This window comes from Pirellulales bacterium (assembly GCA_036499395.1).
Classification (GTDB): domain Bacteria; phylum Planctomycetota; class Planctomycetia; order Pirellulales; family JACPPG01; genus JACPPG01.
Genome location: DASYDW010000129.1, coordinates 115,344 through 173,014, shown reverse-complemented (window position 1 = coordinate 173,014; position 57,671 = coordinate 115,344). Strand labels below are relative to the sequence as shown.

The 57,671-nt window shown below is 59.8% G+C and carries 48 protein-coding genes (2 of these 48 cut by a window edge); 24 read left to right on the top strand and 24 right to left on the bottom strand.

All coding sequences use genetic code 11. From position 1 onward, the window contains the following. Positions 1-54 carry the 3' portion of a hypothetical protein gene (locus VGN12_26165; protein ID HEY4312964.1) on the top strand. The gene continues 243 nt to the left of window position 1, outside the view, so only the last 54 of its 297 coding nucleotides appear in the window; the start codon falls outside the window, past its left edge; the stop codon is at positions 52-54. Positions 55-100: 46 nt separating this feature from the next. Here VGN12_26165 and VGN12_26160 read toward each other — a convergent pair whose 3' ends face one another. Next, entirely contained in the window at positions 101-1,819 is a 1,719-nt protein-coding gene (locus tag VGN12_26160; protein ID HEY4312963.1) for a hypothetical protein, read from the bottom strand. 325 nt (positions 1,820-2,144) lie between these two features. After that, positions 2,145-3,335 carry a tRNA-uridine aminocarboxypropyltransferase gene (locus VGN12_26155; GenBank protein ID HEY4312962.1) on the bottom strand — a complete coding sequence of 397 codons (1,191 nt, stop codon included), beginning with the start codon at positions 3,333-3,335 and terminating at the stop codon, positions 2,145-2,147. Between the two features lie 108 nt (positions 3,336-3,443). On the opposite strand from VGN12_26155, the gene VGN12_26150 reads away from it, so the two are divergent. Continuing rightward, complete coding sequence (locus tag VGN12_26150; protein ID HEY4312961.1) at positions 3,444-4,910, top strand: hypothetical protein; 1,467 nt, start codon at positions 3,444-3,446, stop codon at positions 4,908-4,910. A gap of 50 nt (positions 4,911-4,960) precedes the next feature. Here VGN12_26150 and VGN12_26145 read toward each other — a convergent pair whose 3' ends face one another. Beyond that, entirely contained in the window at positions 4,961-6,070 is a 1,110-nt protein-coding gene (locus tag VGN12_26145; GenBank protein ID HEY4312960.1) for a dockerin type I domain-containing protein, read from the bottom strand. 377 nt (positions 6,071-6,447) lie between these two features. Further along, complete coding sequence (locus VGN12_26140; GenBank protein ID HEY4312959.1) at positions 6,448-6,933, bottom strand: VOC family protein; 486 nt, start codon at positions 6,931-6,933, stop codon at positions 6,448-6,450. An 897-nt stretch (positions 6,934-7,830) separates the two neighbouring features. Here VGN12_26140 and VGN12_26135 point away from each other — a divergent pair. Then, a complete protein-coding gene (locus VGN12_26135; GenBank protein ID HEY4312958.1) occupies positions 7,831-11,049 on the top strand; it encodes an Ig-like domain repeat protein in 3,219 nt (1,072 codons plus the stop codon). Between the two features lie 107 nt (positions 11,050-11,156). Here VGN12_26135 and VGN12_26130 read toward each other — a convergent pair whose 3' ends face one another. The 6 genes from VGN12_26130 to VGN12_26105 all read right to left on the bottom strand — a co-directional run bounded on the left by VGN12_26130 (position 11,157) and on the right by VGN12_26105 (position 16,381). Beyond that, positions 11,157-11,564 (bottom strand): DUF1801 domain-containing protein, encoded by a 408-nt coding sequence (locus tag VGN12_26130; GenBank protein HEY4312957.1) that lies wholly within the window; start codon positions 11,562-11,564, stop codon positions 11,157-11,159. 30 nt (positions 11,565-11,594) lie between these two features. Then, on the bottom strand, positions 11,595-12,449 hold the full coding sequence (locus VGN12_26125) for a formyl transferase (protein ID HEY4312956.1): 855 nt from the start codon (positions 12,447-12,449) through the stop codon (positions 11,595-11,597). Next, entirely contained in the window at positions 12,428-13,408 is a 981-nt protein-coding gene (locus VGN12_26120; protein HEY4312955.1) for a polysaccharide deacetylase family protein, read from the bottom strand. Before VGN12_26120 ends, VGN12_26125 begins: the two co-directional genes overlap by 22 nt. A gap of 294 nt (positions 13,409-13,702) precedes the next feature. Next, the gene (locus VGN12_26115; protein HEY4312954.1) at positions 13,703-14,527 is read right to left on the bottom strand and encodes a class I SAM-dependent methyltransferase; all 825 of its coding nucleotides are present in this window, start codon (positions 14,525-14,527) and stop codon (positions 13,703-13,705) included. A 37-nt stretch (positions 14,528-14,564) separates the two neighbouring features. After that, complete coding sequence (locus tag VGN12_26110) at positions 14,565-15,002, bottom strand: PaaI family thioesterase (GenBank protein ID HEY4312953.1); 438 nt, start codon at positions 15,000-15,002, stop codon at positions 14,565-14,567. 44 nt (positions 15,003-15,046) lie between these two features. After that, entirely contained in the window at positions 15,047-16,381 is a 1,335-nt protein-coding gene (locus tag VGN12_26105; protein HEY4312952.1) for a hypothetical protein, read from the bottom strand. A gap of 173 nt (positions 16,382-16,554) precedes the next feature. On the opposite strand from VGN12_26105, the gene VGN12_26100 reads away from it, so the two are divergent. From VGN12_26100 to VGN12_26085, 4 genes are all read left to right on the top strand, one after another. Further along, complete coding sequence (locus VGN12_26100) at positions 16,555-17,127, top strand: TetR/AcrR family transcriptional regulator (GenBank protein HEY4312951.1); 573 nt, start codon at positions 16,555-16,557, stop codon at positions 17,125-17,127. Positions 17,128-17,288: 161 nt separating this feature from the next. Beyond that, positions 17,289-18,200, top strand: coding sequence for a DUF6569 family protein (locus VGN12_26095; GenBank protein HEY4312950.1), 912 nt, complete (start codon positions 17,289-17,291; stop codon positions 18,198-18,200). Between the two features lie 170 nt (positions 18,201-18,370). Further along, positions 18,371-19,348 carry a M23 family metallopeptidase gene (locus VGN12_26090; protein ID HEY4312949.1) on the top strand — a complete coding sequence of 326 codons (978 nt, stop codon included), beginning with the start codon at positions 18,371-18,373 and terminating at the stop codon, positions 19,346-19,348. 150 nt (positions 19,349-19,498) lie between these two features. Then, the gene (locus VGN12_26085) at positions 19,499-20,752 is read left to right on the top strand and encodes a tetratricopeptide repeat protein (GenBank protein ID HEY4312948.1); all 1,254 of its coding nucleotides are present in this window, start codon (positions 19,499-19,501) and stop codon (positions 20,750-20,752) included. 187 nt (positions 20,753-20,939) lie between these two features. Here VGN12_26085 and VGN12_26080 read toward each other — a convergent pair whose 3' ends face one another. From VGN12_26080 to VGN12_26065, 4 genes are all read right to left on the bottom strand, one after another. After that, complete coding sequence (locus VGN12_26080; GenBank protein HEY4312947.1) at positions 20,940-22,292, bottom strand: metallophosphoesterase; 1,353 nt, start codon at positions 22,290-22,292, stop codon at positions 20,940-20,942. Positions 22,293-22,735: 443 nt separating this feature from the next. Beyond that, a complete protein-coding gene (locus VGN12_26075; protein HEY4312946.1) occupies positions 22,736-23,851 on the bottom strand; it encodes a serine hydrolase domain-containing protein in 1,116 nt (371 codons plus the stop codon). Positions 23,852-24,048: 197 nt separating this feature from the next. Beyond that, positions 24,049-25,038, bottom strand: coding sequence for a hypothetical protein (locus VGN12_26070; protein ID HEY4312945.1), 990 nt, complete (start codon positions 25,036-25,038; stop codon positions 24,049-24,051). After that, positions 25,035-25,439: a hypothetical protein gene (locus tag VGN12_26065; GenBank protein HEY4312944.1), complete on the bottom strand. Its 405-nt coding sequence runs from the start codon at positions 25,437-25,439 to the stop codon at positions 25,035-25,037. Before VGN12_26065 ends, VGN12_26070 begins: the two co-directional genes overlap by 4 nt. An 870-nt stretch (positions 25,440-26,309) precedes the next feature. Between VGN12_26065 and VGN12_26060 the strand changes: the two genes are divergently transcribed. The 3 genes from VGN12_26060 to VGN12_26050 all read left to right on the top strand — a co-directional run bounded on the left by VGN12_26060 (position 26,310) and on the right by VGN12_26050 (position 29,559). Beyond that, positions 26,310-26,930, top strand: coding sequence for a LemA family protein (locus VGN12_26060; GenBank protein ID HEY4312943.1), 621 nt, complete (start codon positions 26,310-26,312; stop codon positions 26,928-26,930). A 150-nt stretch (positions 26,931-27,080) separates the two neighbouring features. Then, a complete protein-coding gene (locus tag VGN12_26055) occupies positions 27,081-27,497 on the top strand; it encodes a hypothetical protein (GenBank protein ID HEY4312942.1) in 417 nt (138 codons plus the stop codon). Between the two features lie 97 nt (positions 27,498-27,594). After that, positions 27,595-29,559 carry a M48 family metallopeptidase gene (locus VGN12_26050; protein ID HEY4312941.1) on the top strand — a complete coding sequence of 655 codons (1,965 nt, stop codon included), beginning with the start codon at positions 27,595-27,597 and terminating at the stop codon, positions 29,557-29,559. A 25-nt stretch (positions 29,560-29,584) separates the two neighbouring features. Here VGN12_26050 and VGN12_26045 read toward each other — a convergent pair whose 3' ends face one another. After that, a complete protein-coding gene (locus VGN12_26045) occupies positions 29,585-30,733 on the bottom strand; it encodes a dockerin type I domain-containing protein (protein HEY4312940.1) in 1,149 nt (382 codons plus the stop codon). A 467-nt stretch (positions 30,734-31,200) separates the two neighbouring features. Then, positions 31,201-32,817, bottom strand: a complete 1,617-nt coding sequence (locus VGN12_26040; GenBank protein HEY4312939.1) for a B12-binding domain-containing radical SAM protein — start codon at positions 32,815-32,817, stop codon at positions 31,201-31,203. 442 nt (positions 32,818-33,259) lie between these two features. Between VGN12_26040 and VGN12_26035 the strand changes: the two genes are divergently transcribed. After that, positions 33,260-33,589 carry a hypothetical protein gene (locus VGN12_26035; protein ID HEY4312938.1) on the top strand — a complete coding sequence of 110 codons (330 nt, stop codon included), beginning with the start codon at positions 33,260-33,262 and terminating at the stop codon, positions 33,587-33,589. A gap of 168 nt (positions 33,590-33,757) precedes the next feature. Here the strand turns inward: VGN12_26035 and VGN12_26030 are convergent, their stop codons facing one another. Further along, a complete protein-coding gene (locus tag VGN12_26030) occupies positions 33,758-33,955 on the bottom strand; it encodes a PEP-CTERM sorting domain-containing protein (protein HEY4312937.1) in 198 nt (65 codons plus the stop codon). Between the two features lie 229 nt (positions 33,956-34,184). Between VGN12_26030 and VGN12_26025 the strand changes: the two genes are divergently transcribed. Continuing rightward, entirely contained in the window at positions 34,185-34,484 is a 300-nt protein-coding gene (locus tag VGN12_26025; protein ID HEY4312936.1) for a hypothetical protein, read from the top strand. 669 nt (positions 34,485-35,153) lie between these two features. Then, entirely contained in the window at positions 35,154-36,416 is a 1,263-nt protein-coding gene (locus tag VGN12_26020) for a hypothetical protein (protein ID HEY4312935.1), read from the top strand. A 119-nt stretch (positions 36,417-36,535) separates the two neighbouring features. Here VGN12_26020 and VGN12_26015 read toward each other — a convergent pair whose 3' ends face one another. Together VGN12_26015 and VGN12_26010 are read right to left on the bottom strand one after the other, a co-directional pair. Then, positions 36,536-37,729, bottom strand: coding sequence for a hypothetical protein (locus VGN12_26015; protein ID HEY4312934.1), 1,194 nt, complete (start codon positions 37,727-37,729; stop codon positions 36,536-36,538). 364 nt (positions 37,730-38,093) lie between these two features. Beyond that, the gene (locus VGN12_26010; GenBank protein HEY4312933.1) at positions 38,094-38,870 is read right to left on the bottom strand and encodes an aldolase/citrate lyase family protein; all 777 of its coding nucleotides are present in this window, start codon (positions 38,868-38,870) and stop codon (positions 38,094-38,096) included. A gap of 479 nt (positions 38,871-39,349) precedes the next feature. Here VGN12_26010 and VGN12_26005 point away from each other — a divergent pair, with 479 nt between their 5' ends. Together VGN12_26005 and VGN12_26000 are read left to right on the top strand one after the other, a co-directional pair. Beyond that, on the top strand, positions 39,350-39,661 hold the full coding sequence (locus tag VGN12_26005) for a hypothetical protein (protein ID HEY4312932.1): 312 nt from the start codon (positions 39,350-39,352) through the stop codon (positions 39,659-39,661). Positions 39,662-39,826: 165 nt separating this feature from the next. Continuing rightward, positions 39,827-40,402: a sigma-70 family RNA polymerase sigma factor gene (locus tag VGN12_26000; GenBank protein ID HEY4312931.1), complete on the top strand. Its 576-nt coding sequence runs from the start codon at positions 39,827-39,829 to the stop codon at positions 40,400-40,402. A 122-nt stretch (positions 40,403-40,524) separates the two neighbouring features. Here VGN12_26000 and VGN12_25995 read toward each other — a convergent pair whose 3' ends face one another. Further along, entirely contained in the window at positions 40,525-40,902 is a 378-nt protein-coding gene (locus VGN12_25995; GenBank protein ID HEY4312930.1) for a DUF423 domain-containing protein, read from the bottom strand. Positions 40,903-41,012: 110 nt separating this feature from the next. Continuing rightward, positions 41,013-41,717, bottom strand: coding sequence for a DUF1080 domain-containing protein (locus tag VGN12_25990; protein ID HEY4312929.1), 705 nt, complete (start codon positions 41,715-41,717; stop codon positions 41,013-41,015). Between the two features lie 699 nt (positions 41,718-42,416). On the opposite strand from VGN12_25990, the gene VGN12_25985 reads away from it, so the two are divergent. From VGN12_25985 to VGN12_25965, 5 genes are all read left to right on the top strand, one after another. Next, positions 42,417-42,698, top strand: coding sequence for a hypothetical protein (locus VGN12_25985; protein HEY4312928.1), 282 nt, complete (start codon positions 42,417-42,419; stop codon positions 42,696-42,698). A 202-nt stretch (positions 42,699-42,900) separates the two neighbouring features. Next, positions 42,901-43,083 carry a hypothetical protein gene (locus tag VGN12_25980; GenBank protein ID HEY4312927.1) on the top strand — a complete coding sequence of 61 codons (183 nt, stop codon included), beginning with the start codon at positions 42,901-42,903 and terminating at the stop codon, positions 43,081-43,083. Between the two features lie 261 nt (positions 43,084-43,344). Continuing rightward, positions 43,345-44,268: a hypothetical protein gene (locus tag VGN12_25975; GenBank protein HEY4312926.1), complete on the top strand. Its 924-nt coding sequence runs from the start codon at positions 43,345-43,347 to the stop codon at positions 44,266-44,268. A 207-nt stretch (positions 44,269-44,475) separates the two neighbouring features. Next, positions 44,476-45,210, top strand: coding sequence for an isoprenylcysteine carboxylmethyltransferase family protein (locus VGN12_25970; protein HEY4312925.1), 735 nt, complete (start codon positions 44,476-44,478; stop codon positions 45,208-45,210). A gap of 510 nt (positions 45,211-45,720) precedes the next feature. Continuing rightward, entirely contained in the window at positions 45,721-46,455 is a 735-nt protein-coding gene (locus VGN12_25965) for an HD domain-containing protein (GenBank protein ID HEY4312924.1), read from the top strand. 258 nt (positions 46,456-46,713) lie between these two features. Here VGN12_25965 and VGN12_25960 read toward each other — a convergent pair whose 3' ends face one another. From VGN12_25960 to VGN12_25950, 3 genes are all read right to left on the bottom strand, one after another. Continuing rightward, a complete protein-coding gene (locus tag VGN12_25960) occupies positions 46,714-47,829 on the bottom strand; it encodes a type II secretion system F family protein (protein ID HEY4312923.1) in 1,116 nt (371 codons plus the stop codon). A 223-nt stretch (positions 47,830-48,052) separates the two neighbouring features. Next, on the bottom strand, positions 48,053-49,441 hold the full coding sequence (locus VGN12_25955; GenBank protein HEY4312922.1) for a DUF1501 domain-containing protein: 1,389 nt from the start codon (positions 49,439-49,441) through the stop codon (positions 48,053-48,055). Positions 49,442-49,531: 90 nt separating this feature from the next. Beyond that, positions 49,532-52,672, bottom strand: coding sequence for a PSD1 and planctomycete cytochrome C domain-containing protein (locus VGN12_25950; GenBank protein HEY4312921.1), 3,141 nt, complete (start codon positions 52,670-52,672; stop codon positions 49,532-49,534). 389 nt (positions 52,673-53,061) lie between these two features. On the opposite strand from VGN12_25950, the gene VGN12_25945 reads away from it, so the two are divergent. The 4 genes from VGN12_25945 to VGN12_25930 all read left to right on the top strand — a co-directional run. After that, on the top strand, positions 53,062-55,266 hold the full coding sequence (locus tag VGN12_25945) for a hypothetical protein (protein HEY4312920.1): 2,205 nt from the start codon (positions 53,062-53,064) through the stop codon (positions 55,264-55,266). 182 nt (positions 55,267-55,448) lie between these two features. Further along, positions 55,449-55,715, top strand: a complete 267-nt coding sequence (locus VGN12_25940) for a hypothetical protein (protein ID HEY4312919.1) — start codon at positions 55,449-55,451, stop codon at positions 55,713-55,715. Positions 55,716-56,084: 369 nt separating this feature from the next. Next, positions 56,085-57,557 carry a DUF1501 domain-containing protein gene (locus tag VGN12_25935; protein ID HEY4312918.1) on the top strand — a complete coding sequence of 491 codons (1,473 nt, stop codon included), beginning with the start codon at positions 56,085-56,087 and terminating at the stop codon, positions 57,555-57,557. 83 nt (positions 57,558-57,640) lie between these two features. After that, on the top strand, positions 57,641-57,671 hold the 5' portion of the coding sequence (locus VGN12_25930; protein ID HEY4312917.1) for a DUF1501 domain-containing protein. Its footprint extends 1,355 nt past the window's final position; 31 of the gene's 1,386 nt are visible here — the first part of the coding sequence; the start codon lies at positions 57,641-57,643; its stop codon lies beyond the right edge, outside the window.

Genomic DNA, 57,671 nt, shown 5'->3' with positions numbered 1-57,671 from the left:
GGAGACGATTTAGCGCGGGCGCGAGACGCTGTTCGAAACGCGTTCCCGGATTAGGCCACGATTCGCAATTTCAAACTGTGTACAACATGGGATTGACGCCTCAGCTGAGCTTCGGTGGCGAGTCGCCGAGTTTGTCGTATTGGTACTCGCTTTCGACCGCTCCTAGTTTTCGGTCCTCTTTGCTGAGCGTCATTGCGTAGAGCCGGGCCCGTGTCATGTAGAACTTGAGGCGGATTTCTTTCCCGAGCAGCTTGCTCAGGTCGGCGTTGTCGTTCCACCGGACGGGATGATTGAGAGCGTCCCCCTGAATGTCACGCGTCTGGGATTGCGTGAAGCCCGGGATCGGCTGCCAATCGCGCGTCAACACTTCGGCGCGGATCGCCCCCTTTTGCCAGGTACCGGCGTTGAGGAACAACTTGGGGTGTTGCACGAGGAATGGCTTCGTCACGACCCGACACGGCCCGCCGTCTTTGTCACTCGTCTCGAGAGAAGCGAACCGATCTCGCTTCAACGTGGCGAGCGCCGCGCCCGCTTGCAGCGTACCAGGCTCTGAACGTGCGGCGTCCACGCTGTGCGGAAAGTTCGCAGCCACGTAATAAATGTAGACCGTATCATTGACGACAATCGGCATGGGCTGAGAGCAGGCCATCGCCATGTAGTCGTAATATCCCAGCGGACCTGAGGGGATGAACGGCTCGCCTCGGCAAACCCGCGTGAAGTTGATCCCATCCCGGCTCGTGGCGAGCTGAATATCGACCGATGGTGGATCCCGCAGAAAAAACACGCTCATGTAGCCGACGTAAGTCTGACCAAACTTATGGCAGCCGAATTGGTAGAGCTCGGTATCGGCCGCATCGTCGGCATCCATGCTGAGGATGAAGCGGTGGTTCTTCCATTCGCGCAGATCGTCGCTCTCGGCATAACTATAGGAGCGATAGTAGCGATCGACCGCCTGCCGCTCGCGATCGCTGTCGTCGGCGATCATACGTTCACTGAATTCCGGGATAATGCGGCGATAGATGGCCCATGTGCGCTTTGCGTCGTCGTAGATCATGTGCATGAGACAATCGTCCCCCTTCCCGGAAACGTCGTTGGGCGTTTGCCAGAAAGGGGCTGCGGCGCATGACCAGCGGATGCCGTCGGGCGATGTGACCAAGTGCGCTCCGCGGCGATGGTCTTGAACAATCGCCAGGGCGACGAATTTTTCCTGGGCGTTCCTCGGGTGGGGATTTTTGTTCACCGCCCAAAAGAAGGCCTTCTTCCCCTGCGGTGTCGCAGGTTGGCTGGGCACGACGAAGGACTTTTGTTCCGATGAGCCTGCCGAAGGTGTCGCTGCGACCATGTCGCTGGTGAAAATGATGTTGTGGTCGCGACGCCCCTCGATCTCGATCAGACCGAGATCAGGTCGATCCCAGTGGATGCCATCGGTCGAGGTGAAATAGAGCATGTAGGCAGCATTGCCGTCGAGATACTTCGATTTCCAGTCGCTGCCCGTCCGTGCCCACATCTTGAAGAGCTTGTCCTCCGGGTCGTACATCGTCGTATAGGGCTGCAGATTGTTGCCTTCGCACCAGCGCTCGGGACGGACGACAGGATTCAACAGGTGCTTCTTCGGCCGGTGAAGCCTGCGCGACACGCCGGGGGTCACTTCCAGCATTTGGTTGTCGAGAAACAGTTCCGTCACGAAAGGGGATGTTTTTGCGTCCTTTTGTCCGGCGGTCGCTGCTGCCTCGTCACCGCGCGATGTCTCGCCCAGGACGACTAATCCAGCGCCTGCCAGACCTGCCGCCTTCAAGAAGCTTCGACGGTGCGTTTGCATTTGTTGCCTTTCGTCGCTGCGATAAGTGACCGTTACTTAATGACCGTTATGCGGTTCTTGACCAATGCCTGACTAGGAATTGATCGACGACATGAGTAGACTCACCCTCTAGTATTGTGATGCCGCTCGAGCCGGGGCAGGCAGTGCCTTCGGTAAATGGGCCTTCTGTACGCGGGCCGTCGGCGAGTGGCTTATTATCTTGCGCCATCACGGGGCGCGACAACATCGGAAGGATCTAGACATGGGTAAAGGCAACAATAGCCAGAAGAACGACAAGAAGAACAAGAAGCCGAAGGCAGATGCGAAGAAGCCGACTAGCAAGGGCTCAAACGCCAAGTAACGGCATCCGCGCTTGTTTCAGGGTGCGGAGATGCTCGACCAGAGCCACGGCGTTGGCAAGTCGCTTGCCTGCGCGCCCAATGGCCCAGGGCGGGGCGACCGTTAATCGCTCATGGGCGATGAGATCGTCCAAGGTGCTGTAGCGGCGCTGCGGATTAAAATCGATCGCCTTCAAAACGTGGCAGTCCGCTTCCTGGCCGGCTAGCTGCGCCAAGAGTCGCGCGGTGCCATGGTTGAACAGCGCGATGACATCCGTCGGGCGCTGAAACGCCTGCCATAGGGCCCGGGCGCGATCGAGCGGTATTGCGCCCGAAAAGTGATCATCGGTCAACTCCAAGTGGCCGAGGACCTCGTCCGCTAGCTTACCGGGAGGTCGGATGAGGCAGGCAAAACGTTCGCCGGTCCCGAGCCGCTGCGCGACCCAAGAGATCGGCACCTGCGCTGACGGATCGAAACTGTTGCCGGCGCGCACCGATTCCCCGTAAGTCACGACGACGTCAGCCAGATTACCGAGCAACGCGTCCGGAATGTTGCGGCCGTGCCGGGTGCGCGCGGCATTACGGCGTTGGCCGTTGTCACGCTTCGGTTGCGCCAATTGCCGCTCGACCATCGCGTAAAAGGCGTCGAGCAATTGATCCAGCCCGTGGGTCGCCGGTTCCAAGACGCGCAAGGCGGCAACCGTTGCCTCGACGGTCGACAACAGCGCGGCACTGGGCTCGCGACGAATCCGATACCGGCTCGGCTCGCGCGGAGCAAGCCGATAGCGAGGCACTTTGTGCAGAGCCGGGATGTCGCGAACCAACGTCTTGGCGTGGTGCCAGGTACCGTCGATGACGATAAGCTGCCGCGGGCGTTGTTCGGCCGGCACGTTCGTCAATAACTCAGCGTCTGGGCCTGGGTAGAGCAATCCGGCTTGCGGGCCGATAACGAGCCGGGCCGCGATGCCCGAGATATGATCGGCCACCAGGTTGGCATTGCGCAGCGCACGATGCACCATCCGCGCCGTGTTGAACGGGTGAAAGCGTTCGCGGCGGTGCTGCAGGATCAGAATCTCGGTCTGATTGTCGACCGCAGGAATTGACGCGCAATAACAATCTCGCCGCGGCCGAAAGCATCCAAGGCAACGGCCCTCACGTTCCTCGGTCAGCGAACTCGGCGTGTTCTGCAACTCGTCCATCCACGAAGAATACCAGAATCGCCGAGGTCTGCGGTCCGTGTTCCTGACAGCTCTACCGACTACTATGTTGGAGGCAGGACAATCATTTTTCAGGGGGCGCGACATTCAATGACTGGTAAACCCGCCATGTGCGCAGTGCATCGTCTCGTTTATTTGATGCTGCTGACGTTCGTGGCATTGATGCCGGTCATGACGTCGGGCGCGGAAATCGAAGAAGAAGATCCCGCCTATTACCATACCGGCGAGTTAGCGGGCTCACTCCGCTCGACCGAGCCGCTGGCGCTGTTCGATCCCGATCCGCAACACCTGTGGAATCGACTTTTCGCGGCCGTCACGATTCGTCCCAGCTTGCTCCCTTCGCGCCGCGAGGGGCCGGCCGTGGCGCGGATCGAAGGAGGGGATCGCATCGAGTTTTTCGGCTGGGCGGGGACGACGTATTGGGACGAGCCAGCCAACGTCACCCAGCTCGCAGGATTACTTGATCAGTTCCTGGACCAGAAAGGCGAGGAGCTATCGGCCGATCCGCTCAAACGAGTGTTGCTGCAACACGACCTGTGGACGTTGTTCGATTTTCTCACAGTGCGTCATGTCGGGCGCCGGGGAGACATCGAGACTCGCCACGCTCGCGACGAACTGTGCGGTAAGTTGGCCCGCGTGATTCAGGCGCTCGCGATGCCGGCAGACACACTCGCCAAGCTGCCCGACAATTATGCGCTAGCCGTTGAGTCGGGACGATTTGCCGCGACGCATGATTTTGATCCGCAACGCGATTATCTGCCACCGCGGATACTGTCCGACGCCAATGAGTGGCAAGAACTCGACTTCTATCAGACGCGGCGTTCCGAAGATGTCGAGCGGCGCTACGTGTTCTTGCACATGCGGGCATTCCAAGGGCGTTCATACTTTCGTGTTTTTTGCCGCTTCCCCGAGGGGCGGCCGCAGTTGGAGGAGTACCTGCGGGAGCTCGACGCCAAGGGAATCGACTGGCGAGCATCGGCACAGCACGGCAGCATCTCGCTGACGTCTGATGCCCCAGCATTGCCAGCGGGAACCGAGGTAGCGCTCATGCAATTCCTGATTGCGCTCGATACAAATCTGCAATTGGTCCCGACGCCACTGGTCGAATCGGTTCGGTTGCTGATTTTCAAGAACAGCAAAGGGCAATCCGATCCCGGCACGAACCTGGGCAATGGCGTGAACGCCGTGAAGTACACCCTGAAGCGGCGACTCGCGCTCGCCGAGGGAGGGATGCAACACGGCGGTTTGCACCGCGAGCCGGACGATTTGCCGGTCTATCGCGTGCTGTTCGAGAACGAGACGGCCCGAGACTGGGGATCGCGCGGCCGGCTTTTCAAACTAGCGGCCGATTGTCGTTCGTGCCATTCCGGAGCGCCGCAGACGGGCCTGCAATCGATTGGTTCGATGGTCAACACGGCAAGCATCGACACTGGCGCCGCGATGGGCGTCTCGCATCCACTGCCGGCCGGCGCGCCCAGCCCGCATCCGGCGCGCACAATCAAATGGAAGAGCGCTGATGAAACCTATCGGCGCCTCTTGGAATCTCTTGGACAATAAGCCGTGGATGGCTGGCGACGGTCGTTGCGACAGCAAAGGCTGCGATCAGGTTAATGAACGCGGCGGCGGGCAGCGACTCCTAGCACGACCAGCACAGTCCCCGCCATTACGAGGCTCGCCGGCTCGGGCACGGCCGCCGCGTTGGCGCTGGTGGTTGCCAACCAATTCGAGGAGATAAGGGCAAGATCCTGCGCGTTGACGATGCCGTCATGATTCGCGTCGCCGGGCGGATCGTTGGCGCCCGTGCCTGTGTGCAGCCAATTGCTGGACACGAGAGCGAGGTCCTGGGCGTTTACGATGCCGTCGAAATTCACATCTCCTGGTAACGCGGGCGCCGTTGGCCCAGTCACGACAATCATAGATGTCGCCTCGACAAATCCTTTCGACGGATCGGACACCGGGCTGGCAAACGTTCCCAGGAACGCGCCACCGAAGCTGTACTCAGAGATGTTGCCCGCGCCGTTGGAGAACCCGAGTATCCCGACAAGCAGACTGTTGCCGTCGGGCGAGAGTATCACGCCTTGGGGGAAAGCCAGGCCGGCTGCCGACGAAAAGCTCGAGTCGACCTGGCCCGTGTTGATGTTGAATTTCTCGAACGTGCTGGAAAACAAACCCGTGACGTACAAATCGTTGCCGTTGACCAGCAGGCCCGCCAACCCCTGCAGGGAAGGGTTCGGGGAAATCAGGTCCGTGAAGGAACTCACCGAAGGATCGGAAATCGCGACACTTCCACCGTCGAAGCCCCCCGCGATAAGCTGGCCGCTGGATGTGAAAGCCAACCCGCTGAAGTCCGCGCTGCTGCCGCCCGTGATATTCGGTCCGGCAGAAGTACCGTTCAGGTTGAGCTGACTCACACCGTCTCCGCCGAGATTGGCAACGTATAGCTTCGTGCCATCCGGGCTGAAAACCATCGAACTCGGAAATTCGAGCCCTTGCGCGGCCGTGGCAAACACCGATGGGTTCGTCGCGGTTCCCGCAGCATAGTTGTAGTCGTACTCCACGACCTCGTTGTTCTGGGAACTGGCCACGAAGAGCTTGGTATGGTCGGGCGACAATACGATGCCGTCGGGCTGATTCAGATTCTGGTTGTCGCTGATCAGCGTTCCCAAAAACTGGCCCGTGCTGCTGTAACGATCGACCGTATTCGAAAGCCGGTCCACGATCAGGATCTCCGACGCCCCGCTCTTTAGCGCAGATGGGCCGAGGCAAACAGCCGCGAGCAGCGCCAGGAGAAGCCCACGTGCAGCAGGGTGTCTCGACATCGAGTGGATTTCTCTCGGGTGGGAAGCTCGAGGATAGCGAACGTGGGCTGATGGCAAGAGTCGCAGGGGGTCAATCAGCATTATCGCGACTGACTCGGTAGGACATTTGGATGATCGTGCGAAGCAGCGCCTTTGGCAAGCGTCTGATCCGACGATGGTCGAAATCCTCGTTACGCGGTGCCGGCAGTACTCCCATTAGCGGGGGATCGCTGAGCATTCCGCCGGTACTCGTGGCCAAATTTTCGCCACGCTCGCGTCGCGCTTGCTATCCACGCTCAACCGCGAAGTGCCGCCTCGATCTTGGCGATGTCGATCTTTGTCATCGTCATCATGGCGTTGAAGGCACGCTTGGCGGCCGCGCGATCGGAGCTTGTGTACGCCTCGGTCAAAACGACCGGCGTGATCTGCCAGGACAGGCCCCATTTGTCTTTGCACCAGCCGCACGCACTTTCTTGCCCACCATTGCCGACGATGGCGTTCCAGTAGCGGTCCGTTTCGGCCTGATCGACGGTGGCAACCTGAAACGAGAACGCTTCGTTGTGCTGGAATGCAGGTCCGCCGTTAAGTCCGATGCAGGGGATACCCAATACGGTGAACTCGACCGTGATGACATCCCCTGCTTTGCCGGAAGGGTAGTCGTCCGGTGCGCGATGTACCGCGTCGACCGAAGAATCGGGAAAGGTCTTGGCATAAAACTGCGCCGCCTCTTCCGCGCCGCCGTTGTACCACAGGCAGATCGTGTTCTTCGCTCGCTCCGCCATCTTGTTTCTCCCTGGTGTGGGGCTGCCCCCGACGTCCACCGACAGCGGTAGTTTGCCATTCTCGCGTTGCCGTCGCGCAATGTGCATTACTTATACCATTCCGCGAAAAGCTGCACGCCCAACCAGGATCAGAGACCACTGGACGGTGCCGCCTGCGATCCACGACGGCAAGCGCGCCGCTCATTTTGCTCAGCACCGCAGGTGCATCAGCGAGATGGATGGGCAAGTTTTTGAGGCTCTCGATTGACCGGCGGGTCCGCGTTCACCGAGAACTCGCGCCGGACTCTTGAGCCATGGTAGAGCTGTCTCTCTTCAGAACCTCGCATTCACAAGCTGTTGACGAAATGTGTTCCTGGAACTCTGGTTGTGAGACACGTATGCATCCTATGTAATAGGATTCGATACTAAAGAACACACCACCTATAAATGTTAAAAATAATCTACGAATTTCGAGGATAGAAATACGTTGACGACAACCATCGGAGCTCAGTATGATGCTCAACAGCGGAGAGGAGGCAATCTAACCGCGACGCCCATCTTGGGCTGCAAAGTATTTAGTTCATGTCGCGATCTTAGCGAGGCTGCGCAATATCGTCGCGCATTTAGCGATCGATTTTGTTGCGCTGCGCGCATGAGGAACCGCTGTGTCAGGTCGGTCAGGCAGCTTTTCAGATCTTTCCGTCGCGTTTTTGACGACTAGGGTTCGCGCGATTCATCTATTCATATTTCGCGCGCGAATGTTGGTTCGTTTTCATTTGGACGAGTCGCAGAGATGCAGGGCAACTCCGACTCGGGGAGAATCTATTTATGTTTTCTTATTTCGCACGTCGTCGGGCAGGTGTTAGCACAAAGGTAGCTTTTCAAGAAAAGAATCGTAGACGACTAACACCAGATCGCATGCCGCTGCGCGCCGGCGGGCACTCCTCGGCTTCCACTCTGGGGCACATCGAAGCGTTAGAACCTCGCTATCTATTCTCGGCAGCTTCGCTAGTGCCAGAGGTGACGAACGTTGTCGTCGCGGGCACCTCTTGGTCTCCGGCATTCGTATCGAGTCTCGCGGCAGATGGGCTTGGCAACGGAGGATACTCAATCCCGGTCGGATCTTCCGCCCAGCTTGATTCGCTCCCTTGGCAAAATCTGAACCAGATCAAGATCTCGTTCAATGAGAATGTTCTTGTTCAGCCCTCCGCCCTTACCTTGATAAGTTTGCAGGGCGGAAACGTCACCTTTGGCCCAATGTTGTTCGACCAGTCGACCTCGACCGTGACGTGGACGCTCAGTTCGCCACTCCCGGCAGGCAGCTACCTGCTGGTATTGAACGGCCATTCGGCGCAGGGAGTGCATGATTCGTCCGGCAACGCGCTCGCGGGAGCATGGAGCGACGGCACGAGCGTCTATCCTTCGGGAAACGGCATTGCAGGCACCGATTTTTCGTTCCGCTTCAATGTCCTTCCGGGGGACGTCAACCAGGACGGAATTGTCAATGGTCAGGACCTCGCGCAATTGAGTTCGCAATGGGCTCAGCCTGGTCGGCCAATCGCAGACACAAATGGCGATCAGATCATCAACAACCAGGACATTGCGGTTGTTTCGAGTGCGTGGCTCGCCCATCAGACGTCACCCGTCAATGTACTGGGGACAGGAATCTCGCTGAGCCCTGTACCGAGTTCGATAACTGCTGACCAAACGATTACGCTTTCGGCTCAAGTGGTGGCGAACCCGCAAAGTCCTATTAGTCCTAACGAAGGGTCCGTTACGTTTTTCAGTGACGGTATCGCGCTGGGAAGTGCTTCTGTTGAGCAGGGAAACGCCAATCTGTCGAACGTGTCACTACCTGTTGGCCAGCATAAGCTTACTGCGGTGTACAACGATCCCAGTGGCATTTTCGCGACCAGCGCAACCGCTGCGATAAGCCCCGCGTCGACCATTGTCACGGCCGTGGGGGGTGGTGTGGCGGATGGCGATCCATCCATCGACGCTCTCCTGCACGACGATCAGGGAATTGCAGTCGACAGCCAAGGGAATATTTACATTGCCGACAAGCACAACAATCGCATTCGCGAGATTGATCATAGCACCGGGATTATCACGACCGTGGCCGGAGCGGGAGACGAGGGCTACGCCGGCGATAATGGCCTGGCCGTTCTCGCCTTATTGAACAAGCCAACCGCCGTCGCAGTTGATCAAGCAGGCGATCTGTTCATTGCTGATGCCGGCAATGACGTGATTCGCAAAGTCGATCATGCCACGGGCATTATTACGACGATTGCCGGAACTGGTGTCGCAGGCTTTAGCGGTGACAACGGGCCAGCCACCGATGCGCAATTGAACTTTGCCTATGGGATCAACGGTGCTACATCATCGCCGCTGCCGGCTGGCCTGGCGACGGATGCCGCTGGCGACGTGTTTATTCTGGATTTCTACAATGCGCGCATTCGTAAAGTCGACCATGCGACGGGCATCATCACGACGATTGCGGGAAATGGAACCATGGGCTATGCCGGTGACGACCATCTCGCAACCGAGGCCGAAATCACGCCTACCGGCATAGCCGCCACAGCGTCCGGAGATGTGTTTTTCGCCGACGGGGAAGCTGTGAGAAAGGTCGACGCTGTCACGGGAATTATGACCCGTGTCTTCGGTGGCGACGACGGTATCACCCCCGATTCAAGTTTCGTCGAGGCCGACTCCGTCGCTATCGATGCGGCAGGGAACTTGTTCGTCTCGGATTGGTCCGGATGGAGGATCCATGAAGTCGATCTAACAACAGGAACCATGACCGTTGTCGCGGGTGGTGGGACGCAAACTGGCGACAATGTGCCGGCGTTCGATTACAAGTTGTCATATCCATTCAGCGTGGCGGTCGGCCCAGCCGGAGACCTGTACTTCGTCCAGTCAGGGTTCGCTGGACTCAACAATTACAGTCCCACGAATAATTTCCTGCGCAAGGTAGACCATTCCACGGGGTTGATAACAACGATTGCTGGCGTGGGTTACAGTGGCGACGGTGGACCGGCGATCGATGCGGAGCTGAATGCGCCGAGCGACATTGCCATTGATCCCGATGGCAATCTGCTGATCGCCGACACGGCTGACAACGTCATTCGAAAAGTCGATCACGACACAGGCGTCATTACGACGATCGTTGGACCGGGCGCTGTCGGATACAGTGGCGACAATGGTCCAGCAGCGGACGCCACATTGCATTCGCCCGCCGCAATCGCCGTGGATGCGGCCGGCGATCTCTTTATTGCGGATGCTTATAATTTGGCGATTCGCAAGGTCGACCACAGCACGGGGCTGATCACGACGATCGCCACGACGTCGCAGATGTCAGGTTTTGTCGCAGCGTCCGCAGTTGGAGATGTGTATTTTCCAGGCAACCTGAGCGTCATGAAAATCGACCACGTGTCGGGCGTCATATCCAAGGTCGCCGGAGGTGGCTCCAACAACGGCGATGGTGAACTGGCCACTACGGCCCAAATAAATCCCTATGACGTGACCGTCGATACAGCCGGCAATCTGTTTATCGCCGACGCCAATGGCTTCCGAATTCGCGAAGTCAATCATACAACGGGCATCATTACGACCCTTGCACATGTCGCGGCGACGACCATCACGCTCGGGACGGATGGGAATATCTTCACTACCGGTCTAGACGGCAATCAGGTTGACGAGATAAATCCTGTCACGGGTATTGTGATCCCGATCGTCATCGATCGCGATAGCGCATTGGGCGATGACGGACCAGCTCTGAACGCCAGCCTCACCGCAAGTGGCCTGGCCGTGGACTCGGCGGGAAATCTGTTTATCGCCGACTCGCAACACGATCGAGTACGCGAAATCCTGCGAGATGTCATTGTCAACGTAAGTTCCCCGCAGCAAACAGCGTCTACAGCGGCGACTAGCGCCGTGCAAACTAAACCGGCGAGCACTTTAGTCGACAATCTGATGTCGCGAAACACATTTGATTCCGCCTCACGAATTGTGGACGGACCTATGCCGCTGTTCGATCAGCAGAACGATTTGACTGTGGGCGCACTCACCGCTTCGACGGTGAATGACGAGTTGCTCACTATCATCGCCTCTGCCAGAAGAACGGGCGATCGGGGGTAAGGGGGCGTGGAGGTGACATTTCTGCAGGCAGGTCGTAGGACCAGCAGTAGTTGCCCGCGCGCGGTGGCAATCAGTACTGACACGGCGATGAGCTAAGGAACACCAGCTCAAGGCCGCGACTCCGCCTTCACCCGTTGCTTCAAATCCTTGTAAGCGACTTCGATGAGCTTGGCGAGAGCCCTCTCGTCGATGTCGCTGTCGGGGCGGAGCTTTACGTGGCGCATGAGTTTGCCGGTTCCTTCCAGTAAGCCTTTCGGATCGGCGAGTTCGGCGCCGCGAAAGAATCCGACATTCACGTGCGATTGGAAGGCGTCGACGTAGGCGAATGCCGCGTCGGTGGCACACGCGGTGGGATGACCGTCGTGCAATAGCTCACGCACGTCGTCGCCACACTTGCGCATGAGCTCGAACCAGTGTCGGGCGATTATGCCCAAGGAGCTTGCACGTTCGTTCAGCCAGGCTTCGACTGCTGGATCATGCTTGAGCGAATTGGGAAACCGGAAAAGTGTGCTCACGGTATCGTTCGTTCGTCGATGATCCGGGACTTAGGCGAGCGCCGGCGCCGTGACAAGGCTCGCGGGTTCGATGATCGGAAGCCGCGCCCGGCGCGCCGGATGCTTGAGCATTGTCGCGATCAGCCCGCGATGCTCTAAGTGCCGGATCTGCTTGGCGAGTGGGCGACTCCATTGCCGATTGAGCGTCAGCAGACCCTGCGAATGATCTTGGCTGTGAAACGTAAGCGGCTGCCCGGCGGCGACTTGTTCGATCGCCTCTATGGCCAGTTTTGTGCCAAGATACGTCAGTTGCATGTTGATGCTGTGAACGGTGTCCTGCGGCGCAATTTCCGCGCGGGCCTGCGCGACAACCCCGCCACCGTCGATATCTCGCGTCAGTCGGTGCAGAGTGACACCGACGTTGAAGGGATCCCAATTTAACAGGGCCCACTCCGTGCAATGAGTGCCACGGTAATAGGGAGAAAGGCCCCAGTGGATATTCAAGGCCAACGGCACGGCGGCCAACAACTCTTTTCGCACGATCGACGTGCCGTGATCAACGACTACCTGCGGACGCAGCGCCACGATTCGCTCGCGCACAATCGGCGCATTAATGTCGGGCACGACCAGCAACGGAATGGTCGGATCGAGGTACCGCCAGGCGTCGCCGAAGAACCGCCGGCAATCACGGGCCTGCTCTGGCCGCACCCGACGTCGCGGTAGCCGGGCCGGTTCGAGCCCCGCTGGCTGATCTGATGCCGCGTGCAGTTGGCGCCACCATTGCGCCAGCGGTGACTGAGGACGCGATTCAATAACGACCAGCGCCAACGGATTTTGCCGGTGAAGCTCGTTTGCGAAATAGAAGAGCGGTGGGTTTGGCCGAATCAGGCAGACCGTCGTTGCCACAATCGTTTATCCCTATTAACGAACTTCGCCCAGGCCCCTTTCCACCAGCCATCGGACCGGATTGCATTACATTGCTCGGGGATGTCTCGCGTGCCCCATAAGATATGGCGACCGAGCCGTAGAAGACCGTCGTTCGCGCCATCGACGGGCAACAGATTCTTTCTGCGTTCGACGGTGATTCCCAGCGAAAACCCCAGTTCACTAGCAACGCGCAGTACGTCCGGCGAGTAGTTGCCGTTGGGGTAGGATACACTCGTCGGTCTGTATCCGACCATAGATTCCAGGTCGTCTTGCGCGTCTGCTAGCTGCTGTCTTACGCCCGCCGGAGTGTAATTCGTCAGAATCGCGTGATCGCGCGTGTGATTGCCCACCTCGACCAGTGGAGAATCAACAAATGCGCGCAGCTCTTGGGGGGTGAATGGTCGATCAATGTCCCCCCAGGGCTCAATCGACTCGGCGCCAAACATGCGGACGATCACATCTTCGATCTGCGGGTTGGTTAGTTCCTTGAGACCTCGACCGACTTTCTGGGCGTCGTCGGGTGTTCCACCGCGGCGCAGGATCTCTCTATGTACGACATCCCACCAGAACGATTTTTTCGCGAGCACGTGGCCGGTCGAAATATAGAAGAGCGCCGCGACGCCGAATTCTTCGAGCACCGGGCGTACCAGAGCGTTACTGGCGTAACCGTCGTCGAACGTGGCCATCACATAGCGACCGTCAGCGTCCAAACCCGCGACTACCTGGTTCGGCAGGACAAATTCGTATCCGCAATCGAGCATGTGGGCCACGAATTGCCGGAAGTGCTCGACGGTAATTCGTTGCTGCGGGTCGACGGCGTTTCGTTCAATCTCGTGCTGGTCGGCGAACACGCCGTGAAACAGAAAAGTCAGCAGCACGCTGCTGGGCGAATACAGTCGTAAATTTGACGTCTCAAGCGACGCTGTTCGGTGGGGCATAAGCTGAGTGCGCGCACAGCCAGAGGGATGATTCGACGGGATCGAGAAGCAGCGTCGAAAGGTGACGAGCAAATCAGGTAGGCCGACCGGCCGTGTGACCCAAAGGATGGGCTGGTCACACTAGGACGGGTTCACATCGGAAGCCCCTGACCGTCCACTCGATGCAGATTGCATCGGCCGTTGAGATTGGCATATCGAGTTCGGCTGAATCGATCGCCAAGAACTCGCCAACCACCGCAAGCTGACAGATTTACGGTGATAGCATAGCGCCGCGCCCTGCTGGCATCGTGTGCATCAACTGCGCTGCACAATGGTTTGCACTATACGAGCGCGCCCTTCCTGGAAATTGCGTCCCAGGTTCGCGGCCATGCTCCCAAATTCGTTGCCCATCACGATGTGAATGCCGAGTGCGGGCATGCCCTCGCTTTGTTTCGATCGCAGTTGATCGAACCAGACGATGCCCTCCTCGGTCTTGTCGATCCAAGTCAGCTCCGTGAACCCTGCCGTGGCGAGAGTGGCCTTCATCTGGTTGGCGTTCAGCAGGAAACTCAGTTCCGGCCGACGCGCCCAGGGAACTGGGAAGATCAACGGGCGACCGTCTCCGGCGATGACATCGTAGATCGCCAGCTTGCCGGCCGGTTTTAGCACCCGATGCAGGCCGGCGTAGAGCCGCGGGCGATCCGCGATATTCATGGCTACGTGCTGCGTCCAGGCCAGATCGAAACTAGCGTCGGCGAAGGGCAGATCGAGCGCGTTCGCCTGCTGGATCGTGACGGTACCTGTCATTCCGCAGCGCTGCGTGAGTAGCTGAGCGGTCTCGACAAAGGACCGACTAAGGTCGATGCCCGTTACTCGTGCGCCACAGGTCGCGGCGAGAAACCTTGCCGGGCCACCCAGCCCGCAACCAACGTCCAGCAGCGTGGCGCCGTGTTCGACGCCGAGCGCCTCGGCCAGGTCGCGCGAGGCGCCCAACCCGCCGACGTGGAATTGATCGAGCGGCACGAGATCCGTCCAACTGATCGATCGTTCGGCGGGATTGGCCGAGCGGAGTGCCGCCTCGACGCGAGTCACGAGCGGCTCTGTGCCGTATTGCTCGTCAACCAATTGCTGATGATCCATCGATGGAACCTCCCTTAATCTATAGGTAAGCAGGGGATCATGTCACGCTGTTGCCGCGCGCAAGCAGCTTCATGCAAGTGCTCGCGACACGGGCCACGAGCTTTCCGTAAGTGTCTTTGACGTCGCATTCGATGTAGCCGAGCGTCGTTCCGGCACGCAGGACATTTGCTTCGGCGATAAGTTTCGCGTTGCGAACCGGGCGAAAGAAATTGATCTTTAGCTCGACGGTTGTGAACGATTCTCCTTCGCGCAACGTCGAAGCATAGGCAAATCCCATCGCGGCGTCGGCCAGGTCGCACAGAATTCCGCCGTGTACGGTGCCCATCGGATTGTGGTGGCGCTCGTCGGCCTGCATCTCGAAGACGGCTCGACCAGCCCCGATGCTTGTTGGCACGAATCCCAGCAAGCGCCCGATCGGGGGCGGAGGTGCTTCGCCGCGGACCAGCTTTTCGCCGTATTCACTGAAAGTCTTCATGTTTCGTCTCTCTCAAAGAAAAAGATGTGCGCGTGTACCGTGCTCTACGAGGGGAAGCACTTAGCGAAGGCAAGCAGCAAGCGGAGCGATCCGCGCAGGCGAATTCGCCGCCGAAGGATCTCCCACAACAGGTTTCGCTCTTTGGCGACAAATCCCAGCCACGCCTGACTGTCGGCCACGATCCGTAAGCCGGGCTGGCCCCGATGACCGTCATGGATTGCCAATACACCGTCGCGGATCGCAACGGTCGCCTGCTTCTCCTGCTGGCCCGTAAAGGTGAAGTGATACACAGCGTCAAGCCCGGCGGCCTGGCCCGGCTGAAACAGCAACTTCAAACCAAACAAGAACCCGTCGATCGACGTGGCGCGAATGCCGCTGCTCACGCGCTTCAACGTCTTGGCGGGGAAGCGCCGTGCGGCATGCTCCTCGGCATCCGAGCCCGGAATGACGTAGAGTGTCTCGACCTTTTCCGTCAATGGCCGCAGCGTGTCGGTGAGAAAGGCGGCTTTGTCGGTGAGAAACGGTCCGATGACGTCTTCACCGGCCGGGCAAACTGCCAGGCAATAGGCAGCCTTGTAGTTCGGGCCGAAGGAGAGCGACTGCCACATCGAGGCCGTCTCGGACAGCGCCGTTTTTTCGCGATAGCTGAGCGCGTCGTCGCTTTCGGCGATTTTTTCGATCCAATCGGCGAAGCCGCTCATGAACTCACGATAGTTGTGCGTCATGCAGCTGGAGAATTGGAAAGCGCCCTGCGGCGAGATAGCCCCCACCGGGCAGGCGGCGACGCACAGTTTGCATTCAAGGCAAGGGTTGTATTCGATCGGGGCATCGTAGGCCGATGCCTCGGCGTCGACGATCACCGTGCCGAGCACGATAAAGTTGCCGAACTTCGGATGGATGATATTGCGATGAATGCCCATCCGCCCCAGCCCCGCCTCGACCGCGACCGGCTTATGCCCTACGACCCAGATCTTGCCGGGAAATCGATCCATCTCCATCGGAAAACCGGCGGACGGATTCAAGGCGCGAATGCCGCGATCCTGCAACGCGGCAACAATCTTGCGGGCAACCTCGTTCGAATGATCGTAGGTGCCGTGAAATTCCAAATTCGAGACCGACCGGCTTGGGCTGCGGATCGGTTCGTGATTCATCCGGCAGACAAAGCTCACGAGCGTCTTGGCGTGCGGAAACACTCGCAGAATGTCCGCCCGCTGATCACGAATCGCTGGCCGATCGATCTCGACCAGGCCGGCATCCTCGGCCCCACAATCGAGGCAGAGTTGCCGCAGCCAAGCCGCGTCCAGCCGCTCCGGCACAGGAGAAAGGGCCGGCGCGCGGCGGCGGAAATCTTGCACGGTCGGGTGTTCGTCGAGTTTCATAAGGACTGGTTCCTGGGGTTGGTCCTGAAAAATCGCAACCGGACCGAGCAATTGTTCGTGGCATGAAAGCGAATGAGGTTGTTTAGAGTACGATCATCATCTAAACTATAACGGGGTTAGAACGGGGAATCAACGGCAATCCGCGCGATGCCTGATCGAGGGGAGGATCAAACATGAGAAAGTCGAAAAAAGAAACTGCCGAGACGCGCGAGCGGATCGTCGGCACCGCTGCCACTGAATTTCGCAGGCAGGGGATCGTGGCAACGGGCCTATCCGAATTGATGGGGGCCGCGGGCCTGACCCATGGTGGTTTCTACCGGCACTTCGACTCGAAGGAACAGCTCGTCACCGAGGCTTGCGCCGCGGCGCTGGCCTCGACCACCGAGACACTTAGTGGCGCCGCGACGGGGAAGCCACGGCGCGAAGCGCTGCGAGCCATCGTCGCAAAATATCTATCGACCGCGCATCGAGATCATCCACAAGCGGGCTGCGCCTTCGCGGCGATCGGCAGCGAGCTGGCCCGGGCCGACAAAAAAACGCGCGCCGTGGCGACGGACAGTTTTGCGAAGCTTGTCGAAATGCTCGCGGCCTGCTTCGACGATGTCACTCCGGCCGAAGCAAAAAAGCGGGCTTTGGTGGCCGCCTCGACAATGATCGGCGCCTTGCTGATGTCGCGTGTTGTGAGTGATGCGGAATTATCAAAATCGATTCTTCGCAACGCGGAAAACGCGATCCGCGATTTGTAGCCCCCCCACTCGCCGGAAGCCTGGAACGCTCTCAATCCGTTCGTCAGCGCCGTAAGCGTGATGCTCTTTTGATGTTGGGCATCTCAAGCTATATGCTGGACGAAGTGCGTTGGGGAGTGAATCAGTCCCGCATCTTCGTTTGACGATGAGGAGGTTGAACCATGCCTACTGCATTTCCGCAAGTCCGCGTCGGCGAGCCAATCTGCCATGACCGAATAGTTGTCTTCCCGCTGTTCTCAGACGAGACAAAGCCGGTGGATTATGTGCTGGCTGCGGACGCCATCGAAGCAAAACAAATCGTTGTCGAAGAGATCAGCGAGGCGGGTTCCGTTCCGAATCTGTCAGTCACCAATGACTCAGATCATCGTGTGTTATTCCTGGAGGGGGAACAGCTCGTTGGTGCCAAGCAAAACCGAATACTCAACACTTCCTTGCTCGTTGCCGCTAAAAGCAAGACCACGATTCCTGTGTCCTGCGTCGAGCAAGGTCGGTGGGGATTCAAATCGAAGCACTTTGGATCGAGCGACTCTTACTCGCCGTCCAAAATTCGCTCAGCCCTAAAGGCCAGTGTTAGCGGTTCGCTGAGCCGTGGGGCCGGGCACACCTCGGACCAGGGTCGAATATGGCAAGAAGTTGCCACTCGCCACAGAGAACATGACGTCACGTCCGGCACCGCAGCGATGGAGGATATCTTCGAGGCCCGCAAAGGCAAGTTGGCTGAACTGCAAAAGCGCTTTGCCTATGTTCCTGGAGCGACTGGTGTCGCTATCGCCCTGGGTAATAAGCTCGTTGCCGTTGACATGTTCGATAAACCGACAACGTGCCACAAGGTTTGGGAACGCCTTTTATCAGGTGTACTGCTTGATTCTCTGGTCGCTGAACAAAGCACGGAGCAAGTCGAACCAAAGCAGGTCGAGGAATTCGTCAGCAGGATACGTAATGCGCCTTGGCTGCCATCACCGTCGGTGGGTGAAGGCGAGGAGGTACGCGCCGAGACGGACGATGGCGTATATGCGTCCGCACTTTATCTGGCCGACGATTTAGTTCACGGGAGCGTGGCCGTGGCGGATTAATAGTGGCGAAGCGCGGTCGCTCTTATCTTGCGGTTAGTTGGTCGCGCGATGCTTCACCCTTAGCGGTATTCGTCGTCCGCGCAGTTATTGCTTGCTGCACGATGTCGGCCGCCGGTATGATCCGTTGTGGCAGAGAGGAGAGGCCCCTTCTGCCGCCGGTTCCTTTCTTGGTGGTTTCCATCGAAGGGGATACGACGATGGGCGGAGTGTGCGCGCCAAACCCCCGAAGGCGGGCCGCGAATCTACCGCTGATCCTGCTGATGCTCGCGCAGGTATCTGCGATCTCGGCTCGCGCGGAGGAACCTAAGGATAGAAGTCGTTATGTACTCGACTATCCCGTGGCCGACGCCTTTTTCCTGCCTGTGCGATCTTATGCGGAGGATGTCGTCGAGACGGTGATCGAGACCGACGGCGTGCTGACCCAGCACATGCCCAACGGCGGCTACGGCCTGCCCGTTGTGATGAAGGGCGAAGGCCAGAACCTGCTGCATCTGGGGGCCGACGTGGCGTGGCTTCGCCCGGGAGAGCCGGTGTTTGCCATGGCCAACGGCGTCGTGCGCATCTCGGAAGGTCCCGATCGCACGAAGAAGCCGAAGCAACGGGATCCGGCCCGCAGCGCACGCGGCGCGTCGGACTGGGGCAATCTGATTGTCATCGAGCATCGTCTGGCCGACGGATCGATTATGACCTCGGTCTACGGGCATTTGTCGCAAAAGCGACTCGTCCAAGAGGGGGCCGCCGTTCGCGGCGGGCAGGCAATCGGCACGGTCGGTCGCGCGGGAATAGAAAACGGAGGTTATAAGCCGCATCTGCACTTCGGCATTCGCGAAGGCCGACGTTTCGAGGAGGGAGATAAGCTGCTGTCGATTCAATTCCAAGGCGAAAGCTTGCCCATTCGCGCTGTCAAGTTAGGCGACACAGAAATCGAGATCACCGCGGATCGGGAGCTGCCGGAGAAAGTTCAACTTGCGGGGCAGATGTTCGAAGTTACGACGCGGGACGGCAAGCATTTCTTGCCGGCAACCGTCCTGCACAGAATCCAGAATCCGAATTTCGCGATCATCGGGTACGGGCTTTCGACGAAGGGGTGGCGCGATCCCACGGAATTCCTGCGCGAGAAGAACGCCGGCCAACCGCCGGTACGCTGAGGTGTAATGCACATGACTACACACTCTCGTCCCGTGTCGGCCGGTGTAGACGCATACTCGTCGCTAGCGAAACAACATTTGCGGCGGCGCTCCTGGTGTAAAGCGTGGCTGACGCAAATAGAATGCAAGAGGACAGGGGAGGCCGCTCAAGTGCATATCCGCGATTTGTGTCGATCTCTGCGCGTTGGCCGGTTGCTCGCAGGACTTTTCTTTCTTCTCATCACGTCGACGGCGCAGGCGTGTCTTTGGGATTGGGATACGCTGCAGATGGAGCGTCGGCGTTTTCCCGGCACGCTGGAAACGATCACCGGCAAATTCGTCCGGCACAGCCCTGCCTATTACGAATGGCGGATTCAAGACCGCACGAAGCGAATGCGCAGCCCGGCGGAAGATCCGGCATTGGCGGATGATCTTTCGGTAGCGTATTCCAAGCTCGGCCGAAATGCCGAGGCGATTACTCTACTGGAACAGGCTTTGGCAGCGCATCCGGATCGTTACGAGACGCTGGCAAATCTGGGCACGATCTACATGCTGGCCGGCGATCTGAAAGTCGGCAAGGAATACATCGACCGGGCCATCGTCATCAATCCGGATGCCCATTTCGGGCGTGAGAAATATCAGTCATTGGTGGCCGAGTATTTTCTTACTAAAAGAAAGTCGCCCCACCCTGCGTCCGAATCGACTCTCGTTATTCGCCCGAAAGGGGACTTCTACGGCTTTGCCAACTTCGTTCTGGCGAAGCGAGGGTTTACCGGTCGCCTGTCGGATGGTGACGATGTGACATATGCGGACGAGCTCAAAGCAGAGTTAGCGGCCGCACAAAAAGGCGTATTGGGCATGATGCACTTTGCGAACTACGACTCGCCACTACTACTCGAGGTCTTGGGCGACTTATTGATCGCCTGGCCCACGTACGGCGACGACGCCTTGCAGCTGGCCGCGCGCGCTTATTATCGGGTCGCTCAATTGTCGAGCGACGAGGGCACTAAAGTCGAGTTCCACAAAGCCGCGGCGCATATGGTGGAGGGGCATCAGGACTACATCAGACATCGGAAAAAGCACGCGGACGAAAGCCCTTGGCCGGATACCGATCTTCAGAAATTATCCGCCGAGCTTGACCGTGAACTGGCCGAGGGAAAAGCGTACTTCGACCGGATCGCCGCGGACGAGCGGCGCTGGATTGCCGCGGGCGTGGACGTCGATCAAGCTTTTGCCACGAAGTATTACGACTCGCTGGAAGGCACCATTGAGGAAGCCCAGAAGCAATTGGCGAATGAACGGCGTGACGAACGAGGCAATCCCTACGAGGAAGCTCAGCGCCGAGCACTGCTAATCCTCGCCGGGATCGCGGCAGGCTTGGTCGCGCTTGTGTGGGGATGCGTCATCGTTCGTCGCCGTCTGTGAGGTATCAGACGCGTCGGGAAGCATTCCGCTAGGGCTGACAAATTCGCAGCGGCGTTCGCCGGCGCGGTGTAATCCTCTTCACCCTGGCCTCTCTCCCGCAAGGCTCGCGGGGGAGAGGCTTTAACGGCGCCGTGAGTGTCGGGAAAATCTTCGGTGTGCGCTGCGGGGCGCGCGGAGCTCATCCTTTTTAGTTCGCCACCATCGTGTGCGACGCGAGGTCGATCGTTACCAGGTCGAATCGCGATTGCAGCAAGCTGCCGTCGGTGACGGCGTGATAGGCGATTCGCAGTTGTTGGTTGTCCACCGAAATGCGGAGGTAGCCGAAATCTTCGTCATCGTACTTTTCCAGCAGCAGCCCTTGGCCATCTACCACTCGCTGATGATCAAGGTACGAGACGTCCGTGCCGTATTGCGGCTCGGATGATGGTTGGCCGCGATGCGATTGCACCAGTTTATTGACGTGGTGACCGCCGTTACCGCAAATAATGAACGGCACGTCATATCCCTCAGCACTGAAACCTTCGACGGTCCGCGTATAGCGCTGGTAGTTGTGGGCGTGGCCCGACAGGACCGCGTGCGGGTAGATTCCGACATCCTTGGCGATCTGGTCGATCTGCCGCAACATGGTCGAATTTCCGCTATGGTTTCCTCCTGAATGGCCGGCGCTGCGGGGGGGCGAATAACTGAACGGCGGGTGGTGCATCGCCAGGAGCAGGGCTCCGGCATATTTTTCGGACTTTGCGCGTTCGAGCTGCTTACGCAGGAATTCGAGCTGAACGTCCGTCACGTCAGGCCAATGCCCATCCTCGCTCGAGATGACGCCCGGGTCTTCCAGGGCGTTGCTGAACAGCGCGATGATGCGGACGAATGGCGCATCGAAGGCGTAATACACTCCCGGCTGCGTCATGGCGGTGCGATGCAACGAGCGCGCTTCGGGAGTGCGGACGGGTTTTTCCGCGCAGAAGTTGCGCTGAAACACCGTGAGCGGCGTATCCCCCTTACGATCTGGCACAACAAACGAGTCGTGATTGCCGGGGATTGCCAAAATCGGCGCGGGATAGTTGCGAAACGCGTCGTAAAACTGATCCCAGTAGTACTCAGATTCGCCGAAGCTGTAGACCAAATCGCCAAGATGAAACAGGAAGGCCGGACGGTTCGCCACCTGCGAAGTATGGGCGTCGGTTGTGAGTTGGTCGGTAACCGCGATTTCGTTCTTGTAGAAGCCCTTGGTTGTGGCCCCCGAATCGCCGACGCTGTGAAACGTGATGCGACCGGAGCTCTTTATTTCGCGGACGACATCCGCGCCGCGTGCGCCCAACGCCTTCGCCAGCGTATATAGCTCGTCCGAGGCCATCCGCGATTGCGGGACGACCACCACATCACGCTTCAGCAGCTCCTGAATCTCGCGATACGTCTGCGTATCCGATGTATGAAATGTCGTAAAGCCGGCCGGATTTGGCAGCTCGGTGGCTTCGTTGAAAACCGGCTCTCCGAACACTGGATGCGAGGCCGTTTTACCACCATTTCCATGATCAACCATGAAACTCTCCCTAGCAGCTATGGGGGATTCACAAACACCTCTAACGGGCGGAGAGTCTACCGAATGATTTTAGAGTGTCAACCAAATTAAAATCGCAGTAAACCCCTATCGATTGTGGACTTAGAGACATCTCGACGCTGCGTCTGCCACGGGTTTCGCCCCATGCTATGCAAACGACGAAACAGTCGCGCTCTCTACCTCTTATATTGCCGATGGCCCGCCCGCCGCGACACTGCATTATTTGTTCGAACGTGCTTCGAACGACGGAATGTCAACGGCTATCCACAACGACGAGTGAATCCTGGCGATGCCAGATTCGGCGTCGAAATTACAGCGTTCTTCTCACGCCGGTTCCCGCGCCTTCGGGTTTCGCGCTGGTCAGTACAGCCGTGGCCAACGTTCTAGGCCTTAGCCGGCCAGCGGCGCCGATGTGATGCGAACCTTCACTTCAGCGCTTTGAAGATCGCCGTGGTGAAATCCTCGGGCTCGACCCATTCGGAATTGGTCATCAGGACGACGCCGCTTCCCTTCTCGGGATAGATGACCAGGCGCGTGCGCGTTTTTTCCTGTGAGCCGTTGTGCGAAACGCGCAGCCCGGCGCGCTGCGGCGTGATGTTGAAGCCCAGGCCGTATTCGGTCTCCTTGCCGTCGGTGGTGTGTTGCCGTGTCCACATGGCTTCGTAGGCGGTTGGCGATAGGAGGTTTCCTTGCAACAAGGTGGCGGCAAAGCCGGCGAAATCATCGATATTCGAGATGAAGCCGCCGCCACCCAGTTTCCAACTGACATCCTCGTCGACCGAAGGCACGATCATGTCGTCTTTTTTTCGATAGCCTTCGGCGCGGTGCGGGATGTTGATCCACTGATAGTCTGGCTGCAGAGACTTCAGTTTGGCCGGCCCGGCGATGCGTTTTGAAACCTGTTCGGCAAATGGCTCGTTGCCGGCACGCTGGACGACGGCGCTGAGCAAGATGTAACCGTAAGTCGAATACGAGTATTTCGTGCCGGGCACGGCGACAAGCGGTGACGCCTTGAAACGATCAAGCGCCACGACGACGTCGGCAAACGGGTGCGCCTTTTCGTAGTCGACCAGCGTGGGAATCACTTTGCCGTTCGAGTAGTGAACGATCCCGCCTTGATGGCACAGCAACTGGCGTACGGTAATCGTCGCGTCGTGCTGCGGAAACTCCGGGACGTACTTGCGAATATCGTCGTCAAGATTCAGACGTCCCTGATCGACAAGTTGCATTGCCGCCAACGCCGTGACCGGCTTCGAGCAGGACGCCCAGCGAAACATCGTATTGCGGGTGACGGGTTTGTTCGTCTCGCGGTTGGCCAGGCCGTAGGTTTCGACCAGGGCGACCCGCCGATCCTGGATGATGCCGACGGCAAGACCTACCGCGCCGGTTTCGTCGATCTTGGCACGAATGACCTCATCGACCTGGGCGGCGATGCGCGGATCGAGCTTTGTTCCCTTGGTCCGCTGCGCAGCGGCGCCACCGGCAAGGCAGAGCAAGATCAGATGCAAGCAAACAGCGAACTGAAGGGCCCCACGCATCATTGTGCTCCGGAAGAATCTGGAAGGTGCTACGCGTACGTCCCTGGCGATTCGCCCAAGCACTTCTATCATAAGTTGGAACGTCGGAACGGTACAGATTTGCAGCGACCTGCAAAGTCGCGAATCTGAAGCTTGTCTTCTGTAGCTCGCCTCTTCGAGGCCGGGACTTCACAATGTCATTCTAGAGTCGTCGACCCCGGCTACGGTGTATCCGATCTTTCCTTGCTGCTGAGTTGGCGGGCGCCCGATGAGTATAAGCTCGCCGTCCTGCTCTTCATCTCCGTTGATGCAATAAAGGCTACTGTCATCGTTTGAAGTTTCGGTAGCAACAGCTTCGCGTGAAGGTCGCCTCGTTCGGCTTGGATATGGAATTCCTCGAGCTGCTTCTGCAGGAAGCCTACGTATTGTGGAAGTGACATTTGCGGCGCTTCCCACCGGACGAACACTATATAAGGGCCACCCACCAAACTCTCCTTGCGTTCGCCGTTCGTCACGCCGCTAATTTGCAGCTGGTCTTTGTCATGACGGATCGTAAGCGTCCCGCTGTAAAGCTCGCCAGTGGGAATTGCGCCAGTGAAGGGGCGTAACGAGAACTCGATGTCCGCCAATCCGGCAATGCCCAGTGAGATCACCTCACCCCCATCGACCCCCGCCGTGCCGATGAACTCTTGCTCATTCAGAATTACCGGCAGGCTGCTCAGGTTGAAGTCCGTGAGGTCCAGGTCCGCCAGCCGGAATTGCTTGGGCAAGGGTTGAGACCTGACGACGGGGACGATGGTCAGGCGATGGACACGTCCATTTGGATCACGGCCCAATTCGCACGCGAACGGTGCCAGATCCGTAAAGTCGATTTCTCGATTAAGTTCCGGCGGACTGGTTACCTCGTTACCAACTGCTTTATCGGTTTTCAATTCGACCACAAATTTGTCGCCGCGCTGTCGTGCTGAGACATTGATTGTTAGGGTTGCATCCGTTAATTGCACGGTAGCACCAAATGTTCCGCCGAGACCTGTCCCTCCCGAGCTTCCGGGGCGATAGCTCTCGAGTCCCTTTGTCGGATCGATCGAATAGCACTTCACTTCGGCCCAACCCGTGCGAATCGGAGCCGTGTCTTCCGCCCGAGCAACGAAATCCAGTGTGGCAAAAACCAGAACCAGCACAAACTGCGATAAGAAACGTTGAGATGTCATCGTCGGTCCTCTTGCGATAAGTAGCGAGTTTCGGTCGCCAATGCACCGACTCCCAGCATGTAAGTGGTCGTGGTCCGAAGCGTGGGCTCTGCCGTCATCGCAGGAATCATTGGCGGCGCTATCGGAACGCTGCTTGGATGTTCGGCGGTGCTGGGCAGCCGTGAAAACAGCAAGGCACAGATCGTCAGCCCAACGGCTACGCAGACTGGTACCGGAACGCGAACCGACCGGCGCCACCAACGCACCGAATGTAAGTGACGGTTCGCGATCAGCTTGGTCGCGACAAGTTTGTGAAAAGCGGCTTTTGTGGATGGCGTCGGCTCGATTCCTTGCAGCTGGGCAAGTTTTTCCATCAGCCGCGAATCCCCCTCGTCGGCAGATGACGGCGGTTGGTCAGTCATGAATAGCATCCGAATCGGAGAGTGTATTTCGCAGGCATGCTAGCCCGCGATGCAGATGACTTTTTACGGTACCCAACGGTAGCCCTACGAGTGCAGCCACCTGCTCAAGCGAACAGCTTTCGACATAACGAAACAACAGGACGTCGCGGACAACGGGTTCCAGTGCGCCGATTGCTGTCAAAATTCGCCCAAATTCCTCGCGCCTCTCAAGGTGTTCGGCAGCCGAGGGACGCGCGTCAACAACGGCGCACGCATCATCCAAACTGCCGAAGGTTCGACGCGAACGTCTCCAGTGTCGCGATCTAACTCGCCGTGCCACGGTGAAAACGAATGCAGGGACTTGTTTAGGTTCTCCGCGCATAGTCTGCAGCGCAGAGACGAGTTCAGCGAACACTTCGCCCGCCTGTTCCTCGGCAAGGTGGTAATCTCGATGCCCAACGACAAAAAAGCGGAACAGCGGCCCCGCAAATGCATCAACCAACCATTGGAATGCCGCCGGATCGCCTGCGCGGAGTCGTCCATGGGTCACAGCATCTGGTATCACATCGCCTCGCACGTCGGCGTTCGGTCGTTACGTACCATACCTGCCTTATAAGTGGCATTGTGGGCGGAAAAGGTTGCACCTTGGCTTTCTTATTCTTTGGCGCGACCAAATAGAAGCTTCGTACAGCGTTTCGTCGAAGGGCGTTTACGGGAGGCCGCTGCGGCGGGCCTGCAGGTTCGGGTGCAATCGTGCTATCTTAGTATTGTGGCGGCGGGCGAACGGCGTTGGGCTGGATTCGGTTTTTTTCCGTGACGCGCCGTCGAAGTGTTCCCTTGCTTCGTCGAGTTTTTCCACGGGCTTATTCGCACCTTTCGGGAGTTGATCTCATGCAACCCTTATTCGCCGTGATCGGGACGGGACTGGCGATTCTGATTGGTTTGGGGGTCGTGGCGTTTCTGGCACTGACGTACTTTGTCGGTGTTTACAACCGGCTGATCGGACTGAAGAACCGCTTCAAGAATGCTTATGCACAGATCGATGTGCAGTTGAAGCGGCGCTACGACTTGATTCCCAACCTGGTCGAAACGGCCAAGGGATACATGAAGCACGAGCGCGAAACGCTGGAAGCCGTGGTCAAGGCGCGCAACATGGCGCAGTCCGCCAGCCAACAGGCCGCGGCCAATCCTGGCAATCCGCAAGCCATGCAAGGGCTGGGAGCGGCCGAGGCGGCGCTCACCGGCACGATGACACGATTCATGGCGCTGATGGAAAATTATCCCGACCTGAAGGCCAATCAAAACATGTTGGCGCTGCAAGAAGAATTGACCAGCACCGAGAACAAGGTGGCCTTCGCTCGACAGGCTTACAACGACGCGGTGATGACGTACAACACGGCGCGGGAAGTGTTTCCGAACAACCTGGTGGCCGGCTTCGGCGATTTTCCGGCTGCCGAGTTGTTCCAGGTCACAGCGCCCGAGCAGCGTGAAGGGGTGAAGGTGCAGTTCTAAGCGCGGGCTCGACCTAGCAAGAAATGGTGTCGTCCGTTAGTACGCGGCGCGCAACAAGAATCTGTCGTCCGGCGAAAGTAGATCAAACCACCAATGAGCGAGCTCACCCGGTCTACTCGCCGACGCTGGTTTCAGTTTGGTATAGGGTCGATGCTTCTATTCATCGCGGCAGTTGGTGTCTTCGTCGGATATCACGTCAACTGGATGCGTGCGCGGCAGCGTTTCCTCGCCACACCGGGCAGGTCGGCAAGTACGCGGGAACGCATTCCCCACTTGCCACACGTGCCGCCCTCCGTCGCACCTGGGTTGCTGAGTTATTTTGGCGAACGCGGTTACGCTGCTGTTCACTTGGACTTTAGCAACGCGACATACTATTACGAGCCGTTTTCGGACGACCGGCGTCGCGAGGTATCTGAAGCCAAGCGTCTGTTTCCTGAAGCTGATGCCATTCTGTGGAAGGATCGGACGAATATGTGGATTGACGTTGACGATGCCATCCCGCGCGAATTGGCGGCAGAAGCACTGCAGGCAGCAAGAGAACAAGACGAAATGCCAAAGCCTCCATAAACGAAGGGTTATCCGCCCCACGCTTGGCTGTTCGCCTGAGGCCTACACCGGCGCAAATACACACGCGGCATGCTGCATGGCGATTTGGTAACGCGCGATGGACTTCTTCGAACATCAAGAGCAGGCCCGCCGCCAGACTGGCTTGCTGATTGTTTATTTCGTGATGGCGGTGATTTCGATCGTGATCGCGGTCTATCTGGCCGTGGCCGGTGTGCTGTTTTACGGACAGGGGCACAACGGATCGGGGCCGACGCTGTGGTTTCCCGATGTCTTCGCCGCGGTGGCCGGCGGCACCGTGCTGCTGATCACCGTGGGCAGCCTGTACAAGATTGCCGAGTTGTCACAGGGGGGAGAGGTCGTCGCGCGCAGCCTCGGCGGCCGCCCGGTGCCGGCCAACACGCGTGAATTGCGCGAACGCGTCTTGCTGAACGTCGTCGAGGAAATGGCCATTGCCTCGGGCACGCCGGTACCCCCCGTGTTTTTGCTCGACAACGAACGGGCGATCAACGCCTTTGCCGCGGGCACCACGCCGCAGAACGCCGTGATCGGGGTCACGCGCGGCACGATCGAGACGCTGAACCGCGAAGAGTTGCAGGGGGTCATCGCCCACGAGTTCAGTCACATTCTCAACGGCGACATGCGGATCAACCTGCGCTTGATCGGCATTCTGAATGGCATCTTGCTGATCGCCACAATCGGTTACGTGCTGATGAGATCGGGCTCATCACGTGTGTACTTCTCCAGTTCCTCCAACGAAAAAAAGGGGGGCAACCCACTGCCGCTGTTGGGGCTGCTGCTGTACGTAATCGGGTACATCGGCGTTTTCTTCGGGCACTTGATAAAAAGCGCCGTATCACGCCAGCGCGAGTACTTGGCCGACGCGTCGGCCGTGCAATTCACTCGGCTGCCGGATGGGATCGCGGGGGCGCTCAAAAAAATCGGCGGGCTGACCGATGGCTCGCGCTTGCAAACTCCGCAGGCCGAAGAGGCAAGCCACATGTTCTTCGGCAATGGGCTGGCGCGACCGCTGTTCGAACTATTGGCGACGCACCCGCCGCTGGCCGAACGGATTCGCAGGATCGACCCGTCGTTCGATGGAAAGTTCCCCCAGGTCACGGCGATCACGTATTCCGCGGCAGACGTCATTGATCCCCATGCGCTGGCGGCACGCCGACAGGCGAGCGCGGCGGTACATGCCGAGGCCACGGCCGGCGCACAGAGCTTTGCGTTTCAGCCGGCGGCCGCGGTGGCGCAGGTCGGCGCGCCGCGCCTGGAGCATCTGGACTATGCGGCAGCCCTGGTCGCGTCGCTTCCGCCAGATCTTTTGGCCGGCGCCCGCGATCCGCTGGGGGCGGTGGCCACGGTCTACGCACTACTGCTCGATGACCGGCAGCCCGAGATTCGTGCGAAACAACTGTCATACCTGGCAACGCAGGCCGATCCGCGGGCGAACGCGGAAACACTGCGCATCGCGCCAGTGGCATCACAAGTGAAACCCGAGGCGAAGCTGCCGCTGGTGAGCCTGGTGTTGCCCGCCTTGAAGCGGTTGTCGCCGCAGCAGCTCGCGAATTTTCGCGCCGACGTTATCTTTCTCACCAAGGCCGACGATCGGTTGAGCTTGTTCGAATATGCGGTTCATCGCCTGGTGCTGAAGCGGCTGCTGCCAAGGCTGGAGGAATCGCCGCCGTCAAAGCAGAGATACGATAAGCTCGCGCAGGTGTTGCCTGCCTGCCGGTCCCTGATCTCGACGCTGGCCTGGTCCGGCACACGCGACGACGCGCAAGCGGCGCGGGCGTTTGAGATTGGTACCACGATGCTGGGCGCGGCCGCCCATGGGCTGACGCTGGCCAACCGCGCGGACAGCGGTCTGACGGCTTTCGATCGGGCGCTGGATGTGCTGGCCTGTGCAGCGCCGGCGCTCAAGAAGAACGTCCTCGAAGGATGCGCCGCGTGCATTGGCGCCGACGTGCAGGTGACGGTCGAGGAGGGGGAATTATTGCGCGTCATCGCCGACGCATTGGCCTGCCCGATGCCTCCCTTAGTCAAGACGCACGGCGATTGAACAATACTGTTCGACGTAATGTTGCTTATGCGACGCGACGTCCCATGCAGCGGCGAAGGCCTAGCAAACCAAGCAGGGCAGATAGAGCGAGCGCATAGCTTGCGGGCTCAGGCACGCCGGACATGGTCATGCCGCTAGCATCGTGCATGATGCTGGCCATGTAGGCCAGATCTTGCGAGTTCACGATGCCGTCCTGGTTGACGTCTCCCACCGGATCGACGCCATTGACGGCCGTTTGCAGCCAGTGGTTGGTGATAGCGGCAATGTCCTGAATGTTGACGACGCCGTCGCCGTTCACATCGCCCGGTATGGGGGCCGCGGCAGTGGTGGTCGAGGTCGCCATGATCTGGTTGATTTCGTCGCGATAGACCGAGAGGTCGGCCGAAATCGTGGTATCGCCGAAGACCGACAGCCCAAATGGCTGACCCGGCATGGACGTAGTCGAGAACATAACGCCGGCCAATTGCCATTGTCCCAATGGGTTCTGGTGAAACACGGCGCCGCCGGAATCACCCGGCGTCCCCTGCGCCTCGAAGGCTGTGCCGTTCTGGTTGAACGTGGTCGTGAAGGCCATTTCCGAATTCACGCCGGCGGCGCGGGCCATCGACGGTCCGTCGATCACGTTAGTGCCCCAGCGAATATCCTGGGAGTTATTCCAGATCTCGCCGGCATACTTGCTGGGAGTGGACGAGGGCTGCCACGAAGAAGTCCAAAACCCGACCTGGTCGTTAGTCCGCTCGCGGCCATTGCCGATCATTGTCACGTTCCAGCCGGCCTGCGGGGCCGTCGAACTGATGCTCAACGAAGGGAGCGAAGGATTCGACGCCAGGCGATACATTTCCAGGTCCGTGTCGGGGGTAAAGCCGGCGCCGTCGGGGTTCGTCAACTGCACGGCCGAACTTACGACGTTGTTGTAGAAGGTGCCATTGAGCCAGGTTTGCGTCGGCGCACCGTCGGGGTTATCCCAGACATGGGCCGCGGTCAGCACCCAGCCACCACCGAGATAGATCGCGCTGCCGCTGGCGAGAATACCGACGTTGGCAAAGCCAGGGTCGTTGGCCGGCGCGGTCGTGTTTCCGGTGCCATTGCCCGTCGAGATCACCACGGCCCGGACGTTATGCAAAGGTGCAAGCAGCGAAATGAGCGACAGCCCACAGACTGCGATGTATCGCATTAGACTTCCCTGGTCAAAGGATTAGATAGATGGGTGCAGAGCGTTTCCTACGCTCACAGTAAAGCGACCAGAGCCCGACCTTGGCCGACGATGTTACAACGCGGTCGTTTGGGAGAGAAAAGCGACGGTACTGTGCCAGCCGCACGCCGCCGTCGCCACCCCAATACGGCACATGGACAAAAATCAGCCATGGGCCCTGAAAAGATGCAATCAGCCCCTGCGCAAACGCTTCGTCGCCGGATGCTCTGCTTGCGACGAGCTTCCCCCTCAGTGCAAGCTTGGCGAATTTAGGGGGCCAATGCCGCCTAGACCGGTTCCTAAGTCCTTAATACCGAATCCCTAGGTCCTTGGGAAGCAAAAACCACGGACGTTCCTGGAATTTCCACGGCGAGACCTGCGGAGACCCGTCGCCAGAAAGCATCGGCGATTGCTTATGTCTCGTGTCCGCGAGGATGCGAGCGCGCGAATCAGCCGCTGTTGTAAGCGCGCAGCCGGCCGGCGATCATCTCGCGCGTGAATTTATAGAAGTGCCAGTGAGTCACGCAGCGGTTCATGAATTGGGCAAAGCCGATGATCGTGCGCGGCTGCCCCGTATCACGGGCGAAAAATGATTTCCCATAGACCCGCCCCACCGTGAACAACGACCCGTCCCGCCACAGCGTCCAGAACAAGGACCACAGCAGGGCCAGGCCATAGGCCAACGTCGGAAGCGTTTTGCCTTCGCCGGCTTTACGACAGATGTCGGCCCGCCGGGCGAGGAACTCGGGATGTTTGAACACCTGAAAATAGCGTTCGAGAAATGCCTCGGGCGAGTAGAGCCGCTTCACCAGGTCGCGATAGCCGGCCACTAACTCGTCGCGGGTCATTTGCCGGGGAACGAAGTTGCAATTCGGATCCTCCATCACCAGCCGCCCCTCGCGCTCCAGCCGTTCGTACAGCGGCGTGGTGGGAATGGCTTGCAGCATGCCGACCATAGCCAGCGTGATGCCGTTGTCCTGGATGAAGCGAAACTGGTCGTCGAAGATTCCCTTATCGTCGCTATCGAAGCCGACGATGAAGCCGGCATTGATGTCGAGGCCGGCACGCTGGATGCGCGCCAATTTGGCTTCGAGCGAATCTCCGCGCACGTTCTGAAATTTCTTGGTTTCTTTCAGCGAGTCGATGCGCGGCGTTTCGATGCCGATGAAGACGCTGCGAAAATTCGCGCGATACATCATGTCCATCAGCTCAGGATCCTCGGCCAGATCGATGCTGGCCTCGGTCGTCAGACGGAGCGGATAGTTGTGCTCTTCCATCCAAGGAATGAGCTTTTCGAGCAGAGCCTTCGCCTTCTTTTTGTCGCCGATAAAGTTGTCGTCGACGATGAACGCCGAGTGAAACCCGACGCGACGCATGTCATCCAATTCGGCCACGAGCTGCTCGGGCTGCTTGACGCGCGGGCGCCGGCCGAAGATCACGATGATGTCGCAGAACTCGCATTGAAAGGGACAGCCGCGCGAATATTGCAAAGCGCCCGACGCATAGCGACCGACCTTTAACAGGTCGAAGCGCGGGCGGGGAACCTGCGACATGTCCGTGGGCTGGGCCTGTTTGTAGCGCGTCTCGGTGGGCCGGCCACGAGAATAGTCTTCGAGGAATTGGGGCCAGGTCGTCTCCGCCTCGCCGATGAACTTGACGTCGCACAGACCGTCGAAGAATCCTTCGTCGACCGTGACGAAGGGACCACCCACGACAGAGAAGATCTTCATCTCGCGCAATTTGACAAGAATTTCGCGAATGCGATTCTTTTGGACGTTCATACCGGTCACGCCGACCATGTCGTATTGGCTCATCGAATCCCAATCGATGTCCTCGACATTCTCATCGAGCAACGTCACGTTGTGCTCACCGCACAGGCCGGCCACCGAAGAGAGCGAACCCGAGATCATGGTGCTGCGCTTATCGCCCGGATACAGCGGGAGCGCGAATTCGAAGCCCCAGTACGACGGCTCGAAGCGCGGATTGATCAGGCAAATCGAGAGTACCCTTTGCGGGCGGCTCGAGGTGCTCTCGGCTTCCATGACGGTCAACGTATTCGCGTTCATCCTTGCTATTTCCTAGACTCCGCGGCTAACGAAAAGTGACCGCCCATTCAAGCAATGCATGCCGGCGTCCTAAAAAAATATCAACCGCATTAGAACGCTCACGTGTCGCTCGTTCCTGAGTGAAGCAGTGACGCTGGTATCGCGCCGTGCAGGTGCATCCGCACAACGCAGCGGTCTGGGATCTTACGAACTACAGATATAGTAGAAAAGGTCATATTATGGACAACACTAGCGGTTCAAGACCGCATTTCCCGAAAATCTGCGTCGGTTGCCACCTGGCGACAGTACAGCACCATCAAAAACATGCCGAAGCTGTGCGCAATGCGTGAATAATCCTCGAAGGGCGTTGCCACGAAACCAGTGCCTACGAAGATCGGCAACATGATGTCGCCGTAGCCGCGTCAGGGACGGCATCGCGCACAATTTGACGAGGATTTCGCGAATGCGATTCTTTTGGACGTTCATACCCATCACGCCGGCCATGTCGTATTGGCTCATCGAGTCACAATCGAAGTCCTCGACATTCTCATCGAGCCACGTCACGTTGTGCGCGCCGCACAGGCCGGCCACCGAAGAGAGCGAACCCGAGATCCTGGTGCTGCGCTTATCGCCCGGATACAGCGGGAGCGCGAATTCGAAGCCCCAGTACGACGGCTCGAAGCGCGGATTGATCAGGCAAATGGATAGCGTTTTGACGGCGGGCGAAGCGCTGACATCGTCCGCGGTAACCGTCATGGCAGGCGAGTTCATCCTTGAAACTCCCAATGGCTAGCTAACTGGGCCAAGGGGGCCTGGTTGAAATGCACGCCTATTTGCAGACAGCCACAATAGGGTAAATGGATCAATTAACCCACAGCAACCTGGAAATTTGCCGAGATTTGCGTCGAGAGGTCGTCCCCAATCACCTTTCAGAACGGCAATGTGGCTATGCGGCGCGCTGCTAGCGGCCGTGCTTACGCCGCCCTATCAAGAGCTTGAGCCCGACGAGTGCGGCCAGCACGACGGTCGAGGGCTCGGGGACATTCGGCACAACCACGACGGCGGTGGGCCCCTTCACATAAGTTCCCCAAGGTCCGAAACCGCGAGTGGCGTCGGAGGCGATTGTTCGATTGCCGGTCGTGGGTTTGACTTCCAGCACGGCGTTGGTGGCACCGGCGTGGCGTGAAAGCTCGGTTTTACAGAGTCATCACTGGCGTGCCCCTGATGAATCGGCCCGATCGGTGTATTGCGATCCGGCTAGTGGCGTAGCCGCGTCGGGCCAAATTTCAACGAAAAGTCCCTGCTCGCCGAGAGGTAGTTCCGGCCCAACGACAATTGGTCGGAAGCGCCGGTTAATTGCAAACCGAGCGAACGGTGAACAGATTGTCATGAAATGGCCCTCTGTCACCCGCCGACGATTGCTGATCACGGCATTGTTTGGCCTGGGAGTGGCGATCCTGGCGACGGGTATTTATCTAGAAACGCAGAACCCGCGTACCGAGCTTCAAGACGACGACGCGTGGTGCGTTGCAGGACTCGGCACGTCGTTGATCGGAGCCGGTATTGGTTTAAGGGCCGGTGGATGGGGGCGTCCGTTGCAGTTCGCCTTCGTAGCGCCGCCAGTGGGGTATTTGGGCGCAGTAGCGGCGTTTTGGGGTTTTATGGTCTTGTACGTCCTGCTCCGCTGAAGCCTGCCACGATTCGGACTGAGTCCCTCGGCGGCGGCCGGGTACAGTAGGTCAGCCGGTTGAGCGACTTCATAAACAGCCGCTGAGTGCTTTCGCCATGTTCGCCTGTTACTGCAATTATTGCTGGCAAACCCGCACCGGGGACCAGCGCCGGACTGCGGTCAACGGCCGCGATGCTGGCGGGGCTATCCGGTCACGTCTGGATGTTCAGCGAGCTTTTCAACTCAGTGCTTAGATAGTTAGGCCATGCCAGTCTCGTATTTTCCACTATTCGTTTGGGCGACTTTATCCATAGCGGCGGGATTTGGGGGGCTCTGGGCGGTGCGACGTTGGATTTATCCAGAAGCACGCTGGTATGAGTGGGGGATTCTTTGCGCCCTTATCGCGGCCGTGGTACTTTCATTCATTCTGGCACGGTTTGAGTAAAGGACGCGCCCTGCACACATTAAACACCCGCTACCGGCGGCCGGGTCCGGTTGAGCTTTTAGCTCGTTTCCCTATACTGGCCGGTTTGATTCTGGGCCAATTTCGAGCCCGGTATGGGCTGCGCCGCTTGGCGGCGATATCGCGATTCCCCCTTTGCCCCCAGGGTGTCGCCGGAGAGTTTCCCGGCCACCCGCGGCACCCGGTGGGGATCCTATTTGGGGAATCCCCGAGGACGGACTTACGATGGCTGATCTTGTTGGCGTACATGGTGGTTTGAAGGAGCCGGTCAATCGCACGGTGCCGGCCGGTGAAGTCGATTCGTTCAAGTCCAAGGCAGCCAGCCTGGCGAAGGTGCCCGTCTCGGACGCCGATCTGTCGACGGTTTATCGCTTCGGCGACGGGGCGCTCAGCCCGCTGGTGGGTCCGATGGACTCGGCCACCTACAACCAGGTGCTGGAAAAGGGTTTTATCATCCATGAAGGCGAGAAGTACGCCTGGACGATTCCGTTGTCGCTGCCGGTGACCAAGGAACTGGCCGGCAAGCTAGCGACCGGTGAAACCGTAGCGCTGGTGAACACGGCCGGCGACGTCGTGGCCACGCTCGACATCACCGATGTCTTCGAGTGGGACAAGGCCAAATACATCAAGAGCGTCTACCTGACCGAGCGTACCGATCACCCGGGCGCGGATATGGTCTTGAAGGGGGACGCCGACAAGACACACTTGATCGGCGGCACGATCCGTGTGTTGCCGCAGCCGAAGAGCGCGAAGTTCGGCAAGTACGTATTGAGCCCGCGCGAAGTGCGGGACCTGCTGGCCAAGAAGGGGTGGGACCGGGTCGTCGCCTTCCAGACGCGCAATCCATTGCACCGGGCGCACGAATACGCCCTGGTGTACGGCCTGGAAACCTTGCTGCGTGCCGGGCATGACGCCGGCGCGTGCCTGAACCCGTTGATCGGCGAGACCAAGGGGGATGACGTCCCGGCCGACGTGCGGATGCTGACCTACGAGGCGCTGATCGACAAGCGCTCGCTCGGCGAAGGGGATAGCGACAAAACGTTGTGGGAGCCTCGCAAGGAAAGCGTGCCGGACCGTGTGATCCTGCTGGGCCTGGACATCAAGATGTTCTACGGCGGTCCGAAGGAAGCCGTGATGCACGCCATCTATCGGCAGAATTATGGTTTCACGGATATCGTCATCGGCCGCAAACACGCCGATGCACCGTATGCCGACGGCAGCCCGATCTGGGGTGACTTCGACGCGCAAGAGATCTTCGACCGATTGGGCGGCGATCTGCGGATCAAGCCGCTGAAGGTTGGTTTCGCCGCTTACTACGACTCGGCCGGACAGGTCGATCTGATGGAGAAGCACCCGGACGAGAAGCCGGTCTTCATCTCGGGCAAAGACGTTCGCAAGACGTTGCTCGAAGGAAAGACGGTCGATCCGCGGATCATGCGCGAAAGCACGTCGAAGATCCTGGCCCACGCCATGTCGCACGTGAAGTAGTCGACGAGCTCGCCGTTGTGGCGCAAGAGTGGAAAAATCAAAAGGGTCGGCGTGCCATGCACGTCGGCCCTTTTTTTGTTGCGCGTGCCCGGGCAACGCATGCTCGTTCGAGAACAGCTTTAGCGAACGGTTGCCGGCTGCTCGTTGGCCATGCGCGCGTGGTCCGCTTGTCGCAACGCGTCCACGATGCAGTTGGCAATAATCTCGTGGGCTTGCGCGTTCGGATGCGTATCGACCATGCGCGGCGGCTCGCCGCGCCAGTTGGCGTACGTCTTCAGATAATTTTCCTGGTCGCGCTCGGTAAGCTGCTCGATCATGGCCTCGTGCGCATGCGCCAACGGAACGCCCAGCTCCGCCAGGTATGCCGGCACGGTGACCGGCTCGCTGCTGCCGCCGAGTACGACGACCACCATTTGGGCCTGCGCGTCCTGGCAGAGCTTTTCGAGCTCGCTATAGCCGGCAGCCACGACTTGCTCGGCGTCACGGCACGGTACGGGCGTCAGCCCCAGACGTTGTTTCACCGAGGTCGCGCTGCGCCCCAGGTCGTCATGAATCTTCAGCGGGATCGCATGCCGCGCGGCGAACGACAGGAACTCGCCGAACGATTTGGGCGTGTCGCGATAGTGGCTGAAATCTTGCGGGCTCCAGGCAAAGACCGGCCGGGCGATCTCAAGCTTGCCTTCGCGCTCGCAGAAATAGGGACCTGGCATCGCCCCGTAATACGACGGCAAATAGCACGTCATCGATCGATCGAGCAGCCAGGGGGAATATTGCACCACGACGAGGTCCGGCTTATGCCGGGGAATCAACTCGCGGGCGAGCAGCACCATCTGGGCCAGCCCATAGCTGCATTTGCCGGCATTCAGCACGGTACCTTGCAGTTCCTTTTGCAGTCGAAAGGCAAATGTCTCCTCGGCAGGACAGGCATCACCGAAAGTGAACGAGCAACCGAGCGTGAGAATGCGCAATCCGTCGGCGCTGGGCGTAGAGGCGTTCGCTGCCGGTGGGACGCGAAAGCCATTCTCGTCGTAGCGAATCGGCAAATCCGGACCGATGGCGAAGGTCTGCTCTCCCTCACTGCCCGGGATCGAGGCGTAGCCAAGCTCGGCGTCAGCGCGATGAACTGTACCGCGCCAGCCGCGCCGGTCATCCTTCAGGTAGCGGTAAACTTTCCAGCTCCAGCCAACGCACCACAGCGAATAGCCGGCCACGAGGAAGAACGACAGAACGAAGAGCGCAAAAGCCGCCTTCTTGCGCGGCGACAACGTGATGGCCGGCGTCGGGTGCCGCGGCGCCTGTTCCGTTTGACGCATCGAATGGATTCTCCCAGCAATGATCGTGCGCGCTGTGGGTGAGCGCAGCCGTTTTCGCAGTCGTCCCGCGCATTAGATCGGCCGTCGAAACGGTATCGCGGCGCGCGGTCGAGCGAGGGGCCGCGGATTCTAGGCGAAACGATTTACCAGCGGCAAGGCGAGGAGTCGCCAGCGCTAGCGTCGCCTGGGCAAGGTGCTCGAGGTTGTCTCAAAACCTGCGAGGGGTGCCACTGCTGGCTCGTCCAGCAGTGCGGATTCGCGAGAAGACACTGCTAGACAAGCTAGCAGTGGCACCCGAATGTCGGCAGACAGTTCGTTTCGACATAGCTAACAACGTCGAGCATAAGACCACTCGATCGAACGATTACCCGCCGAAGAGGTCTTTGTACGTGGTGCGCGCGGCTTGGATGCCTTGCTTCAGTGCCAGCACGTCGGCCCCCAGGCTGAGCATTCGGCAGCCCTTGTCGTAGCAGCGGTGCGTGTATTCTGGATTCGGCGCCACCGTGCCCCAATGCTTGCCGTGTTTCCGGCAGGCCGCCGCGACATGATCGAGCGCTTCGATCACTTTCGGATGCGAGAACTGGCCCAGCACGCCCATGGCTTGCGACAGGTCGCTCGGCCCGACGAACAGGAGATCGACCGCGTCGTTGGCCGCGATGGCATCAACGTCGTCCAGCGCGCCCAACGTTTCGATCTGGATTGCCAGGAACTGCTCGCGGTTGGCGTCAGCGGCAAATTGCTCCTGCGACTTATGCGTGTACAGGGCGTCACGCCCCGAAGTGTTCATGCCGCGCAAGCCACGCGGCGCGAACTTGGCCCAGGTCACGAACTCCTCGGCATGTTCGGCCGACTTGATTTGTGCGGCCATCACGCCGCCGGCGCCTGCTTCCAGGTTCTGCGTCACCAGGGCGTAATCCGTGGGGGCCATGCGGACGAAACAGTCGAAGTTGTTGGCCCGCGCGCAGGCGGCGGCCAACTGGACTTCCTGGTACGAGAGGCCGCAATGTTCCTGATCGAGCCAAAAGCCGTGAAAGCCACCGGCCAAGCCGAACAGGTCGATCGTTACCGGATGCGTAAGCCGACCAAGGGCAAAAACCCGCACTAGCTCACCTTTGGCCAGCAATTCGCGAAAGCGACTCATAATTGGAAAATCCTCAGGTGGGAAAGTTGTGGGGTGGGTAAGCAGCGACGATAGCAGGAAAGGCGTTTCGGGCGACCTGACGAGGGGTCTGGACACCCACAAAAGCCGAGCAAAGTCTGACAGTGACTGGGGTTAGCGTCAAGCGGCGGGGCCGTGGCCCGAATACCGCCGGATCCCCTCGAATCGGGCCCGAAAATATTTCTCCCCAGGACGCGAACCTCCTTCCAGGCGGGGTGTCCAAGAGGCATACGGCGGACATTTGGTTCGTCCGTGGCCGGTCAGGTCGTTTCCGGATTGACTTTACGGATCGACCGTGACAGGCTTACTTAGTTGGTGCCGGGCTCGCCCGAGAACCGACATAAGTAAATGAGTGATTTAGGTCCGCCCCTTCCGCGACGCGTTTAACGCTTCGCGGGAAAGCGGAATCAACGACTCGTTCCTTCATACTCTCCAGAAGCGCCAAGCGCACGGAGCCACAGATGCGTACCAACATCAATCGCAACACGCTGATCGACAACCTTGCTAATCGCCAGGGTCGTATCGTCGTTGCCGCGAATGATCGGGTACGTAGCGTGGACGTTACGCGGCCCGTCTCAGGGCAATTCTTTACGGCGCTAGTCGGTTATCAGGGTGCGCTTAAGCGCGCTATGAAACCGGCAGCTACCGGCGCAGCCGCCGGCATGGAAGCAGCGATTAGTTCGCTCGCTTCCATTACCAGTGGGCTGCTGTCGCGATGCTGGCATACGCCGAGCGTTATGCCGCATCATGCGGTCGTCAGGGTCAGTTCCTAGTCCGCTAAGCAAGCGAATTACGAACCAAAGATCACGACGACAGCCGGGCGGCAGCCCCTGGCCGCGGCGATAGGCCTTTTCACGCCTATTCCGCACGCTAAGGACTCGCGCGTTTTCCTGAGCCTATTGCACCGTGCCCGCAGCACGGTTTTCACGGAGAGAGCCATGATCGTTCTGACCGAGTCCAGTCAAGAAAAAGTGCTGTTAGCGGCCCAAGTCCGCTCTGCCCAACGAGGCAACCGAGAAGCGTTCGGTCAATTGGTCGAGCGGTTCCAGCAATCCGTCTACGGCGTCGCGCTGCGACGGTTGCGCAATCATGCCGAGGCGCAGGAGTTGACCCAAGAGGTTTTCGTCCAGGCCATGCGGAAAATCGTGCAACTGCGCGAGCCGGAGTGCTTCGGCGGCTGGTTGCGGCAGATCACGACGCGGATGGCGATCAATCGGTCGCTGCGTGCCGGCCCGGTTGTGCCCACCGATCGCGAGATGCTCGAGGCCAATTGTGTCGAACGGCGCACGCCGTTGGCCGTGGCGCTCGATCGCGAGCAGGCCAGCCAGGTGCGGGCCGGCCTGGGCCGGTTGCGGCGGATGGATCGCGAGACATTGGAAGCGTTCTACGTGCGCGGGCAGTCGTTGATCGAAATGAGCGACGAGTTCGGCTCGCCGGTCGGCACGATCAAGCGACGATTGCACGTGGCACGGAAGCGGTTGGCGCGCGAGCTGGAAGAGCTGGCGCCGGCCTGAAAATATCGATAAGCCGTCGCAACAGGCGGCTACTAATATCTAATATCCGCCATCACGGCGGACGCAGCCCCCCCTGCGAAGAAGCCCGGACGAATCGGCCAACGAGGTCGAGTCGCGCCGGGCTATTTTTTGGCGAGCGCCGCAACGGCCAGGGCAATCCAGCCGGCGATGAAGCCCAGACCGCCGATCGGCACGATCGCGCCCAGGATCTTCGGCCCGCCCAAAGCTATTCCGTACAGCAGACCGGAAAAAATCACAATGCCGGCCGTGAAGCACAGGCCCGCGATGTTCAGCGCCGGCGCGCTAAATTGCAATCCGATGAGGCCGACCAGTACGAGCGCGAGCGCGTGATACATCTGATACCGGACCGCGGTTTCGTAAGTATCGAAGGTACCTGACTCTTGCAGGCGGTCCTTCAAGCCGTGTGCACCAAAAGCGCCGGTACCCACGGCCAAGGCGCCCATCACGGCGCCGACGATGATCCAGGTGCGAGGAGACAACGTGTTCACTCCGATTGGTGCAAACGATCAATAGTGTGCAGTCAATTAATCACGTCGCGGGCAAGGCGTGCTGACAGCGCTCGCGGCGGCCCGTCCGAGGCGAGGAGCGCTCAGTCGAGCACTTTCAGCTTGATGTTTTTATACCAGCAGTTCGACCCGTGGTCTTGGAGGCCGATGTAGCCGCGCCGCGGGTGATTCTTGTAGGCGATATCGAACTTGTGGGGCGTGCCGTCGGGTCGCAGGTTCGGCTGCGTGAACAGATCCAGATCCATGTGCGTGACCTGCTCGCCGTTAATCACGACGTCGATCAGATTCTTGTTGCACGTGATCTCGATGTGATTCCACTCGCCGATCGGCCGCATCGCATTGCGGGCCGGCTTGACCAGGTCGTAGATCGCGCCGGTGTCGGTGAAACCGGCGGTCGCGGTATCGTCGAGTGCAACCTCGAGACCATTAAACCCGACGTCCTTACCCGGGCGTGGCTCGAGCGGAAACGTGCGAATGAAGATGCCGCTATTGCAGCCTTTGCTCAACTTGAAATCGAGCGCGAGCCGAAAATTCTCCCACGGCTGATCGTGGATGATCATGTAACCGCCGCTGCCGTGCGGGTTGAGCGTGCCGTCTTGGACGGGCGTTTTGCTCGCGGCGAGCGTGCTGGTCTTCCAGCCGGTATGGCCATCGAACAGCAATTGCCAGCCGTCTTTCTCCTCTTGCTCGGTGAGCATGTTATCGGCGGCGGCAGACGGTGATCCGAGAAAGCCAATCAATCCGCACACGAAAGTCAGACGGAGTGCCCAATGAGAATTATCGATCACGATGTTCCTCGACTGTTAGATGGTTTAGGGACGCCTATTTCATGGCGTTTTGTTTTTAACCGTCTTGGGACCATACCGTGTGCTCCTGGTACTGTCCCAGTTCAGCGATGGTCGGTCGTGGCATGTCACGACGATCCGATTGTGCGAAGAAGTCGGCGATCGAAAGAAGTCTATTGTCATGACGCAGCGAGGATTCTCGAAAGTCCTTTCGATGACAAGTGTATCGTTATCGCGCTGCTTGACGAGAAATACACCACGGATCGAAGGCTCAATGGTCCGATAGATGGTATCGATGTCGTAGGAAAACCGCACCTTCTTCAGAAATGCGGGCGTCGTCGGATATCCGACGCGCCGATACCAATACGCTCGGATTAGGAGTCCGACCGCCAGAACGGCACCAAACGCAGCACATATACCTAGAAAATAGTGGATAAACATCGTCTTCACCGACGCCTGGACGGTAGGTTGATTCTAACCATGCAGGGAGCGCGTCAACAGTTCCAGCCGGCGAGGGCAGTACGGGCGTCTGGTACTCTTGACGGCTTGTTGGGAGGTAGTGCTTCACTCTGATGGACGAACCGGCCGCGCGCTTTTCGGCTCCGCACGGTAGAATCTGAGCATGGGCAAGTTTCTCCCTCGATGGTCTTGGTTCCGGGTCTCGTTGAGGGGGCTATTTGTCGCGCTGACCGTGTTTTCTGCTTGGCTCGGCTGGGAACTGAATTTCATCCGGCACCGGCAGTCACTTCGGAAGGAAATGAGGCGCGCGGCGGCCATTTTCGCGTTGCCTCTGAATACCTAGCGCAAATCAAGCATTTGTCGGCCAGCACGCCGGGCGTTATTCCGATCTCTGCCGAGGTTGAATACGAGTTCAGAGAAACGATTCCGATTTGGCGAAGATGGCTTGGTGATAAGACTTTTGACACCGTCGGCCTGCCGCATGACGCAACCAAAGAGGAGTTAGCACGCGTCAGGGGCGCCTAAAAGGAGTCCGAAGTCGTTAGACAGCTACCACCCGATAAAATGCCCAAGTATTACGACTAACCCCATGACCCGCGACCGGTTCGACAACCTCGGACTGACTCACTACGGCGGCGTACAATTGACGTAGATTGTTTGACCAAACAGGGCATACTTCGACGGTCGTGCCGTCTCTGCTCTTTTCGTGTGACTTGTGGTTTTCTATATGTTGGACGAATTCGGAAATGAGGCGATGGGGCGTCCCTCGGCGGATGAAGACAAGTCGTGTGCGCGCCGGCCGGCTTGCCCGGTCTGTGGCGGGCATCTGGTCGAGCAGCGGGCCAAGTTGATCTGCTCGCGGTGCCACACCGTCTGCGAAACCTGCTGCGAAGGGGGCGCCGGCGGTTGAATCGTCGGCAGAAGTACGGCGGAGCTAAGAGTCTGCGTCGTGTCTTCTGTAGCTGGCCTCTTCGAGGCCGGGACTTTATCGCAGCGCCCCGGGGTCGAAGACCTCGGCTACAGACTTTGCGGTTGCATCGCGCGGAAGTTTCTCGACGACCATCTCGCGCCGTGTGATAATCGAGCCTGCGCGGGACAGCTCCGGCCCGATCGGCCGCTGCGAAGGTGCCTGCGACAGTTCAATTCCACGGAACTCGAGCGCGAGGTCGTCATGAATTCTGCAAGCGCGGATCGACGGTTTCACTTTGCCATCTCGGGCCTGATCTGCTTCACGACTGTAATGACGGCGCTCGCCGCCAGCGACGCGCGTGCTCAAGAAGGGGCAAGCGTCTTTACGATGAAGGTCGACGGATCGGATGTGCAGCAATTGCCGCGCGTTCCGGGCACGGTCTGGAACGGTTCGCCCAGCTACTCGCCCGATGGCAAGACTATCGCTTTCGACGGGTCGTCGGAAGTATTCGGCGGCGCGCCGACGCACATCTTCGTCACGAGCATCGCCGATCCGCAGGCCGAGCCGAAGGATCTGGGATTGGGGAGTTGCCCGGCCTGGTCGCGAGATGGGAAAACGCTGATCTTCGACATGAAATCGAACAATGCGGCGGGACTGAAAACGGGCGTGTGGACGATGAAGGCCGACGGCACGCAGCGCCGCTGGTTCTGCGACGGCGAGCGAGCACGCTGGTCGCCGGATGGTAGCGCGGTGGCCGTCAGCGATAATTACGAAGGTTCGCCCACGTTGTTTCTGCACGGCGCGAAGTCACGGCGGCGATTGCTGTTCGATAAATACGATCGCTTGGTCGGCGCGACATGGTCACCCGACGGCAGCAAGCTGGCCTTCATCGGCATGCACAACAAGGAAGCGGAGCTTGGCATCCTCGATCCTAACGGTGCAAAGGAGTCGTTCGCTGTGCGCTGGACGGGGAACATCGGTTGGCAGCCCGCCTGGAGCCCTGACGGCAAGCAGATTTTGTTGTGGGTCAAAGATGACCAAGGGGCGTCGCGATTGAACCTGATCGCGGTCGAAGGGACCGAGGGTCCGCGCGAGATCCCGGGCCAGCAAGGGAAATTCAACTCGGACGCGACATGGTCCCCGGACGGCTCGCGCATCACGTTTGCCAGCGATCGCGGGCTGTAGGTCTCGGACGGAAAGGCGGCAATGGCCGCCTTTTTAGAGACGATCGACTTCCGCCGTGCTAGCGGCCTCGATTCTGCCCTTGGGGTGTCTGGCGTGTTGTCGGTATGATTCGCCGCCGCGCGCAGGCGCTGGCCCAGCATTGCTGAATCATCAAACGGCCCGGGCGCGCGCATGGCCCCGGTGACGACACCGCAAAGGATGGCACTCATGCCGCTACGGGAAGAATTCGAAAGCGTCGGAAATTGGCTCTTCTGTTGGCGCAGCTATCTACCGTTGGCGCTGGTACCGGTCCTGGCCGTGGGCTTGTGGGAAAATCGCGTCACGGGATTCGTACCGCCCTTGTGGTGGACGCTGGTCTGCTTCGCCGTCTCGCTGGCCGGGCTGGGTGTGCGCATCTTGACGATCGGCTTTACTCCGGCCGGCACGTCCGGTCGCAACACCAACGGGCAGCGTGCCGACGAGTTGAATCACTCGGGCATTTACTCCACGGTGCGTCACCCGCTGTACTTGGGAAATTTCCTGATGTGGCTGGGCGTCACGATGTACAGCGAACTGTGGTGGCTGGTCGCGATCGTGTCGTTGATCTTCTGGATCTACTACGAACGCATCATGTTCGCCGAAGAGGAATTCCTGCGGCGCAAATTCGGCGAGAGTTATGTCAAATGGGCCGCCAATACGCCGGCCTTCCTGCCGAGCTTCAAGAACTTTCGCCGTCCGTCGCTGCCGTTCTCCGTCCGCAACGTGCTGAAGCGCGAGTACTCGGGCATGATGGGCGTGATCCTCACGTTCGCCCTGCTGGGGCTCAGTGAGCACCTGGTCGTCGAAGGGCGCGTGGCGCTCGACCCGGCATGGCAATTGATCTGCCTGGTCGGCGTGGTGCTGTACTTCGTACTGCGCACGCTGAAGCGTCAGACCCGATTGCTGGAAGTCGAAGGGCGGTAACTGCCCTAGGGCGAAACAACCCTGCCGGCTTTTTCATGCGCCGGTGGTCAAGATTGATGTATGACCAGATCACCACGTCGCCGATCATGTTTACGATCGTGGCGTCGGGGGCTCGTCCAATGGAGGGTCGTTTGGGGTGATCAGCCACGCAAACCATGCAAGAAGCCCGAAGCCAACGAATACTAGCGCGACTGCCGCGATCGCAAAGCCCACAAGAAAGAATATCGGGTTTAGAGTACTAGCAATCATTGACGCCACTGCCGCCAACGCGGTGACGACGAGCGCTGTTCCGAGCCCGAACTGAAACCTTGGGCGACGGTTGGAACGAGTGACGGTCATTCGGCGTTCAATTGAAAAAGCGCTGGCCTTTGACTAAACGTTAAGCCGGCACCAACCGCCCCGCAAGGTTGCCGCTTCGCGGGCAGGCTGCGTATACTTGAGGTGTGGCCTTTTTGTGCCCTCCACCTCTCGCCAACATCGGCGTTCGCCGCTGCGACGCCCACCTCTCTGATGGTCAACGACCGATTGCGGCAGCGCATTGCGTGGGAAGCTGCGCGACTGTTGTATCGCCGCCAGGAATCCGAGTTTTATCGCGCCCGCCTTAAGGCCGCGCGGCTGCTGTCGACCGATCCGGTGCCGCCGCACGAGATGCCCAGCCGGCGCGAGATTCACGAGCAGATCGAGGCCCTCGCCCGGCTGTCGCAGTTGGAAACCGGCCGCACTTCTGACGATGTTGAATACACGCTCCCCAGCCCGCCCGAAGAACTGCTCGTGCCAGATCGCTTCGTGGTCTATCGCGGGCTGCTCGCGCCGCTCGAGAAGGTGATGCAGAAGCCGCTTTACCATCCCGAGGGGGACGCACTGTACCACAGCTTGCAGGTATTCGATCTGGCCCGCGACGAGCTTCCCTACGACGAAGAGTTTTTGCTGGCGGCGCTACTGCACGATGTCGGCAAGGGGATCGATCCGCAGGATCACATCGCGGCCGCGCTCGAAGCACTCGACGGCCACATAACGCCACGCACCGCCTGGCTGATCGAACATCATTCCGAGGCGTCGGCCCTGCGCGATGGTACGCTGGGAGTGCGCTCGCGGCGCCGGCTGGAGGAGTCCGAGAGCTTCGACGAATTGATGCTGCTAAGTCAATGCGATCGCGCCGGCCGGCAGGTGGGCGTACCCACCAGCGACGTCGAAGATGCGCTCGACTACGTCCGCGAACTCGCGGCCGATTGCGACAAAGAGTAAAGGCTGCCTCGCCACACGCACGGGCGTGCCACTGCCGACGGCTTGCGCAGCAGTGTTGATTAAATTGTGGGGTTAACACACTAGCCAGAAGCGCGAGCGAGGGGCGTTCTCGGCCGCAGGTATTCGAAGATGGTGTGTCGCGGACACACCCTAAGGGTCGATGCAAAAGACCCTCGCTGGCGCTTCGGGCTGGTTTCACCTGCCTGCTGTTCAACTACCACTGCCATCTGCCGACTAACGAAGGCCGACTATTCCGCGTCACATTTTTACTGCTTCGTTGATCATATTGATGTAGGACGAGAAGGCACGGAAGATCATGCAGATGATGATGATCGCCACGATGCCCCACACGGCCCAGCCGGCCAGCGTGGTCAGCGTTTTTACGGCGTGACGAGCCCGCTCGTGATACTCGTGGGCCAGGTTTTTCATGGCCTCGGGCAGCCGCCCGCTGCGTTCGCCGACTTCGACCGAGGCTAGAAACTCGAAGGGGAACGCGCCGGTATTGCTCAGCGCCTCATGTACTTCGTGTCCGGCGCGAATCGTGTTCACGACATCCGCCGTGTGGCTCGTATAGAAAACGTTCCTGGTGCTGGCCAGGCTGAGCTTCATGGCGCGCATCACCTCGACGCCAGCCTCCATCGTCAGTTCCATGGTCCAGGCCATGTTCGCCAGCGCGATGGTGCGCAGCGGTCCGCCAATGCCGGGGATGGAGAGCACGGCTTTTTGCACCGGCTCGGTCCAAGCGACCCCACGCCGCATGGCCTGGTAGAGGAAGATGCCTCCGCCGGCGATACTCCCCAGGATCAGGCAGTAGATGACGAAACCTTCCTCGCCGACGAGCCCCAGCCCCAAGATATCGACGCGCTGCGAGCCGTTCCGGGCGCCGAGCATGCCCGAGACGATGATCATGATGCCGATGATAACCAGCGAGATGCCCAACTCGATGCAGGGCATCGTGACGCTCGACACGAACGAACGGCGCAGCCGCAAGCGCTCTTCGTAATGCTCGGCCAGATGGCGAAACACTTCGGCCAGATGCCCCGTGTGTTCGCCGATGCGGATGATCTCGTGTACCAGCGAAGGAAAATAATTACCGGTGCGGGCAAAGCCTTCGGCCATCGTATCGCCGGCGGCGACGGCGTCGTTGATCTCGGAGAGCTTCGCGCGCAACAGGGGACGCCGGGTCGCGGCAACCTCGCGCTCGACGACGCGTCGCACCTCGATACCACTGGACAGCGCGATCGACATGCGACGGCTGAGCTGGGCCAGATCGCGCAGCCCAATGCGCGGCGAAAAGAGTTCGATCATGGCGAAGTGTGCCTCGGTTCTGGACCGCGCGGCGTACCCCTTGGCCGCCACGTGGACGAACGACAATTCAAGCTATCCCAGCGGCCGGCGCTTGTCGAGGATTTTCGCTGCCGGATGCTGGGGCCGCCTGGAATTCGCTTCGAGCGGTGTGGGTAGCGATCCAGGGGGATGGTCCGCAGATTACGCAGATGGACGCAGATTTGAAAACGCGTAGTTTCCCCAGATTTTTCATCTGCGTAATCTGTGAAATCTGCGGATCAAAATCTTGGTGGTTCTGATTGAGGCGTTCTTACGCCAGCAGCTTTTCGACCACGCGACCGTGTACGTCGGTCAGGCGGAAGTCGCGGCCTTGGAAGCGATACGTCAGGCGCGTGTGGTCAAAGCCCAACTGGTGCAGGATTGTGGCATGCAGGTCGTGTACGTGGATGACGTCCTCGACGGCGTTAAAGCCCAGGTCGTCGGTGGCGCCGATCGTGGCGCCCGGCTTGAAGCCGCCGCCGGCCAGCCACATGGTAAAGGCATTCGGATGATGGTCGCGCCCGTCGTCTCCTCCCTGCACCATCGGCGTGCGGCCGAACTCGCCACCCCAGATGACGATCGTGTCTTCGAGCAGGCCGCGCTGCTTGAGATCGGCCACCAGGGCCGCACAAGCCTGATCGGTGTCTTTGCAATTCTTTTGCAAGTCGGCTTTCAGATTGCCGTGTTGATCCCACGCCTCGTGGAACAGTTGCACGTAGCGAACGCCGCGCTCGATCATGCGCCGCGCGAGCAGGCAGTTGTTGGCGAACGACGGCTTGCCCGGCTCGGCCCCGTACATGGCCAGCGTTTCGGCCGATTCCTGTCCGAGTTCCATCAGCTCGGGCGCGCTGGCCTGCATGCGATAGGCCATTTCGAACGAATTAATACGCGTAGCGATTTCGGGATCGCCGATCGCATCGAGTCGGCGACGATTCAGATTCGCCAGCGTATCGAGCGATTCGCGCTGCATCTGCCGATCGACGCCCGGCGGATTCGACAAATACAAGACCGGTTCGCCGCTGGTGCGGAAGGCCACGCCTTGATAGACGGTGGGAAGAAAGCCCGATCCCCAATTCGAATTGCCGCCGCTGGGCCCCTTCTTGCCCGAGTTCATCACGACGAAGCCGGGCAGGTTCTGCGATTCGGCCCCCAGACCGTACAGCGTCCAGGCCCCCATGCTCGGCCGGCCGAATTGCTGGCTGCCGGTGTTCATCATGATCTGGCCTGGCGCATGATTGAACGCATCGGTCACCAGCGATTTCACGATGGTGATATCGTCGGCGATGCCGGCCAGGTGAGGCAGCAGTTCGCCGATCTCGGCGCCGCAGCGACCGTGCCGCGCGAACTTGAAGCGCGGGCCGAGCAGCTTTGAGTTCGGATTGATGAACGCGGCTCGATAGTTCTTGATCAACTCAGCCGGCGGCAACTGGCCGTCGAACTTCGCCAGCTCAGGCTTGTTGTCGAACAGTTCCAAATGGCTGGGCGCGCCGGCCATGAACAGGAAGATGACACGTTTAGCCTTGGCCGGATGATGCGGCGCGCGGGGCGACAGCGGGTCGGTCGCCGCGGCCGACGAGGCGGTGGCCGCCCCGGATGATGAATCGCCTCCCAGCAAGTGAGCGAGCGCCATCGTGCCTAGGCCGATGCCGCAATCGCGCATGAACCAGCGGCGGGCGACGAGGCGCGCGGCGATCGCTTGGTCAGATTTGTTGCCGTCTTTCACAACGTGGTCCTTGTTGATGGCACTCGTTTATTCTTTGGTGATCGTTTCGTCCAGGTTCAAGAGCACGCGCGAGACGGCCGTCCAGGCGGCCAATTCGGTCGGCGTCGCTCCGCCGGGGACGCTTTCGGGAGTCACAATCTCGCTCTCGGGCAGGCCGATAATCTGTCGGGCGTTCAGCCAGCCGGCCGCCACGCGCTCTTTTTGCGCGACGTAGAACCGCGCGAGCTCGGCCAATTCTTCCGCCGACGGCGGACGGGCCACGCACAGGCGGAACGCGTATTCCAGGCGCGCGGCATCCGAGGGCTTTGCTTCTTTCAACGTGCGCCGCGCGAGGGCTTGCGCGCATTCGACGGCGACTGGCTCGTTCAAGCCGACGAGCGCTTGCAGCGGCGTGTTCGAACGGACGCGGCGGACGCAAGAGAAGTCACCGTTGGGTCCGTCAAACGTTTGCAGCACTGGATAAGGAAGCGAGCGGTAGCGGAAGGTGTAGAGAGCGCGGCGATAGCGATCTCCGCCCGACGACGTGGGCCACGTCTTCGGACCGTAGCTGACCGGCGGCAGCAGCATGAATTCGGGAAGCGGCGGAAAGACGCTCGGCCCGCCGATACGCGCGTCCAGCAGCCCGCTGGCCGAGAGCGCGACGTCGCGCACCACCTCGGCCTCGACGCGCAAGCGCGGCCCGCGGGCGAGCAGGCGGTTGTACGGATCGCGAGTGAGCAGATCCGGCGCGACGCGTGACGATTGTTGATAAGTGGCCGACGTGACGATCTGACGATGCAGTTGCTTCAGGCTCCAACCGTGTTCCATGAAGTCGACGGCCAACCAGTCCAATAATGCCGGATGCGACGGGGCTTCGCTCTGCGTGCCTAGGTCTTCGCTGGTCGCGACCAGTCCGGTGCCGAAGTAGGCTTGCCACACGCGATTCACCAGCGACCGGGCCGTGGTCGGCGAACGACGATCCGCCAGCCAGCGGGCGAACGACAGCCGCGTCGGCTTTGCGTCTTCCATCGGGTGCAGGAACGCGGGCACGCCGGGCGTGACCGTGCGATCAGGCTTGAGGAAATCGCCACGCTTCAAAAGGTGCGTCTCGCGTGGCTCGCTGCGCGGCAACAGCGCCAATTGCGAAGATCCGGCCGGATGAGTCTGCCACAGCGTTTCGATTTGTGAGTTCGCCTCTTGCGACTCTGGCACCGTGGTACGCCAGTAGCTGAACAGCGCGGCGACTTGACGCGGAGAGCGCTCGGCCGGCGGCACGCGCAAAAGATCGCGCACCGCGGCTGGCAGCGGATCAGCCGCGACGTCTGCAGCCGCAGTGACCGAGAAGCGGAAGCGGCCCAGGTTGTAATTCTGATTGTCGTCGCTGTTCCAGCCGCCGTGATTCTCGACGAGCGACACGTTGAGGATCGTGCCCCCCTCATTCGTAATCGGCTGCTCGGCGGTGAATACGGCTTTGCGCGGTTGATTGCGCCGGCCGGGTCCGTTGTCGGTACACCAGGCGGTGTCGTTATTGGCGTCGATGGCGAAGGCGATGCCGCCTGTCGTCCGCTTATTCTTCGATCGATCGTCGTAGATTCCGGGCAGCGGAGCTTCGGCCGGATTGACATCAGCCGTGGCGGTTTTGAATTTCACCTTCTCGCGCTTGTCAGGCGTGGTGGTGGAAACCGCCTCGACGGCGAACTCGGATAGTGCAGCCGTGCCCAGGATCGATCGGCCGGGACCGGATAGGGGCAGATTCGGATCCGTGAGCAATTCCAGCCGGAAGGCATTGATCGGCGTGACGTCGGTGCGAATCGTCATTTGCACCGTGTGCTTCGTGGGCGCGTAGCCCGCGGCCAGGATCGATCCGTCCTCTTGCGGCAAGTGCTTCTCGCCACCGCTGGTGTCGACGTCGGGGCGGACGACGATCCACTCGGGCTGGTTGTCGCGCACCGTCGCTTCCCATTGCGTCATACGTTCGAGCCAGTCGGGCGAACGTTCTTTCAAACCGCCTTCGATGCGGCCGATCTCGGCCAGCAGATCCGCGCGACGCATTTGCTCGTCCGGCGTGTAGACCGCGATGTTCGCCTCGTGCGCGTCATTCAACAATGCGAAGACGCGGTAATAGTCTTCTTGCGTCAGCGGATCGAACTTGTGGTTGTGGCACTGGGCGCATTGGATCGTCAGGCCGAGCATGCTTTTGCCGATGGCGTCCATACGATCGAACATGGCTTCCATGCGGAACTGCTCGGGATCGATGCCCCCTTCCTCGTTGGTCATCGAGTTGCGCAGGAAACCGGTGGCCACGATCTGATCCTGCGTGGCGTCGGGCAGCAGGTCACCGGCGATCTGCTCGATGACGAATTGGTCGTACGGCAGGTCGCGATTCAGCGCGGAGGTAACCCAATCGCGATAGAAATATGCTTGCCGCGGCTTGTCTTTCTCATAGCCGTCGCTGTCGGCATAGCGGGCGCCATCGAGCCAGTGCCTGCCCCAACGCTCGCCGTAATGGGGTGAGGCGAGCAATCGTTCGACTGCCCGCTCGTAAGCTCCTTCGCTGGTGTCGGACAGAAAGGTATCGACTTCGGCCACCGTCGGCGGTAGGCCGACCAGGTCGAGTGACAGCCGGCGCAAGAGCGTCGTGCGATCGGCTGCGGGGGAAAGCGCCAGCCGCTCGGCATCGAGCCGGGCGACGATGAACCGATCGATCGTGTTGTGCGCGGCCGCTGCGTTCTGGATCTCGGGCACTGCGGGGAGAACCGGGGCGATGAAGGCCCAATGCGTCGTCTTTGCTTTTTCTTCGCCGGCCAGCTCATCAGGCCAAAGAGCGCCGGCCATGACCCAGGCACGAACGAGTTTGACCTCGTGCGGGTTGAGACGTTCCCCTTCGGGCGGCATGCGGACGTCTTTGTCGTCGCTGGTGATGCGCGACAGCAGCGGGCTCTCGTCTGGCTTACCGGGCGCGATCGCCGCTTCGCCAGACTCGCCGCCGGCCAACGCACGGGCGCGAACGTCGAGGCGATAGCCGGAAAGCTGCTTTTCGGCGCCGTGACACTTCGCGCAGTGCTGTACCAGGATCGGCCGAATGTCGCGACCAAAGTCAGGAGCGGTCTCGGCGGCATGCGCGAACGAAGCCGCGACCGCGAACACCACCGGCACGACAAAACCAACGCGGAGACCGAACAACCGCATGAGAAGACCTGGGGCGGGGAAGGATCGATCGAGGCAGGAGCCGCGTCATCCAGTGTAATGCCGGGCGCGGGGCAAAAAAACCCAGCGGGACGGGTCGCCCGCATGCTGGCGCAGCCCCACGGAAATGCACGGAGAAACCACGATTTAGACGAATGCCGCGAATGGAGGAGATGTCGTGGCATTCGTAGGGTTGCCGATCCTGTCCGGCGCCGCTCGCCCCCCTCGGCGATCGATCGCGTGCTTATACTGTATCAGTGCGCTTGGCCGGCCCGAAAATGGCTTCGTAACGAGCGGGAGCGGCGTCATCTTCGTGACTACCTTGTTGCGTCGTCAACCAGCCGATTGCCCGCTTTGCCATGCCGGCCTCGGTCGACAAATAACCCAACGCTATGGCTCACGAAGACTCGCACAAAATCTCCCTCGCGACGCGAGTCACGCCGATCGTTAGCGCAAGCGGCACAGCTGAGCGATCGTCGGCGATCAGCGTACCGCTCCGGATTGTCGCCGTAGCAACGTTACTGGCCTGCTATCTCGTGCTCGGGCTGAGCGCCTCGTGCCGCAAATCGCAAACCTGTGACGAGGCGGCCCACCTGGGCGGCGGTGTCAGCTATTGGGCGCGGAACGATTACCGAATTCAGCCTGAAAACGGCAACTGGCCGCAGCGCTTCTGTGCTCTGCCGGTTTGGTTAGCCGGTTACCAGCTTCCTTCGACAGACTCGAAGGCATGGCGCGAGACGTGGTTATTCGGCGAGGACTTTCTTTACCGATCCGGCAACGACGCCGATGCCATGCTGCTGCGCGCCCGCGCGATGACCAGCGTCTTCGGCGTGGCGCTGGCGCTGTTGGTCTACTCCTGGTCGAGACAACTGTTCGGCCCCCTGGCAGGACTGATCAGCCTGACGCTGTTTACGTTTTCGCCCACCATGCTCGCCCATGGATTCCTGGTCACTTCGGATATGGCCAGCGCGCTGTTCTTTACCGCCGCGGTCGGATCGCTGTGGCGACTACTACATCGTCTTTCGATCGTCGGGCTTGTCACTACTTGCGGTGCCTTATCGGGCCTGTTCCTGTCGAAATTTTCTGCTCCGATCATCGTGCCCATCGGCCTGCTGTTGGTTGCGGTACGGATTACGGGGGGCGCGCCGCTGATCGTGGGGCGCGCCGCTGGGCGGGAAATTCACGGCCGCGCGCGGCAAATGGCAGTTTTCCTGGGCGTGGTGCCGCTTTTGGTATTTGCCGTGGCGCTATCGATCTGGGCTTCGTATGGGTTTCGCTATTCCACGAACAATCCCGGGCGGAATCCGCCCGACAAGCCGCTGGCGTGGAGTGATGTGGCGACGAAGTCAACCACGGTCAATCGCGCGATTGATGCCGGGCGCGAATATCATCTACTTCCCGAGGCATATCTGTTTGGATTTGCGCACGTGATCCGCCATTCCGAGGCGCGCAGCGCATTCCTCAATGGCGAATATCGCCTCTACGGATGGTTCGGCTTCTTTCCGTATTGCCTTCTGTTCAAGACATCGTTATCGCTCTTTGCGATGCTGGGCCTGGCTGTCGCCGCGGCCAGGATGAGACGGCCCGACGATCGTCGTACCGGCACTCAAGGCTCACCGGGGCTGCTCTACGAACTCACGCCGCTACTCGCATTGCTGGTCGTCTATTGGCTGTTCGCTGTCACGAGCCATTTGAATATCGGGCATCGCCATTTGCTGCCGACGTATCCCGCGATGTTCATTATCGCCGGCATGGCGGCGTGGTGGATTCAATCACCTGCCGGTCGACGCGATGCGTCCCAGGGCACAGCGCCGCTGCCGCCAGACGAGCGCGCAGGCCGGATGGTCGTGACCGTCATGCGTTTGTTGGTTGCCGTCGCGCTAACGGCGTCGATCGTCGAAGGCGTTTGGTGCTGGCCACATTATCTGGCGCACTTCAACATACTCGCGGGCGGAAGACAGAACGGCTACAGGCACCTGATCGACAGCTCGTTGGATTGGAGCCAGGACCTGAAAGAGGTCGGCGTCTGGCTCGAGGTGCACCCGGCCGATCGCCAACCCGCGGAGCGATTGTACTTTGCGTTCTACGGCGCGGCCCCGCCGGCCTATTACGGCATTCATGCCCAGCAGTTGCCGGGCTTCCCGCCGCGCTATCCGTCACACAGTCCTCGCCCCTTGACCGGTGGTACGTACCTGGTGAGCGCGACGATGCTCGATAGCGTGATGCTGTTTAACGCGGGGCGTTGGAATCGCGTCTACGAAGAACGCTGGCAGAACTGTCGGCGAAACGTCCAAGTTTACGACACGCTGTCGAAAACCACGGAAGGTCGCCAGCAGTTGTTCTCGTTTCAGCCCGAGGATCAGTGGACCGAGATGTTCAAGACTTACGAGGATCTGCGTTTCGGCCGTTTGGCCAGCTTCTTGCGGCAGCGCGAGCCCGACGACGAGATCGGTTATTCGATTCTTGTGTTTCGGCTGACCGATGGCGATATCGTCCAAGCGATCGACGGCCCGCCCGGGGAACTACTGGACGAGCCGGAATGGCAAACCGAGTACGACCGTTTGCACGGCAAAGCAAACCTGCATCCGCGCGACTAAGGGGAGAAGCGGAAAGGCCTGCTGACGCGCCTGCCCGATACCGCAGAAACGTAGATAATACGCGTGAACCAAAAGCGATGCCGGCGGTGTAGGGTCTGATAGCGCCTTGCCGGTCGACGGTTATGGGTCAATTCGATTTCTAGAATTGTTCCTTATGGCACGCGGCCGGGTACGATAGGGCAATGACCGAATCCCCTGACGATTGGCGACTTTCATTCCTAGGAGACTATCTGGTAGGAATCGCGTTCTATCGGGCCGCTTACAAGCAGCCTAGCCACGATCATTGCATGGGCTGCTGGGCGACGTTTTTGGAGCATGATCTGCCCGGAAGCACCCATGAGATCCTTCATCACGGCTACACGACCGATGAAGGTCCGTGGTGGATTTGCGATACGTGCTTCCGAGATTTTAAGGATAAGTTTGGCTGGCGCGTGTTGCCGGATTCTTGAAGTCAAGCTGACCCGCTACCCGGCCGACTGGTCGCGGGTCACTGTTGGCGTCCTCCGATTCTGGGCTTCCACCCGAGCCATATCGCAGCAAAGAACGCGAGGCCGATATCGACCGACATGTGCAGCCAAAAGGCTGCATTAAGCGCTAGACAAGCGCCTAAGGCGACTGCGAAAATAACGGTGCCGGCGAAAGCTGTCTTCATGTCCCGATTCTACCAAACGGCCCATACCGCTCCTGAAAAATCTCAGATTCAAAGTAAACCAGTACCGGTCGACCCCAAATTTGACGCCGCGTAACGCCAGCTTTAGCATGAGGGCGATCCTGCCACGCTAGTTCCCACCTGATTCTGCAACCTGCAGGCCTTGGCAATGCTCTACATCCGCGGCACTTCGTCGGACGCTCGACGCGCGTGGTCGCGGCGCGATGTGTTGCGCGTGGGGTTGGCCGCCGGCGCGGGATTGGCAGGTGGGCTGCCACTGGCGCATGACGCGGCGTTCGCGGCGCCGGTCGGTGGCGGCGCGGCAAGCTTCGGCCGGGCCAAGTCGCTGGTGCTGGTCTATTTGTTCGGTGGGCCGAGCCACATCGACATGTGGGACATGAAGCCCTCGGCTCCCACCGGCATTCGCGGCGAGTTCCAACCGATCGCGACGAACGTGCCGGGCATCGAGATCACGGAGCACTTGCCGCAACTTGCTCGCTGTGCCGACCAGTACGCGATCATCCGCTCGCTAACACATGGCGACAGTTCGCACGGCTCGGCCAGCCATACGATGCTCACCGGGCGGCGGCCGCGCAACTTGGGCGAGGTACCGCCGCGGGAAGATGATTTTCCGAATTTCGGCGCCGTGCTCGGCAAGCTGCGACCGACGGCCCCCGGTACCACGCCGTTCGTTTCCTATCCGTGGAACATTTCTACGAGCACCAACGTCGTGCCGGGGCAGAATGGCGGCTTCCTGGGTCAATCGTTCGATCCGTGGCGCGTCGAACCATCTGCCGCTGCAGCAACGGGGCCATCTGCCGGTACCGCGGCGAATCGGCCGACGTTTGACGTGCCGCTGGCGAACTTGCCCGACGGTGTTGATCCGCGCCGGCTGCAAGCGCGGCGGCGATTGCTCGACGATTTGGCCACATCGCGTGCGAGCGCTTCGTTCGGCGAGCTGGCCACGATCTACGAGCGCGCCTTCGATCTGCTGCTGTCGCCAAAATTCCTGGAAGCATTTCGCGTCGAGCGCGAGCCGGAAGCGGTGCGCGAACGCTACGGTCAGAATGTGTTCGGACAGAGCCTGCTGCTGGCCCGGCGATTGGTCGAGTCGGGCGTGCGAACAACCGTTGTGTATTGGCCCGATCGGTCCGAGCCCGAGGCATTCAATAATAATGGCGTGGTCGACAAGGTGGCCGTGGCGGCGTGGGACACGCATGGCCATCACGTTGGTAATACGCCGAACTTTCCGCGTTTGAAGGATCACAATCTGCCCCCCTTGGATCGTGGGCTGACGACCTTCCTGGCCGATCTGGGCGAACGCGGCCTGCTCGATGAAACTTTGGTGGCCGTGACGGGCGAGTTCGGCCGCTCGCCGAAGATCAACGGTGACGCCGGCCGGGATCATTACGGCAATGTCTTCTCGGCAATGTTGGCCGGCGGCGGAATCAAAGGGGGCCAGACGTACGGGACGTCCGACAAGATCGGCGCCTTTCCGGCCGATCGGCCCGTCACGGCGGGCGACTTCGCCGCCACGCTCTACCATGCGCTGGGCGTGCGACCCGAAACCGAAATCCGCGACCGTTTCGACCGGCCGATGCGCGTGGCCGACGGAGGACCGGTGTGGGATTTGTTTTCGTAGGCGTTCCGTTCGCGTCACGAATGCTTGGCGGTGAATATCGACGGCCCAGAAGTCTCCACGAAGTTGACTGAGTTCGACTGGCTATGCCGATTCCTCACCCATCCCTCGCGACGT

Excerpts from the sequence above, each read along its gene's own strand:
- VGN12_26080 (HEY4312947.1), bottom strand. The coding sequence starts at position 22,292 with ATGGTTGATCATGGAAATGGTGGTAAAACGGCCTCGCATCCAGTGTTC.
- VGN12_26115 (HEY4312954.1), bottom strand. The coding sequence starts at position 14,527 with ATGGATCATCAGCAATTGGTTGACGAGCAATACGGCACAGAGCCGCTC.
- VGN12_26070 (HEY4312945.1), bottom strand. The coding sequence starts at position 25,038 with ATGACATCTCAACGTTTCTTATCGCAGTTTGTGCTGGTTCTGGTTTTT.
- VGN12_26035 (HEY4312938.1), top strand. The coding sequence starts at position 33,260 with ATGCGATTCTTTTGGACGTTCATACCCATCACGCCGGCCATGTCGTAT.
- VGN12_25965 (HEY4312924.1), top strand. The coding sequence starts at position 45,721 with ATGGTCAACGACCGATTGCGGCAGCGCATTGCGTGGGAAGCTGCGCGA.
- VGN12_25975 (HEY4312926.1), top strand. The coding sequence starts at position 43,345 with ATGAATTCTGCAAGCGCGGATCGACGGTTTCACTTTGCCATCTCGGGC.
- VGN12_26040 (HEY4312939.1), bottom strand. The coding sequence starts at position 32,817 with ATGAACGCGAATACGTTGACCGTCATGGAAGCCGAGAGCACCTCGAGC.
- VGN12_26140 (HEY4312959.1), bottom strand. The coding sequence starts at position 6,933 with ATGGCGGAGCGAGCGAAGAACACGATCTGCCTGTGGTACAACGGCGGC.
- VGN12_26160 (HEY4312963.1), bottom strand. The coding sequence starts at position 1,819 with ATGCAAACGCACCGTCGAAGCTTCTTGAAGGCGGCAGGTCTGGCAGGC.
- VGN12_26095 (HEY4312950.1), top strand. The coding sequence starts at position 17,289 with ATGCCTACTGCATTTCCGCAAGTCCGCGTCGGCGAGCCAATCTGCCAT.
- VGN12_26065 (HEY4312944.1), bottom strand. The coding sequence starts at position 25,439 with ATGACTGACCAACCGCCGTCATCTGCCGACGAGGGGGATTCGCGGCTG.
- VGN12_25980 (HEY4312927.1), top strand. The coding sequence starts at position 42,901 with ATGTTGGACGAATTCGGAAATGAGGCGATGGGGCGTCCCTCGGCGGAT.
- VGN12_26050 (HEY4312941.1), top strand. The coding sequence starts at position 27,595 with ATGGACTTCTTCGAACATCAAGAGCAGGCCCGCCGCCAGACTGGCTTG.
- VGN12_25940 (HEY4312919.1), top strand. The coding sequence starts at position 55,449 with ATGACCGAATCCCCTGACGATTGGCGACTTTCATTCCTAGGAGACTAT.
- VGN12_26015 (HEY4312934.1), bottom strand. The coding sequence starts at position 37,729 with ATGCGTCAAACGGAACAGGCGCCGCGGCACCCGACGCCGGCCATCACG.
- VGN12_26060 (HEY4312943.1), top strand. The coding sequence starts at position 26,310 with ATGCAACCCTTATTCGCCGTGATCGGGACGGGACTGGCGATTCTGATT.
- VGN12_25970 (HEY4312925.1), top strand. The coding sequence starts at position 44,476 with ATGCCGCTACGGGAAGAATTCGAAAGCGTCGGAAATTGGCTCTTCTGT.
- VGN12_26055 (HEY4312942.1), top strand. The coding sequence starts at position 27,081 with ATGCTTCTATTCATCGCGGCAGTTGGTGTCTTCGTCGGATATCACGTC.
- VGN12_25945 (HEY4312920.1), top strand. The coding sequence starts at position 53,062 with ATGGCTCACGAAGACTCGCACAAAATCTCCCTCGCGACGCGAGTCACG.
- VGN12_25955 (HEY4312922.1), bottom strand. The coding sequence starts at position 49,441 with ATGCGCGATTGCGGCATCGGCCTAGGCACGATGGCGCTCGCTCACTTG.
- VGN12_25935 (HEY4312918.1), top strand. The coding sequence starts at position 56,085 with ATGCTCTACATCCGCGGCACTTCGTCGGACGCTCGACGCGCGTGGTCG.
- VGN12_26045 (HEY4312940.1), bottom strand. The coding sequence starts at position 30,733 with ATGCGATACATCGCAGTCTGTGGGCTGTCGCTCATTTCGCTGCTTGCA.
- VGN12_25950 (HEY4312921.1), bottom strand. The coding sequence starts at position 52,672 with ATGCGGTTGTTCGGTCTCCGCGTTGGTTTTGTCGTGCCGGTGGTGTTC.
- VGN12_26150 (HEY4312961.1), top strand. The coding sequence starts at position 3,444 with ATGACTGGTAAACCCGCCATGTGCGCAGTGCATCGTCTCGTTTATTTG.
- VGN12_26000 (HEY4312931.1), top strand. The coding sequence starts at position 39,827 with ATGATCGTTCTGACCGAGTCCAGTCAAGAAAAAGTGCTGTTAGCGGCC.
- VGN12_26020 (HEY4312935.1), top strand. The coding sequence starts at position 35,154 with ATGGCTGATCTTGTTGGCGTACATGGTGGTTTGAAGGAGCCGGTCAAT.
- VGN12_26005 (HEY4312932.1), top strand. The coding sequence starts at position 39,350 with ATGCGTACCAACATCAATCGCAACACGCTGATCGACAACCTTGCTAAT.
- VGN12_26025 (HEY4312936.1), top strand. The coding sequence starts at position 34,185 with ATGAAATGGCCCTCTGTCACCCGCCGACGATTGCTGATCACGGCATTG.
- VGN12_26110 (HEY4312953.1), bottom strand. The coding sequence starts at position 15,002 with ATGAAGACTTTCAGTGAATACGGCGAAAAGCTGGTCCGCGGCGAAGCA.
- VGN12_26120 (HEY4312955.1), bottom strand. The coding sequence starts at position 13,408 with ATGCCCCACCGAACAGCGTCGCTTGAGACGTCAAATTTACGACTGTAT.
- VGN12_26105 (HEY4312952.1), bottom strand. The coding sequence starts at position 16,381 with ATGAAACTCGACGAACACCCGACCGTGCAAGATTTCCGCCGCCGCGCG.
- VGN12_26135 (HEY4312958.1), top strand. The coding sequence starts at position 7,831 with ATGCCGCTGCGCGCCGGCGGGCACTCCTCGGCTTCCACTCTGGGGCAC.
- VGN12_26010 (HEY4312933.1), bottom strand. The coding sequence starts at position 38,870 with ATGAGTCGCTTTCGCGAATTGCTGGCCAAAGGTGAGCTAGTGCGGGTT.
- VGN12_26155 (HEY4312962.1), bottom strand. The coding sequence starts at position 3,335 with ATGGACGAGTTGCAGAACACGCCGAGTTCGCTGACCGAGGAACGTGAG.
- VGN12_26100 (HEY4312951.1), top strand. The coding sequence starts at position 16,555 with ATGAGAAAGTCGAAAAAAGAAACTGCCGAGACGCGCGAGCGGATCGTC.
- VGN12_26075 (HEY4312946.1), bottom strand. The coding sequence starts at position 23,851 with ATGATGCGTGGGGCCCTTCAGTTCGCTGTTTGCTTGCATCTGATCTTG.